Raw genomic sequence first — 52,168 nt, forward strand, 5'->3', positions numbered from 1 at the left:
CCGGGGCCTCCTATGCCTGTGGATAGGTCGAGCAGGCCACTCCTGCCCGACAACCCACGTACATGCATGTGAGAGGCCCCGGCCCGCAACCCCCTCACGCCGAGGCGGTCACGTCATACCGTCTGACGCGAAGCCTGTCGCCCACGGCTGCGCTTGGCTACGGTGAGGTCACGTCACCGTGCACGACCGGACGAGAGGTGCCCCGATGAAGATCAACGACGTCATCCACGCCAAGTCGCAGCAGGCCGTGGTGACCATCAGCCCCGACGCCACCGTGCGCGAGCTCGTCGCGCTGCTCGCCGAGCACAACGTCGGCGCCCTCGTGGTGAGCGACGACGGCGAGCGCGTCTCCGGCATCGTCAGCGAGCGCGACGTCGTACGCCGCCTGCACGCCGACGACGCCGTCCTGGACGCCCCAGTGAGCATGATCATGACCGAGGACGTACGCACCTGCGCCGGCACCGACGGCCTCACCGACCTCATGCAGACGATGACCGAGCACCGCATCCGGCACGTCCCGGTGGTGGCCGACGGACGGCTGACCGGCATCATCTCCATCGGTGACGTGGTCAAGAGCCGCATCGGCGAGCTCGAGTTCGAGCGCGACCAGCTCGACCACTACGTCCACCAGACCTGACACCCGACTGATTGGAAACACAGTGAGCCAGAAGCCCGACGTCGACCCGCACATGGGCGAGGTGCCCGCCGACCTCGAGGTCACCGACCTCGTCGAGGGCGACGGCACCGAGGCCACGTCCGGCTCGACCGTCTCGGTCCACTACGTCGGCGTCGCCCACTCCACGGGCGAGGAGTTCGACGCGTCCTACAACCGCGGCACGCCGCTGCAGTTCCGCCTCGGCATCGGCCAGGTCATCTCCGGCTGGGACACCGGCGTGCAGGGCATGAAGGTGGGCGGTCGCCGTCGCCTCGTCATCCCGCCGCACCTCGGCTACGGCGACCGCGGAGCGGGCGGCGTGATCAAGCCCGGCGAGACGCTGATCTTCGTGGTGGACCTGCTCGAGGTCCGCTGACCCCACCCGCGTACGCACCCACGCCGGGCGGCTCCCTCACCCCTGGGCGTCGTGGACCAGGATCGCGACCTGCACCCGGTTCTCCACGCCCAGCTTGGTGAAGAGCCGCCCGACGTGCGTCTTGACCGTCGGCACGCCCATGTAGAGCTCGGCGGCGATGTCGGCGTTGCTCAGCCCGCGCGCGACCCCCTCGGCCACGTCGCGCTCGCGCTCGGTGAGCGCGGCCAGGGCCGCCTGCGCCGAGCGCGCGCGCTCGTGCACCTCCGTCGCCGGGTCGGTGCGCGTCACGGCAGCGATCAGCTGCGCGGTGACGCTCGGGGAGAGCATCGGGTGGCCCGCCGCGACGGTGCGGACGGCCTCGACCAGGCGCGCCGGCGGCGTGTCCTTGAGGAGGAACCCCGCGGCTCCGGCCCGCAGCGCGCGCAGCACCATGTCGTCGGTGTCGAAGGTCGTCAGCACGATGATCTTCAGGTCGGGGTGGTGCGCCAGCAGCTCGGTGGTGGCGCTGAGCCCGTCGCGCACGGGCATGCGGATGTCCATCAGCACCACGTCGGCGTCCGACGCCGGCACCACCCGCAGGGCCTCCTCGCCGTCGCCGGCCTCGGCGACGACCACGAGGTCGGAGTCGCCTCCCAGCATCATGCCGAGCGCGGCGCGCACCATCGGGTCGTCGTCGACGACCGCGAGCCGGACCGGACCGTCGTCGCTGGCTGACCTCACGAGTCCCACGGTATCCACGCCCGCACCGCGTAGCCCCCGGTGGTGTCGGTGCCGTGGCTGATCCGGCCACCGGCCAGCGTCGCCCGCTCCTGCAGGCCCAGCAGTCCCAGCCCCGAGGCCGGCAGCGACGGCGTCACCACCGGGCCGACCGGCGCCGCGTTGCGCACGCCGACGACCAGGCCGTCCTCGGCCGTTCCCGCCACGTCCACGGTCACCGCCGTGCCGGGCGCGTGCTTGCGGGCGTTGGTGAGCGCCTCCTGCACGATCCGGTAGGCGGTGCGGCCGACGCCGGGCGGGACCTCGCCCTCGATGCGACGGGAGAGACGTACGCGCATCCCGCCGGCCGCCTCCTCCGCCACCAGCGCGGCGAGGTCGTCGAGGCCGGGCTGGGGCCGCTCCGGTGCGGCGTCGGCCGGCTGGAGCGGGTCCCGGAGCACGCCGAGGACAGCGCGCAGGTCCGTGAGGGCCCGGTGCGCGTTGTCCTCGATCGACCGGGCGGCACTCGCCTGCTCCTCGGCCGAGAGGTCGGTGCGGAACCCGAGGGCACCGGCGTGCATCGCGACCAGCGAGATGCGGTGGGCCAGCACGTCGTGCATCTCGCGGGCGATCTTCGTGCGCTCGGCCGCCTGCGCCTGGGCGACCCGGGCCCGCTGCTCGCGCTCCGCGGTCAGCGCGCGCTCGCGGTAGGAGTCGACCAGCTGGCGCTGCGAGCCCATCGCGTAGCCCGTCGCGACGAGGATCCCGACGACGAGGGCCCCGAAGGCGATCGAGGCCCACAGCGGCAGCGTGTCCTGGGCGATGCCGATCCGCTCCTGCACGACGCCGGCCAGCACGTTGAGCGGTCCCACCACCGCGACCAGGCGCCACCGCCGGTGCGAGGCGATGGACCCGAGGATCCACGACCCGGGCCCTGCGCTCGAGGCGGAGACGCACGAGAAGACCAGCAGCACACCGGCCACCAGCGCCGGCCTGCGGTGGCGCCAACGGATGAGGACGAAGGAGAGCAGCCCCAGGACCGGGTCGCCGACGAGGAACCACGTCACAGCGGCCTGCGGGGTGCGCTCGCTCGCGCCGACCAGCGGGATCACCCAGACGCTGAGGCTGATGAACAGGGCGAGGGCGTAGCGCCAGGTCGCTGCGAAGCGGCCGGTTCCCCTCTCCATGGACCGAGGCTAGGACACCGCAGGACCACGGCGCGTCCGACCAAGGTGTCGCACCGGGACCGAGGTCGATACCGGGGTCGGACCCCGTCGACCCCTGGGCCCGATGCCCCAGGCACCGGTCACGGCCGAGGGTGGAGCCATGATCACAGTCGAGAACCTCACCAAGCGCTACGGCGGCTTCACCGCCGTCGACGACATCTCCTTCGAGGTGCGCCCCGGGAGCGTCGTCGGCTTCCTCGGCCCCAACGGTGCCGGCAAGTCCACGGCGATGCGGATGATGACCGGCCTGACGCCACCCACGTCGGGCCGGGCCACGATCCTGGGCCAGACCTACCGCGAGCTGCACAACCCGGGCCGCCAGGTCGGCGTCATGCTCGACGCCTCGGCGCAGCACCCCGGCCGTACGGGCCGCGAGGTGCTCCGCGTGGCCGCCGTCTCGGTCGGCGTCTCGAAGTCCCGCGTCGAGGAGGTGCTCGCCCTGGTCGGCCTCACCGACGAGGAGGCGGGCCGCCGGGTGCGCAACTACTCCCTCGGCATGCGCCAGCGGCTCGGCATCGCCGCCGCCCTCCTCGGTGAGCCGCAGGTGCTCGTCCTGGACGAGCCGGCCAACGGCCTCGACCCGCAGGGCATCCACTGGATGCGCGGGCTCCTGCGCCGCTTCGCCGACGGCGGCGGCACGGTGCTGCTGTCGAGCCACCTGCTCCACGAGGTGCAGATCGTCGCCGACGACCTCGTGATGATCGGCCGCGGCCGGATCGTCGCGATGGGCTCGAAGGAGGAGCTGCTGGCTCGGGGCGGCACGACCGTCCAGTCCACCGACGACGCCCGCCTGGCCCGGCTGCTGGAGGCGGCCGACGTACCGGTCTCCCGCACCGGTTCCGGCCTGGTGGTCGACGCCGAGGCACGCGTGGTGGGCGAGCTCGCCGCCCGCGAGTCCGTCGTGCTCCTCGAGCTGCGCTCCGGCGGTTCCGAGGGCCTCGAAGAGATGTTCCTCGGCCTCACGGCCGCCACGTCCCGCGAAGGAGACGCAGCATGAGCACCGACACCACCCGATCCGCTGCCCCCGCCGTCGGTGGAGGCACCGGCGACGCACCCACCGCCACCGCCCTGGAGGGCCGTCCGGGCGTGCCATTCGCCCGGACGTTCCGGGCCGAGCTGCGCAAGATGGTCGACACCCGCGCCGGTCGCTGGATGGTCATCGTGATGGCCGCCGTCAGCGTCCTCATCCTGGCGGGCTTCGTGATCTGGGGTCCCGCCGAGGACGCGTCCTTCCACGGCCTCCTGGAGCTCTCGACGCTGCCGCTGGCGTTGCTGCTGCCGATCATCGGCATCATGGCCGCCACGGCCGAGTGGTCGCAGCGCACCGGGCTGGTCACCTTCGTGCTCGAGCCGCGCCGGGGACGGGTGGTGGTCGCCAAGGCCCTGGCCGCCCTCGTCCTCGCGGCCGTCGTCCTCGCAGCCGCGGTCGCGGCGTCAGCCGTGGCGAACGTCGTCGGTGGCACCGGTGAGTGGGACCTCACCGCCGCGACCGGCGGTGGCCTGACGCTCGCACTGCTGATCTTCACCCTGCAGGGCGTGGCCTTCGGCCTGCTGTTCCTCAACACGCCGGTCGCGATCGTGTCCGTGCTCGTCCTGCCGACCGTGTGGTCGATCGCGTCGATGGCCGTCTCCTCGCTGGAGGACGCCGCACGCTGGCTGAACCTCGACCTGGTGACCCAGCCGCTCTTCGCCGGCGAGATGGCCGGCCGGGACTGGGCGCAGCTCGCCACGTCGAGTGCGGTGTGGGTGCTGCTGCCGTTGGCGGTCGGGACCTACCGCGTCCTCCATCGTGAGGTGAAGTAGCCGGGGGGCCTCACCTCACCCCGGTCGCCACCGACTCCTCACACGAGTCACCAGGGGACGTCGATCTCGACCTCTCCGGTGGCGACCCTGGCCGCCAGCGGTCCCAGCGTGACCACGTCACCCGGGACGAGCTGGCGGCCCCGTCGCGTCTCGACCTCGTCGTTGACCCTCACGGCGCCGTCGGCGATCACCGGCTTGGCCTCCGCGCCCGTCTCGACGAGGTTGGCGAGCTTGAGGAACTGGCCGAGCCGGATCGACTCGTCGCGGATCGGGACGTCGATCGGCACGGGTCGGTCGTCGGCAGCCATGGGCCCAGTCAACCAGTAGACCTAGGGTGGACCACCGTGCGGACACGAACCCTGCTCACCGTCCTGGTCCTGGGGCTGCTGGCCCCCCTGCTCACGCTCGGCGCGCCCACCCAGGCCCGCGAGGCGGCACAGCCCGGTAAGAGCGGGTGCGAGGCGCGCGGCGGCATCGAGGTGTGCTTCACGTCCCCGCCCACGCGGCGCAACGACCCGACCGTGCTGGCCCGGCCCGCCCGGCTCTTCGACACCGCCGGCCCCGGAGACACGATCCGGATCGCCATGTTCCGCTGGGACATCGAGCCACCCACCGACGCGATCCTCGCCGCCCAGCGACGGGGCGCCACCGTGCTCCTCGTCGGCGACGACGACCTGCGGCTCAACAGGCAGGGCCGGCGGCTGATCACCACGCTCGAGGAGCAGGACCCCGGGCGGACCAACGTGACGATCTGCCGGGGTGCCTGCCTGCCCTGGCGCGCCAAGGGCCCCTTCCCGGACAGCCAGAACGTCCAGCACCTGAAGTTCTACGTCACCGACATCGGCGGGGTGCAGTCGTTCATCACGTCCTCGGCCAACCTCGAGGACCGGCAGTACCGGCAGTACAACTCCTTCCTCAAGATCGACGATCCCGGCCTGCACCAGTTCGGCCTCGACTACTTCGCCCGCCTCCAGGCGCAGAGCCTGAAGGTCGACGGGGTGCGCTGGAGCGACCGGCAGAAGGTGTGGCGCAGCGGTGACACGACCGCGGCCGTCTACCCCAGCCGCGACGACCTGCTGCTCTCCACCCTGCGCGACCTCTCCTGCACGCGGGGCGCCCGCGACGTGTCGGCGATGTTCGCGGTGATCCAGCGTGCCGACGTACGCAACCAGCTCGCGCGGCTGTCACGGTCGGGGTGCCGGGTCCGGATCGTCACCTCGCGCAACACCATCGAGAACTGGCTGGAGCAGCCGCTCGCGGCGGGCGACATCCCCGACGCGCGCGTGCGGACGGTGCTGACCCACGACAAGATGCTCGCCGTGCACGCGAAGTTCCGCGGTCGGGCCACGCACCTGGTCGTGACCGGCACGTCCAACACCACGTGCGGCGGCCTGCTCTACAACGACGAGGTGATGCTGCGCATCGTCGGCAACCGGTGGCTGCACGGGCAGTACCTCGCGCACTTCGACGACGCGTACGCCCGCGCGTGGCAGGGCCGCTCGCAGGTCATGCCGGTGATGAAGCCCTGTCGTTGATCAGGGCTGCGGCCGAGGCCCTGCCGGCTCAGTGCACGGCCAGGCTGAGGGCGTGGATGAGCACGCCCACCAGTCCGCCCACGATCGTGCCGTTGATCCGGATGAACTGCAGGTCGCGGCCCACGTGCAGCTCGATGCGGCGCGCGGCCTCCTTGCCGTCCCACCGCTCGATCGTGTGGGTGATCACGGTCGTGAGCTCGGCGCCGTAGCGCTCGACGGCGAAGACCGTCAGGTCGGCCGCCATCCGGTCGAGGCGCTCACGCAGCGCGGCGTCGTCGCGGAGTCGCCCGGCGAACGCGCTCAGCTCGTCGAGCAGGCGCTGCCGCACCGCACCCTGCGGGTCCTGGATCGAGCCGAGCAGCGCCGAGCGCATGGCCTTCCACAGCGAGATCGCGGTCGTGACGACCTGCGGGTGGTCGAGCAGGCGCTCCTTGAGGCCCTCGGTGCGGCGCTGGGTCTCGGCGTCGTTGAGCAGGTCGTGGGCGAGCTGGCCGAGCATCGAGTCCAGCGCCTCGCGGGCCCGGTGGTGCGGGTCGTCGCGGATGTCCTCGAGCCAGGCGAGGGCCTGCACGTGCAAGCGGGAGGTGACCGCGTCGTTGAGCTTGGGCGGGGCCCACCACGGGGCGCGCTCCTCGAGCACCCGCGTGAAGGTCTCGGGATTGTCGACCAGCCAGCTGTGCAGCTCGTCGACGGCGAGGTCGACCAGCCCGTGGTGGAGGTCGTCACGCAGCACCTCCATGAGCGTCGTGCCCAGCAAGGGCGAGATCGGCTCCTCGCGGAAGCGCGGCACGAGTGCCTGCGTGACCAGGTCGGCGACGTGGTCGTCGCGCACCTTGCCCAGCGCGATGGCCGCCACCTCGGCGAACTCGTCGACCACGCGACGGGCGTGTGCCTCCTCGCCGAGCCAGTCACCGACGCGCGCCGAGATCGTCGCGGCGGCGACGCGCTCGCGGATGATGTCCTCCTGCAGGAAGTTCTCCCCCACGAACTCCTCGAGGCCCTTGCCCAGCTCGTCCTTGCGCTTGGGCACCAGCGCGGTGTGCGGGATCGGCAGTCCGAGCGGGTGCTTGAAGAGCGCCGTCACCGCGAACCAGTCGGCGATGGCGCCGACCATCGACGCCTCGGCGCCGGCGTTGACGAAGCCCCAGAACCCATCGCGCCCCAACGTGGCGACGTACACGCAGGCGGCCAGGACGAGCAGCCCGACGGCGACCGTACGCATCTGTCGCAGGCCGCGTCGGCGCGCCTCGTCGGCGCCCGGATCGGGGGTGATGAGGGAGACGCGGGGCTGCGGGGCAGGGGGTGCGGCGGTGGCCTGGTCGGGCATGCGGACCATCCTCCCCGACCGTGCCAGAATGCCGCGCATGCCTCGCACCGTGATCACCTTCGGAACGTTCGACGTGTTCCATGTCGGGCACCTGCGGGTGCTGGAGCGGGCCGCGGCGCTCGGCGACCGCCTCGTCGTCGGCGTCTCCGCCGACGCGCTCAACGAGCGCAAGAAGGGCCGCGCGCCGATCTTCAGCGAGCGCGAGCGCCTCGCCATCGTCGGGGCGCTCAAGGTGGTCGACGAGGTCTTCGTCGAGGAGAGCCTGGAGCAGAAGCGCGACTACATCGTGGAGCACGGCGCGGACGTGCTCGTGATGGGCGACGACTGGGCGGGCAAGTTCGACGAGCTCTCCGACGCCTGCGAGGTCGTCTACCTCGAGCGCACGCCCGCGATCTCCACGACCGCGATCATCGAGCACATCGCCGACCTCTGAGCCGTGCCGGGCGTCCACCGGGCGCGGGGCGCCCGGAGCGTTAGGCTCGTCCACGAGATGACAACCACGAGGGGAACCATGCGCAGAATCGTCACGACCGCAGTGGCCATGGCACTGGTGGGTGGCGCGGCGCTGTCCGCCCCCGCCGTCGCTGCCGACAAGGACCGACGACCGGCCGGCAAGGCCACCACCGCTGTCCAGCAGCAGACCAAGGCGCTCGAGAAGGCTGCCGACAAGGCGCTGGAGCACGGCCTCGGTCTCGCGCCCGGCGCGGTGCCGGAGGTCTCGGACGCCACGGCCCCCGAGACGCTCGCGACCGCGCGTCGGGTGCTGTCGGGCGGCGCGACGCGTCGCGACCCGTCCGCGACGATCGCCCTGCGCGACCTGTTCATGAAGCGCTCGCAGCTGCGGGGCGAGGACCTGCGCGGGGCCAACGCCCTGCTCGCGCGTCCGACCGACGGTGCCGGCGACAACCAGGGCTTCGGCTACACCGTCCCCGAGGCGGCACCCCTGTGCAACACCCGCATGTGCCTGCACTACGTGCCGACCGGCGCCGACGCACCGCCGTCGGTCGACTGGGCAGCCCAGAACCTCGCGACGATGGACTCCGTCTGGTCGACGATCGTCGACGGCCTCGGCTACCGCGCGCCGCTGGGTGACCGCGCCGAGGGCGGCAACGCGCTCTTCGACGTCTACCTCAAGGACCTCGGCACCGGCCTCTACGGCTTCTGCGCCCCCGAGATCCGGGTCAAGAAGCGCACCGCCTCGGGCTACTGCGTGCTCGACAACGACTACGCCCAGGCGCAGTTCCCGTCCGGCACCCCCATCGACAACCTGGCGGTCACCGCCGGGCACGAGTTCTTCCACGCCGTCCAGTTCGCCTACGACTACGCCGAGGACCCGTGGATGATGGAGTCGACGGCGACCTGGATGGAGGAGCGGATCGCCTCGCAGGTCAACGACAACCGGCAGTACTTCCCGACCAGCCAGATCTACGCGCCCTACGTCCCGCTCGACACCTTCAGCCGCACGTCCAGCTACCAGTACGGCAACTGGGTGTTCTGGGAGTACCTCACCAACCAGTACGGGATCGGTCTGGTCAAGAAGGCCTGGAAGCAGGCGGGCTCGCTGAAGTCCGACGGCGGCAAGAGCTCCATCCCGGCGCTGCAGCGGATCCTGCGCGGCAAGGGCGGGCTGACGAAGGTCTACGCGAAGTTCGCGGCCGGCAACCTCATCCCCGCGCTCAACTACCCCGAGGGCGCCGAGTACCCGGCCCCCAGGGTGCGTGGGGCGAAGGCGCTGTCCCGCAACAAGCGCGGGAAGCGCTTCGCCACGCGGATCAATCACCTGTCGTCGGCGTCCTACGTCTACGTCCCCGGCAAGGGCCTCGGGGCGAAGAAGTGGAAGCTCTCCCTCCGGGTCGCCGGGCCGGTCAAGCGCACCTCCCCCGCGGCCGTGGTGGTCACCTACACCACTGACGGCAAGCGCAAGGTCAAGCTCGTCCGCCTCAACCGGGGTGGCGACGGCCGCACCAAGGTGGCCTTCAGCAGCCGCTCGGTGGCCGCGGTGTCGGTGACCCTGGTCAACGCCTCCACGCGCTACCGCTGCAACCAGCGGACGCTGCTGGCCTGCGGCGGTCGTCCGCTCGACGACCGGGGCCGCTTCGCGGTGACGGGTCGCGTCACGAAGCGCTGAGCCTCACACCCTGATCGACAGCAGGGCGTGGAGCGCGGCGACGCACTCCGCGACCAGCTGGGACAACGAGACCGGGCGTTCGCCGGTCGGCACTGCCGACCAGGTGAGCGCCCGGTCCTCTGTGTACGCCCACCACGCGCGTACGACGGCACGCTGGCGCTCCTCGATGCCGAGCGCCTGCACCACCCGGTCGGTGCTGCCCTCGCGCACGGAGTCCATCACCTCGCTCACCCGCGGGTCGGCGACGCCGTGCCCGTGGACGAGCGCGAGGTAGAAGTCGCGGCGCCGCTCGATCTGCTCGACCATCAGCCGGGTCGCCTGCTCCACCTGCTCGGCCCCGGACAGCGCCTCGTCGGGAGCGGTGGTGCGCAGGATGCGCCGACCGGCCGCGGAGATGCAGGCGAGGTAGAAGTCGGTCTTGGTCGGGAAGTAGTGGAAGAGCAACCCGCGCGAGATGCCCGCCTCCCCCGCGATGTCGTCCATCGAGAGGTCCTGGATCGGCGTCTCGACGATCTTGGCCAGCCCGATGCCGACGAGCTGGCGGCGCCGGTCGGGCGCGCTCAGACGCCGGCGTACGGGCGGGGCGACGGGCGCTGCGGATCCTTCGGACACGCTGTTGAGCATTGCTCAACAGTGTGCGAAGGTCAACGTCATGGACTTCTCCCTCTCCCCCCGCGCCGCGGACCTGCGGGCCCGGGTGCACGCCTTCGTCAGCGACGAGATCGAGCCGATCGAGGCCGAGGCGCACCGGCGCATCACCCGGCTGCGCGAGTCGGGCGGCGACAGCTGGACCCCAGACCCGGTGATCGGCGAGCTGCAGGCGAAGGCCCGCGCGCAGGGCCTGTGGAACCTCTTCCTGCCGGCCGCGCACGCCGGTCGCTACGCCGCCGATTTCGGCACCGACGGCGGCGAGGGCCTCTCCAACGTCGACTACGCCGCGGTGGCGGAGGTGATGGGCCGCTCGTTCCTGGCGCCCATCGTCTTCAACTCCAACGCCCCCGACACCGGCAACATGGAGGTGCTCCTCAAGTACGGCACCGACGCCCAGCGCGAGCAGTGGCTCGAGCCGCTCCTGCGCGCGGAGATCCGCAGCGCCTTCTGCATGACCGAGCCCGAGGTGGCGTCCTCCGACGCCACCAACATGGCCGCCACGGCGACGGTCGAGGGCGACGAGGTCGTCATCAACGGTCGCAAGTGGTGGTCCACCGGCGTCGGCAACCCCGACTGCAAGGTCTTCGTCTTCATGGGTCTCTCCGACCCCGATGCCGACCGCCACTCGCGGCACACGATGGTGCTGGTCCCCCGCGACGCCGCCGGGGTGAAGGTCGAGCGGATGCTCACCACGATGGGCTACTACGACGAGCCGCTCGGCCACGGCGAGGTCTCCTTCGACGACGTGCGGGTGCCGCTGTCCAACGTCCTGCTCGGCCCCGGTCGCGCCTTCGAGATCGCACAGGGACGCCTCGGCCCCGGCCGGGTCCACCACTGCATGCGCGCCATCGGCCTCGCCGAACGCGCCCTCGAGCTGGCCTGCGCCCGCGCCGTGTCGCGCACCGCCTTCGGCAAGCCGATCGCCAACCTCGGCGGCAACCGCGAGCGCATCGCCGACGCCCGCATCGCGATCAACCGCTCCCGCCTGCTGGTCATGCACGCCGCGTGGCTGCTCGACCAGGGCATGAGCCGCGAGGCCTACTCCGCGGTCAGCGAGATCAAGGTCGAGGTGCCCAACATGGCGCTCGACGTCATCGACATGGCCATCCAGCTGCACGGCGGCGCAGGCATGTCCGACGACTTCCCCCTCGCCGCGGCGTGGGTCGGCGCGCGGACCCTGCGCCTGGCCGACGGGCCCGACGAGGTGCACCGCAACGTCATCGCCAAGATCGAGCTCGGGAAGCACACCGCATGAGCCGGGTCCTGGTCACGGGTGCCGCCTCCGGCCTCGGCGCGGCTCTCGTCACTGCCTTCCGTGCCCGTGGTGACGAGGTGCTTGCCACCGACCGTGTGGAAGCCGACGGCATCGACCTCGTCCTCGACATCACCTCGGACGACGACTGGGCCGCAGCCCTCGACGCCGTGCGCGCTCGCTGGGGCGGCCTCGACGTGCTGGTCAACAACGCCGGCGTCGCCGGCGGCGGGCGGGTCGACCGCTGCACTCTCGAGGAGTGGCAGTGGATCACCGACATCAACCTCTTCGGCCTGGTCCGCGGCACGCGCACGTTCACGCCGATGCTCAAGGAGCAGGGGTCCGGCCACCTCGTCAACGTCGCCTCGCTCGCCGGCCTCGTGCACCCGGCCGGGATGGGCTCCTACAACGCCACGAAGGCCGCCGTGGTGGCGTTCACCGAGACCTGCGGCCACGAGCTGGCGGCGTACGGCATCCGCGCGAGCGTGGTGTGCCCGTCCTACTTCCGCACCAACCTGATGGACTCCATGCAGGGCTCCGACGAGCTCGTGGGACGTGTGGTGGGCGGACTGGTCGAGCGCTCGCGGGTCACCGCCGACGACATCGCTGCGGCCGTGCTGGCCGGGATGAACGCGGGCGAGGACGTGATCGTTCCCGACGAGGCCGCACGGCAGGCCTACTTCCTCAAGTGGGCCGACCGGCCCGCCTACGACGCCGTCATGCGCGACCAGGCGGCGAAGCTGCTCCTTCGAGACGCCTTGTCCCTCGGCTCCTCAGGAACCGGGGCGCCTGCGGGAGAGGCCGACTCGTGAGCGCCGTGCCCGGCGCCCGCGCGGTGCGCGAGGAGGACGCCTTCGACGTGGCCAGGGTGTCCGCATGGCTGCGCGAGCACGCCGCAACCCCCGAGGGACTGGACGGCGAGCCGTCGGTGCAGCAGTTCACGGGCGGGGCGTCCAACCTGACCTACCTGCTGCGCTTCCCGTCCGGTCGCGACCTCATCGTCCGCCGCGCGCCGAAGGGCACGAAGGCCAGGGGTGCGCACGACATGCACCGCGAGTACGTCATCCAGTCGGCGCTGGCACCGGTCTTCGACTACGTCGCGCCGATGGTCGCCTTCTGCGACGACCCCGACGTGGTCGGCGGCGACTTCTACGCCATGGACCGCATCGCCGGTGTGATCCCCCGCAGCGAGTGGCCGGCCGACGTGCCGCTGTCACCGGAGCAGGCGCGCGCGCTCTGCCTCGACGCTGTCGACGTGCTCGCCGAGCTGCACGGCATCGACCCCGGGGCCGCCGGGCTCTCCGACCTCGGCAAGGGCGCGGGCTACGTCCGCCGCCAGGTCGAGGGCTGGTCGACGCGCTACCGCAACGCCCGCACCGACGACGTGCCCGACCTCGAGCAGGTCATGGCGTGGCTCGACGCGCACCAGCCCGACGACGTGGCCACGTGCGTGATCCACAACGACTTCAAGCTCGACAACCTGGTGCTCGACGCCGACGACGTGACGCGGGTCGTCGGGGTGCTGGACTGGGAGATGGCGACCCTCGGCGACCCGCTGATGGACCTCGCGGGCTCGATGGCCTACTGGGTCCAGGCCGACGACACCGAGGAGTTCCAGATGATGCGGCGGGTGCCCACGCACCTGCCCGGCATGCTGACCCGCGACGAGTTCGTGGCGGCGTACGCCGAGCGCACCGGCAGGTCGGTGAGCCCCGAGCAGTGGCGCTTCTACGAGGTCTTCGGGCTCTTCCGGATGGCCGTCATCGCCCAGCAGATCTACTACCGCTTCTTCCACGGGCAGACGACCAACGAGATGTACGCCCTCTTCGGGCCGGCCGTGCAGATCATCGGGCGCCGGCTCGACGGGCTGATCGCCCGGTGAGCCGCATCCTCCTGGTCCGGCACGGCCAGGCGTCCTTCGGTGCGGCCGACTACGACAACTTGTCGCCGACCGGGCACGAGCAGTCGCGCGTCCTGGGCGCCGCCCTCGCAGCGCGCGGCATCACCGCTGACGTCGTGGTGGCGGGCGAGATGAAGCGGCACGCCCAGACAGCCGACGCGGTCCTCGAGGGTGCGCGCTGGGGCACGCGCGTGGACCTCGACGCCGGGTGGAACGAGTTCGACCACGTCCAGGTGCTCGCGGTCCACGACCAGCCGACGACCGTGGAGGGCGAGTCCGAGAAGGTCGCCTTCCAGCGCTGGTTCACCGAGGCCACGCTCCGCTGGACCTCCGGTGAGCACGACGAGGCCTACGACGAGTCGTTCGGTGCCTTCACCTCCCGAGTGGAGGCCGCCCTCGACCGGCTCGTGGCCGCGCTGCCCCGCAGCGGCACCGCGGTCGTGCTGACCAGCGGCGGCCCGATCGCGTGGGCAGCCGCGTCGTTGCTGGCCGACGGCGACCGGTCCCGCACGGACCTCTGGCTCCGGCTCAACCCGGTGTCGATCAACACCGGCACCTCGACCGTCGTGTGCGGCGCGAGCGGCACGACGCTCGTCACCTTCAACGCCGCCGACCACCTCTCCCCCGACCTGCTCACCTACCGCTGACTCCTCAGGAGACCACCATGTCGACCATCCTCATCACCGGCGCCAGCAGCGGCCTGGGCGCCGAGATGGCCCGCCAGCTCGCCGCCCTCGGCCACGACCTCGCGCTGTGCGCACGGCGTACGGACCGGCTCGACGAGCTCGCCGTCGAGATCACCACCGCCCACCCGCAGGCCCGCGTCGGCATCAAGGCGCTCGACGTCACCGACCACGACGCCGTCTTCCGGGTCTTCGAAGAGTTCCGCGAGGAGCTCGGCGGCATCGACAAGGTCGTGGTCAACGCCGGGCTCGGCAAGGGCCAGCCCCTCGGCACCGGGCGCTTCGACGCGAACCGGGAGACCGCGGAGACCAACTTCATCGGCGCGCTCGCCCAGACCGAGGCCGCGGCCCAGATCTTCCGGGCGCAGAACTCCGGCCACCTGGTGATGGTCTCGAGCTTCTCCGCGCTGCGCGGGATGCCGAAGAACATCACGACGTACGCCGCCACGAAGGCCGCGGTCGCGCACCTCGCCGAGGGCTTCCGCGCCGACGTGCACGGGACCCCGATCAAGGTGACCGTCCTCTACCCGGGCTACATCGTCTCGGAGATGTCCGGCACCTCGGCGAAGACCCCGCTCATGGCCTCGACCGAGAAGGGCGTGCGCGCCATGGTCGAGGCGATCGAGAAGGAGAAGAAGTCCGCCGTCGTGCCGGCCTGGCCCTGGGTGCCGCTCGGGTTCGCCATCAAGCGGGTGCCGGTGGGAGTGCTGCGGAAGATGAGCTAGGCGTCACGCGTCCGGCCGCCGAGCTCCCGCTCGTACTGCAGCAGCTCGGGACAGGGCGCGAAGGTGCTGAGGCTCCGCTCCCCGGTGGGTGTCCACCCCAGGCGCTCGTAGAACCGGCGACCGCGCTCGTTGCCGGTGAAGACGCGCAGCCACGCCCTCGTCACGCCGGCGGAGCGCATCCGTTCGAGGACGGCGTCGTGGGCAGCCTGCGCCGCTCCCGTGCCCCAGCGCTCGAACGCGATGCCGAAGTGCATGAGCTCGTCCCCGCGCAGGGCAGCGCAGCCGATCAGCTCGTCCCCGTCACCGTCCCTGACCACCAGGCACTCGATGTCGGAGGACGCGATCTCCTCGAGCCAGCGACGGGCGATCGCCTCGCGGGGGAAGGGGAACTCGTCCTGGGGGAAGACCGCTGCCAGGCCGATCACCGCCCCTGCCTCCTGGGCCTCGATCACGGCCGGCACGTCGGGTGGCGTCATCGCTCGCAGCGAGACCTGGCGAGTCACGTCGACCTGCCGAGGCTCACCAGGCGGTAGAGGTTGTAGACCAGGTAGGGCTTGTCGAGCGGTTGCTCGAGCACCAGTCGCCGGACGTGCTGCGCGCCCGAGTCCCTGTGCCACCCGCCGATGCTGCACATGTCGTCCCACTCGTCCGGAGTCATCACGACCTCGACGACCCGGGTCGATCCATCGCCATTCGTGAGCACCACGCTGAGACCCTCGGGGTCCCGTTCGGTCACGGACCCGATGGTGGCGAGGACGTCGACCAGGTGGTCCCACCACATGTCGACCCCGCGCTCCATCCGGGAAGGATCGCACAGAGGTCCGGCGTCATCGCTGCCAGAATGGCCGCATGGTCCTGACTGTGTGGGTGGCCGAGTGGGTCCTCGACGAGGACCGGCGCACCCTGCGTGTCGGCGAGACGCTGACGGAGTGGCTGACCTTCACCGACGTCGAGCGACTGCCTCGCGTCCCTCCCGAGTGTGTCCAGTCGATCCGTGGTGTCGCGCGAGCACTCCCGCGCTGGCCGGGGACCGAGGACGGGCATCATCCCGCCTCCATCAGCGTGGACGGCGCGACGCTCTACTGGGACGCACCACGCCCGGTCGACGGCCCGGTGGAGATCACGGGCGTCGTCTCGCTGAACAACATCGACGCACCCGACGGCTTCCCCGTCACGCGCGGTGCCATCCGTCGCGTCCGGATGGAGTGGCAGGCGACAGGCACCGGGACGGACGGGAAGCGCGTCTCCCTTCCGCCGGGCGCGTCGAGCCACTACGAGGACGTGCCTGTCAGCTACCTGCCGGGGTACGACGACGGTCCCGGGCCCGGGTTCCCACTCGATCCTGCGGCCATCTCTGCTCAGGCACTCCGGTGGAGCGGTTGCCTCGTCGACGTCGAGCCGGACGCGCCCGTGGCGTCGACCGGCGAGACGCCCTGAGAGCATCGGCTCCGTGAAGATCGGGCTGATCGGCGACCTGGAGGGCGAGGTCGACGCAGCTGTCGACTGCCTGAGGCTGCTCGGCGAGCGCGGCGACATCGACGTGGCCTGCCAGCTGGGCGACCTCCGGTTCGGCTACGGCCCGGACCCCGAGGGATACCTCGACACCGTCGAGTCGCTGTGCGCCGAATACGGGATCGAGCTGCAGTGCATCACCGGGAACCACGAGAACTGGGACCTGCTCGACGCACTCTGGGCCGAGGCGCGATGGCAGGACGGCGACGGCACCCTGCGGCCGATCGCAGTGCGCGATCACATCTCGATGCTCCCCAGAGGGTTCCGCTGGGAGCTGGGCGGCCGTTCGTTCGTCGCTCTCGGAAGTGCCCCGTCGGTGAACCGCGGGCTGCTGACCGAGGGCGTCGACTGGTGGCCCACCGAGGTGCTCCGGGAGGAGCACGTGCAGGCGACGACCGCGGGCGGCCACGCCGACGTCATGCTGACCCACGACAGCCCTGCCCCGCCCTACTGCACCACCACTGTCGCCGACATCATGGCCGGCAACCCGATGGGCTGGCCCGACGACGTGCTGGCGTACGCCGCCGACGGCATCGACAAGGTCACGCGGGCTGTGCTGGGCGTTCGGCCCAGGCTCCTCGCCCACGGCCACTTCCACGTCGCAGGCGAGGCAGACGTACGGCTTCCGGGTGCCGACCACGACACGACCATCTGGTCGCTGGCGGCTCGCCAGGATCCCGGCAACGTCCGGGTGCTGGACCTGGACACGCTCACCGACGCTGCGGAGAACGCGACGGCGTGATCGGCACGCGCGGTCCGCCCCAGTGGCAGATCCGGACGCTTCACTCCCCCCGCTCCGAGAAAGGGAGGCTCGGGTCGTCGTTGCCGCTGAACTCCGAGACGATGACCGCGTCCCACGCCCGTACGATGCGGGCGGCTTGTGCTCGGTGGAAGCCAGACCAGTGAGCAACACGTTGTTCTGGTAGTCGGAGACGACGAATCGCCAGCGATCGAGATCGTCGACGCGGGACAGCGTCGCCCAGAAGTGCCCCGACAGCTCATCCGGGAAGTGGTCGGCCGGAGGATTTTCCACGTGGTGACTCTACGACGAGCCGGAGCGCGTTCGATCCCAGAGAATCCGCGCCAGGACCAGCTCGGACGTCACCCGCAGAGCGCCTCGCCGTGCTCGACCAACGGTTCCAGGCTCATTCGTCCTTGCGGTCGGGACGGGTCGGGCGACCAGACCTCAACGAAGCTGGTCGACACCCCACGCGTTCCCGTCGTGCGGTTGATCGCGTCGGTGCGCCCGTCGACCTGGACGGAGACGAATCCTTCCTGGCAGGTGAGCAGGACCGAGTCGACAGTCAGCGGCCACCCGCTGCCCACGTCGCGGCGGTGGACCTCGCTCGTCTCACCGGCCTACGTCCTCCTGGCGTAGGTGACCTTGTTGTCGGCGTGGATGGTCATCGCGTAGCGGGAGTCGTGTGCCAGTCGGTGATGTCGCGGGCACAGGAGCCGGCCGTTGGCGAGGTCGGTGAGTCCGGATCGGGACCAGGGGTCGTCGTGGTGGGCGTGGCACCCGGAAGCGGAGGTCTCGCATCCGCGTGCGGTGCAGCCACCGTCGCGCAGCCCGAGCGCGATGCGCTGGGACTTGGTGAAGAGCCGAGCCGCGCGCCCCATGTCCAGGGGCACGGACTTCGAGTCAAGGACGACCGGGATGATCCCGGCCTCGCAGGCCAGGCGCCGCGCCTGGCCCGCGGACATCCGCGACCCTTCGTCCAGCAACGCGGTAGCGGTCTCGCCCAGCAGCTGCTCGATCGTCATGGTGACCACGACGGTGGCGTTGACGCCTGCGGTCTGCGGGGTCGCGTCGACCGGGTAGCGCTCGACGTACTCGATGAGCGCCTCCCCCAGACGGCGGCGCAGCGGCTTCCACTCGCCTGTCTCGTCGCGGAGCTCGTCTTCCGTGTGGCGGGCCGGGTTGGCCAGCGCCAGCAGGTGGCGCTTCAGCATGGCGCCCACGTGGGACGGCACGACGAAGGACCCGCGACAGCGACCCTCCCCGTCGTCCGACATGGTGAAGTCCACCAACGACGCGGCCCGGCGCTCCTCCGCCTCCAGCACGGCTGCCTCGTGCGACTCGCCCACCTCGGGGGCGACCACGTCGAGGATCCGCTTCCCGATCTGCCGCAGCTCCCGGGCGTCGTGCTGGGCGGCCAGGTCGAGGAGCACCGCCTCGGCCCGCTGCCGCGTGTCAGCATCGACGCGGGACGGGAGCGCGTCGACCGCTTCCACCACCACCCGCGCCTGCGCCGCACGCAACCCACCACCCGACAGCGCCGCCCCCACGGCAGGGTGCTGCTCGCAGCCCCGCCCGAGCGCAAGCACTCGTCGGGCCTCGGCCCGGGTCGTACGGGTCTGCACCGCCAGCCACGCCGCCGCATCCCGCAGCCCGTGCGCCTCAGCCACATCATCCGACGCGGCAAGGAGCCGCGCAGTCACGGCATCGAGCTGGGAGCGAACCTCCGTCAACGCCACCAGCGCCACCTGCTTGTCCTCGGTCGTCATGAACGCCGGCTCCACCGACGCCACGCCCTTGAGCGCAGCACCGAGGTCGTCGGCACACTCGATGATCGGATGCACCAGCCACCTCCTCGCACGCACTCACAGTTCACCGCCCTGGTCGGGCGGAGCGGAGAGGCATGACTGGTGGCACCGTTGCCAGGTCGTCACCCGAGAGCCCTGGAGGCACCCCGCCAGCACCACGACGGGTTCTATGGATGACTGTCCCGATCCCGGGATTCCCGTCACCTCAGACGAGGGATCCGTTCCGGACCGGCGTGCTCACGCCATCGTACACCTGTTCGAATACGCATGCAAGCACTTCAGGTGTCTGTCCCGGACGACTCCCCCGGCGCCTCACGGTCGACAGGCATGCACTGGCCCAGCGTGATCGCCTTGTACTTCGCGAACTCGGGCGAGGACCGTGCGGCCTCGGGATAGGCCCCGGCATCCAGCGCCGCGTAGTAGCGGACCGCCCCGACCAGCTGGCGCGCCTCCGTGGACCCGTCGTCCTGCGCCTCGGCCAGTGGCACCGCAGCCTCGAAGTGCTCCACTGTCCCGTCGTAGTCACCGAGGTTGAAGGCATCGATGCCGGTCCGCACCTCCTCGCACGCCTGGCTGTCGACAACAGGGACGTCGGGCGCAGGTGCGGCCTGACCGGCACCCGGGTCACTCCCGCTCGGCTCGCCGACGGTGGTGCAGCCGGCCGAGAGCGCGACGACGGCGACCGCGGTCGCCACGACTCCTGCCCTCACCCGCTCGAGGCTAGCCCGCCGCGCGAAGCGGGTCCGCCAGCAGCAGCCGCGTCCACAGGTCGCCCAGGCGCCTGGCGTAGGTGTCGGCCGACCAACCGCGCGCCATCGTGAGGGCGTAGTGCTCCGGGGAGTTGGTCGTCCACAGCAGGTCGGCGACCTCGTCATCGTCGAGGTCGTCCCTCAGGTCGCCCGTGGCACGCAGGTCGACGGCGAGCTTCAGCATGTTGGCCCGACGACGCTCACCGATGCTGTCGCGCAGCTCCGCGCAGTCCGGCTCGGTCAGGGCTGCCTGCGCCAGCGAGTCGAAGAGCGGCGCGACCCGCGGCATCACGCGGCCCAGCGCGTCGGCGTACGTCTCGAGCTTGGCGCGCGCCCCCTCGGCGGCCAGCACCGCCTGCACGTAGTCACGCTGCTCGGCGACCACGGGCTCGCCCGTGCCGGCGAGCGCCATGTCGATCACCGCCAGCAGGAGCTGCGGCTTGCGACCGACGCTGCGGTAGACGGTGTCGACGTTGACGCCGGCGCTCGTTGCGATCCCGGCGACAGCGGTCGCCGCGTAGCCCCGCTCGACGAAGTGCTCGCGCGCGGCGCGCAGCACCGCGGTCCGCGTCGCCGCCGCCTGCTCGGCACGGCGCCCGGAGCGGTAGGACCTCTTGACCTGTTCGACCACGAGTCGTAGCGTACATTCATCCGAAGTCGCTTCGGGTGAATCGAGGTCGTGTCATGACGGACTCCACCACCGCCACGGGCGTCGTCGTACGCCGTCCCGGCGAGGGCCCTGCGACCTGGGCGATGGGCTCGCTCTTCGAGCACCTCGTCGGCGCTGCGGAGACCAGTGGCCGGCTCGGCGTCTCCCTCGTGACGCAGCCGCCCGGCATCGCCACTCCCCTGCACCGCCACACCCGGGAGGCAGAGGCCTTCCTCGTCCTCGAGGGACGGGTGAGCTACCGCGCGGGCGAGGAGACCCACGAGCTGGACGACGGATGCTTCATCTGGCTGCCGCAGTCGGTGCCGCACGCCTTCCGCATCCGCGGGACGTCGCCGGCGCGGTTCGTCGCGTTCACCGCCCCGGGCGGGCTGATGGGTCTCTACGACGAGGTCGGCATCCCGGCGCTTGAGCGGCGCCTCCCGGGCGAGGACGGACTGCCGCCAGAGGTCGAGCTGCCGAGGTGGGCCGAGGTCGGTCCGCGCTACGGGCTGGAAGTCGTGGGGCCGGGCATCCCCGAGTAGGGCTTCCCCCTCCGAACTGGAGCCTCACCCCCGAAGCTTCGGGGGTGAGGCTCCAGGATCCCCGGGTACCCGGGGATCGCGACCGTGGAGCCAGACCTCAGCCCGTCGGCGGCTCTGGCTCGCGGGTGATGTGCATGGCGGCCTCCTCGGCCGAGGCGCCGGCGCCGTCGATGCCGACGTCGAGGGCGACCTCCTGCTTGTCGACGTCCTCGCCCAGACCCTCGTCGGGCTGGACCAGACGGCCGCTGCGCTCGTCCGCCTCGTCGAGGCCGAGCTGCTCGTCGAGGGCGTTCTCGTCCTCGCGGTCGGTGGTGTCCTCGGCCTCGGCCTCGGCGTACGGGTCGGGCTCGGGCTCCTCCTCGGCGAGCTTCTCGTCGAGGGACTCGCCCTGGAGGCGCTCGGCCTCGGTCGGGTAGTCCTCATAGCCCTTGGGGGCCCGGTCCGGCGGCGAGTAGCCGCGGTCCAGCACGTCCTCGAGGTCGCCGTCGTCCAGCGTGTCCCCGGGCTGCAGCTGGTCCTCGTCGTCGACCGACATGTCGCCGTAGATTTCGCGATCTTCGCTCATGCCTCCTGCCTACCGGCCGAGGCCCGGCGGGACAAGGGCCGAGGGTCCCCAGCAGGTCCGCAGGGGTGGGACTCAGCCCAGCTCGCGCTCCAGCGCGTCGGTGAGCAGCGCGACCAGCGCCTCGGTCTGGATGTTGGCCGAGGACGAGACCTCCTCGTCGGAGCCGTCGAGCGCCCGCGCCGCGAGCCCGGCCTTGGAGTCGATGAGCTCCGCGATCCGGGTGTCGATGGTCTGCGCGGCGATGATCCGCCACGCCGTGACCGGGTCGCTCTGGCCGATGCGGTGCACGCGGTCGATGGCCTGGGTCTGCTCGGCATCGGTCCACGACAGCTCGGCCAGCACCACGTTGGACGCGACCTGGAGGTTGACGCCCACGCCGGCAGCGGCGAGCGAGCAGACGATGACCTGCACGTCGGGGTCGTTGACGAACGACTCGATCGCGCGCTCGCGCGCCTTGGGCGACTGGTCGCCACGGATCGAGGCGTGCTTGAGCCCGCGCCGGGTGAAGGTCTCCTCGGCGATGTCCATGACGTCGACGTGGCGGGCGAAGAAGACCACCTTGCCGACGTTGCGCGCCAGCTGGGCGGCGTAGTCGGCGGCGAGGCCGGCCTTCGCGCGGCCGATCCGGCGGAACATCGAGAAGACGTTCTCCCCGCCCGTGCCGGAGTCCATCTCCTCGCGCTCCCACGTCGCGACGCGGCGTACGAGCTCGTGGTCGATGCCGTCGACGACGGAGCCCGTACGCCGGGTCTCGAGCGCAGCCTTGTAGCGCTGGACGAGCCTGCGGGCGAGCTCCTGCTCCGCTCCACGGATCGAGCGGGTGTCCTCGTCGTCGAGCTCGACGGGGATGTCGGCGATGCGGCGGGCCGGGATGTCCGAGGCGACGTCGACCTTGCGACGACGCACGATGCCCTGGTCGATGACGGCCTTGCGCGCCGCGGGGTAGAACGGCGGGTCCGCCGGCGTCAGGTCGGTCTCCTCGAGCGCCTCCATCAGCCGGGCCATCGGCATCGTGTCGTCGATCCAGCCCAGGAACTGCCAGATCGCGCGGAAGTCCTCGATGTCGTTGATCAGCGGGGTGCCGGTGAGCGCCATCAGCAGCGGGCGGGCGGTGCGCGCGCGCAGCCGCTCGGACAGCTCGAGCACGTGGCGCGAGCGCTGCGAGGTCTTGTTCTTGATGAAGTGGGCCTCGTCGACGACCATCCCGCGGAAGCCGAAGTCACCGAGCCAGCCGACGTGGCGGTCGAGGATCTCGTAGTTGACGATGATGACGTCGGCGAAGGCGTCGACACGGTCGCCATCGCCGTGGATCACGGTGGCGCGGCGGCGCGGGGTCCAGCGCTCGGTCTCGCGCGCCCAGTTGGTCTTGACGACGTTGGGGCACACGACGAGCAGCGGGAAGGCGTCGGCGGCCTGCGCGGCGAGGAGCGCCTGCGCGGTCTTGCCGAGGCCGGGCTCGTCGGCGAGCAGGAAGGTGCGGTGGCCCTCGGCGGCCGAGGCGATGAGCCGGGCCTGGTGGGGCATCAGCTCGAGCTTGCCGGGAGCGTTGAGGGAGGTGGCCTCGGGCAGGTCCATGCACGAGGAGGCGCCGCCGAGCTCGAAGGAGCGGAACAGCGGGCCGAGCAGCTCCCACGTCGCCAGCCGCCCGTGCACGCGACGGCGCTCGCGGCCGATGCCGAAGTCGGGCACGAGGAACGGGTTGGCGAGCTGGTGCTGCACGACCGACTGCGGGACGACGCGGCGCTCACCGAGGCCGGGGCCGGCCTCGTCGTCGGGCTTGGGCTCCTCGGGGACGACCTCGACCCCGGCTTTGCGCAGCATCTCCAGGCGCAGGTCACGGGCGCTGTCGGTGACGACCGCGTCCTCCGAGAGCAGCGCGAAGAGCGAGGGGTCGCGGGTGGCGGTCTTGGCCAGGATCGTCGCGATGCCGTCGAGGCGCTTGAGCTCGTCGGCCTTCTGGGCGTCGGTCAGCTCGGACGAGGCGCGTACGTCGCCACGGTGCTCGCGCACCAGCAGCGCGACCACCTGGAACCGCACCCGCTGCCCCGGGGCGAGCGGGCCGCGCTGGACGGCGGACTCGAGCTCGCGCACGGCGCGCGCCAGCACGGGGACGATGCCCTCGTTGTCCTTGTGACGGGCATGCGCAGGGGTGCGACGACCGCCGCGTGAGCGCTGGCGCTGGGCCAAGGGGTCCTCCCGGACTTGGGTACGCGTCGCAGCAAGGGCGAGCCCGGCTGCGGCTCTGCCCGCACGCCACGGCGTGGAGGTGTGGAGCGGGCGTCAGGTGCGCGGTGGCCGGCGGATCGGGGGTGATCACAGCGGCACGGCGTCTGGAACGCTGCGACCACTGTAGCCCCAGCCCGGTCGTTGTCGGCAAATGTCTGGGGATCAGCGCGCCGGGCGGTGGTCGACGATGCGACGCATCTTCCCGACCGAGCGCTCGATCGAGGCCACGTCGACCACGTCCACGGTCACGCTGACACCGATCGACGCCTTGATCCTGCGGGCGAGCTCGGCCTCGGCGGCTGCCACCTCGTCCGGCGTGGTGTGCTCGCGGCGCTCGACCCGGACGGTGAGGGTGTCGAGGTTGCCGCTCCGGTCGAGGTGGCACTGGAAGTGCGGCGACAGCGCCGGCAGCCCGAGGACGATCTCCTCGATCTGGGTCGGGAAGAGGTTCACCCCGCGCAGGATGATCATGTCGTCGGTGCGGCCGGTGATCTTCTCCATCCGCCGCATCGTGCGGGCCGTGCCCGGCAGCAGCCGGGTGAGGTCGCGGGTGCGGTAGCGGATGACCGGCATGGCCTGCTTGGTGAGCGTGGTGAACACCAGCTCCCCCTCCTCGCCGTCGGGCAGCACCTCGCCCGTCACCGGATCGATGATCTCGGGGTAGAAGTGGTCCTCCCACACGTGCAGGCCGTCCTTGGTCTCCACGCACTCGCTCGCCACGCCGGGACCGATCACCTCGGACAGGCCGTAGATGTCGACGGCGTGCATGTCGGTGCGCTCCTCCATCTCGCGGCGCATGTCGTTGGTCCACGGCTCGGCACCGAAGATCCCGACCTTGAGCGAGGTCGAGCGCGGGTCGACGCCCTGCGCCTCCATCTCGTCGATGATCGAGAGCATGTAGGACGGCGTCACCATGATCACGTCGGGCTCGAAGTCCACGATCAGCTGCACCTGGCGCTGCGTCATGCCTCCGGAGACCGGCACCACCGTGCAGCCGAGGCGCTCGGCCCCGGCGTGGGCGCCGAGTCCGCCGGTGAAGAGCCCGTAGCCGTAGGCGTTGTGCAGCACCATCCCGCGGCGCCCGCCGGCCGCGCGGATCGAGCGGGCCACGACGTCTGCCCACATGTCGAGGTCGTCGCGGGTGTAGCCGACCACGGTCGGCTTGCCGGTCGTGCCGCTGGAGGCGTGGAGGCGTACGACGTCCTCGCGCGGCACCGCGAACATGCCGAACGGGTAGTTGTCGCGCAGCGTCGCCTTGGTCGTGAACGGCAGCCGGGCCAGGTCGGCCAGCGACCCGATGTCGTCCGGGCCGACGCCGGCCTCGTCGAAGGCGCGGCTGTAGTGGGGGACGTGGTCGTAGGCGTGGCGCACCGACCACCGGAGCCGCTCGAGCTGCAGGGCGCGCAGGTCCTCCAGCGGAGCGGTCTCGATCCGGTCGAGGTCGCCGGGCCGGGGTGTCAGGTCGAGCACGGTGTGGTCCTCCGGGTCGCGGGCGTGTCGGGGGTGTGGGTCGTGGGAAGGTGTCCGGCATGGCAGAGAGGTCGGAGGGCGCGTCGCGTCGGGGACGCCCCGGCCACGACCAGCAGGCCGTGGTGCGGGTGGCGGTCGACCTCTTCAACCGGCAGGGCTACGACGCCACGAGCGTGGGCGACGTGGCCCGGGAGCTGGGGCTGACGAAGTCGGCGATCTACCACCACGTGCCGAGCAAGGAGCACCTGCTCCAGAGCGCCGTGGACGAGGCCCTCGACGCCCTGACCGCGGCGCTCGACGCCGTGTCGACCACCGACGGCCTCGACGCCGAGCAGCGCCTGCGCGCCGCCGTACGCAACAGCGTGACAGTGCTGGTCGACCACCTGCCCGCGGTGACCCTGCTGCTGCGGGTGCACGGCAACACCCCGGTCGAGAAGGCGGCGCTCGCGCGCCGGCGGGGCATCGACGAGCGGCTGGCCGACATGGTCCGCGACGCGGTCGACGAGGGCGTGCTCCGCGACGACCTCGACCCGCTCGTGATCAGCCGGCTGCTCTTCGGGATGGTGAACTCGCTGGTCGAGTGGGTGCGCCCCGGCGTGGAGGCGGCACCGCTGACCGACGCGGTGGTGGCGCTGGCCTTCGACGGGCTCACCCACGGGGCGCAATCCCCCGGTCCGCGCCCCTCGGATCAGGCAGGGTCCGGCTCCGGCCGCGGAACTCCGCGATGACCTCGCCTGCCTCGGGGTCGTCGGCGCGCACCGTGACGTCGTAGATCCCCGACCGGCCGCGGCGCGAGACCTCGCGCGCCTCCGCGTGCAGGACCTGGCCGAGGCGACCCGGCTGGAGGAAGTCGATCGAGAACCCCGCTGCCACCGTCACCGGCCCGTGGGAGTTGCAGGCCAGCGCGAAGGCGGAGTCGGCCAGGCTGGCGATCACCCCGCCGTGGCAGAGGTCGTGGCCGTTGACCATGTCAGGCCGCACGAGCATCGACACCCGCGCGCGACCGGGCGCCACCTCGACCGCCTGCATGCCGAGCATCGCGCTGGCCGCGTCGTCGGCCCACATCCCCATCGCCGCGTCGTGCACGTCGGCCTAGGCGTCGAAGTCGACGGTGACGGCGTCGCCGAGCGGGAAGCTCTGGCAGGTCAGCACGAAGCCGGCCTCGACCTCGGCGGGCTCGAGCGCGTAGTTGCGGCGCATGTCGACCTCGCCCTCGACCACCTTCGCGCGGCAGGTGCCGCACACGCCGCCCTTGCAGGCGAAGGGCAAGTCCGAGCGCGTGGCCTGGGCGCTGTCGAGGATGCTCTGGTCCTGCGGCAGCGCCGCCGTGGCCGAGAGGCCGTCGAGCACCACCGTGACGTCGGTGGTCGCGCCCTCGCGCACCGCGACGGGACGGTGGAGCTCCGGCGGCGGGGCGTCGACGTAGAACAGCTCGGCGTGCACGCGGTCGTCGGCGACGCCGAGCTCGCGCAGCACGTCGCGCGCCTGCTCGACCATGGCGTACGGCCCGCACAGCCAGACGTGGTCGAACCGGCCGACCGGCAGCAGCGAGGTGAGGATGCGCCGGATCCGGTCGGCGTCGAGCCGGCCGGAGAACAGCTCGACGTCGCGCGGCTCGCGCGACAGCACGTGCACCAGCTGGAGGCGCGCGCCGTGGGAGTTCTTGAGGTCGCCGAGCTCCTCGGAGAACATCACCGAGGAGGTGGTGCGGTTGCCGTAGACCAGCGCCACCTCGGCGTCGCCGCCCGCGAGCAGCGACCCCGCGATCGACAGCATCGGGGTGATCCCCGAGCCCGCGGCGAGGCACAGGTGCCGCCCACCGGTGGCGGGATCGACGGTGAAGCTGCCGGTCGGGACCTGCACGTCGACCTCGTCACCGGGGCGGACGTCGCGGACCAGCCAGCGGGAGAACAACCCGTCCGGGATCTCACGCACCCCGATGCGGGGAGCCGCGCCCGCGGGCGCGCAGATCGAGTAGGTGCGGCGCTCCTCGCGCCCGTCGATCGTGCGGCGCAGGGTCAGCGACTGCCCCGGCGCGAAGTCGTACTCCCCCGCCAGGCCCGCCGGCACGTCGAAGGTGATCGCCGCGGAGTCGTCGGTCAGCGGCTCGACGCGCGCGACCGTGAGCGTGTGGAACGCGGCCGATCGCGTACGCCGTGGGGTGTCGAGGACCGTCATCAGATCTCCTTGACGTGCTCGAAGGGCTCCGCGCACGCGGTGCAGCGGTAGAGGGCCTTGCAGGCGGTGGCGCCGAACTCCGAGGTCAGCTCCACCTCGGTCGACGAGCAGCGCGGGCACGCGAGGTCGCGGCGCACGGGCAGGAGCGTCAGGGGGACGGGACCGGCGCGGTGGGGCGTGGGACCGGGAGCGGAGAGACCGTGGTCGCGCAGCGCCTGCCGGCCGCGGTCGGTGATCCAGTCGCTCGACCACGCCGGGGACAGCGAGACCTCCACCGTGGCGGTGTAGCCGGCATCGGCGAGGCGGTGGACCAGGTCGTCGCGCATCGTGGCCATCGCCGGGCAGCCGGAGTAGGTGGGCGTGATCGTGACGGTGACGCGACTCCCCTCCTCGCGCACCCCGCGCAGCACGCCGAGGTCCTCGAGGGTCAGCATCGGCATCTCGGGGTCGGTGACCGACGCGGCGACCTCACGCGCGCGCACGCTCACCACCGGCCCGTGGGGTGGGCGCGGGCCACGACCTGCATCTCGGCGAGCATCCGCGACAGCGCCTCGGAGTGCAGGCCGTCGCGTCCGGTGCGACCGCGTACGCCGGCCAGCGGCTGGCCGTCGGGACGGTCGACCTCGCTCACGGCGAGCACCTGCTCGAGCACCACCTCGACCGCGCTGGCCACGGAGTCCGGGGCGACGCCGACGCCGGCCTCGGCCACGGACTGCTCGACGGGGTGCGTGGTGAGGAGCTCGGGGTAGAGGGGCCACAGCTCGCGCAGCGCCGCCTCGAGGCGTCGGCGGGACTCGTCCGTGCCCTGGGCGAGGGTGAGGAACCAGCGGCCGGCGTAGTCGCGGTGGTAGGCCAGCTCCTTGACGCCCTTGACCGCGATGGCGGAGAGCACCGGGTCGCGGCTGGAGGCGAGCTGCTCGAGGAGCGCGAGCCGCACGCTGGAGAAGAGCAGCAGCCGCACGACCGTGTGCGCGAAGTCGCCGTTGGGGACCTCGGCCAGCCGGACGTTGCGGAAGTCACCGGCCTCGCGGAAGAACGCCAGCGCGTCCTCGGCAGGGACCGGCGAGCCCTCGGGCAGCGCGGGCACGACGGCGGGGTCGGCAGCTGCGGCCCGTGCGAGCAGGAGCCGCGCCTGGCCCAGGAGGTCGAGCGCGGTGTTGGCCAGCGCGATGTCCTCCTCGAGGTCGGGGGCACGGCTGCACCACTCCGAGAGCCGGTGCGACATCACGAGCGCGTCGTCGCCGAGCATCAGGCAGTAGGCCGCCAGGGCCGCGGGGTCGACGTCGGCGGGGACCGTGGTGTCGACCCCGGCCAGCGGGTCCTCGAAGTCTGTGCCGAAGGCCCACTGGGAGGAGTCTCCGGCGACCTCGTGGTGCTCGAGCAGGCCGTCGTAGGCGCTCCCGGCGGACACGTTGGGGTCGGGGGTGAGGTGCGACATCGGGTTCCTCACATGTGGGGGACGTCGTCGGGGATGGAGTAGAAGGTCGGGTGGCGGTAGACCTTGTCGCCGCTGGGAGCGAACATCGGGTCCTTCTCGTCCGGGCTGGACGCGGCGACGTGGCGCGCCTGCACGACCCAGACGCTGACGCCCTCGTTGCGGCGGGTGTAGACGTCGCGGGCGTGGCGCAGCGCCATCTCGTCGTCGGCGGCGTGCAGCGAGCCGACGTGGACGTGGTTGAGGCCGCGCTTGCCGCGCACGAACACCTCGTAGAGCGGCCACTCGCGCTCCGAGCCGTGCCCCGGCTTCGCCGCGGGGACACCCTGGAGCGGGACCGCGCCGTGGCCGCCCTCGGTGGTGAAGTCCTGCCCGCTCACGCGCGCGCCGCCTCTCGCTGGCGGTCGGCGAAGGCCAGGGCCGCCTCGCGGACCCAGGCGCCGTCCTCGTGGGCCGTGCGGCGGTGCGCGATGCGCTGGGCGTTGCAGGGACCGTTTCCCTTCACGACCTGCATGAACTCGTCCCAGTCGGGCTCGCCGAAGTCGTGGTGGCCGCGCTCGGCGTTCCACTTCAGGTCCGGGTCGGGGAAGGTGACCCCGAGGGCCTCGGCCTGCGGCACGGACATGTCGACGAAGCGCTGGCGCAGGTCGTCGTTGGTGTTGCGCTTGATCCCCCACGCCATCGACTGGGCGGTGTTGGGCGAGTCCTCGTCGGGCGGGCCGAACATCATCAGAGCCGGCCACCAGAACCGGTTCACCGACTCCTGCACCATCGCGCGCTGCTCCTCGGTGCCCTGCATCATCGTCATCAGCAGCTCGTAGCCCTGGCGCTGGTGGAAGGACTCCTCCTTGCACACCCGGATCATGGCGCGGCCGTAGGGACCGTAGGACGTGCGGCACAGCGGGACCTGGTTGCAGATCGCCGCACCGTCGACCAGCCAGCCGATCGTGCCGACGTCGGCGTACGACAGCGTCGGGTAGTTGAAGATCGAGGAGTACTTCTGGCGGCCCTCGATGAGCATCTCGGTCAGCTCGCCGCGCGAGACGCCAAGGGTCTCGGCCGCGGAGTAGAGGTAGAGCCCGTGGCCGGCCTCGTCCTGAACCTTGGCCAGCAGGATCGCCTTGCGGCGCAGGCTCGGGGCTCGGGTGATCCAGTTGCCCTCCGGCTGCATGCCGATGATCTCGCTGTGCGCGTGCTGGGCGATCTGGCGCACGAGGGTCTTGCGATAGCCCTCCGGCATCCAGTCGCGGGGCTCGATGCGCTCGCTGCGCGCGATCGTGTCCTCGAAGCGCGCCTCCAGCGCGGACAGCTGGGCGTCGGTCGCCGTGTCGCTCGTGGTCACCGCTCCTCCTCCGGATGGGCTTTACTGACCGAACGGTCTGTATTACTTTTGCACGACGCGCCCCGTGCGTGCAAGCACCGGGGAGCACCCGCGTGCCCCGCCCCTCCCCCGGACCCGATGGAGCCGTCGTGACCCGTTTGCTCGAGAGCTACGCCGCAGGACGCTGGTTCACCTCCTCCGCCGAGGGCGACCCGCTGCTCGACGCCTCCACGGGCGAGGAGGTCGCGCGCATCTCCAGCTCCGGCCTCGACCTCGGCGCGATGGCCCACCACGCCCGCGCCGTGGGCGGCCCCGCGATCCGGGCGCTGACGTTCCACGAGCGCGCCCTGCTCCTCAAGGAGCTCGCGACCCACCTGACGGGTCTCAAGGACGAGCTCTACGAGCTGTCGCTGCGCACCGGCGCGACCCGGCGCGACTCGATGATCGACATCGACGGCGGCTTCGGCACCGTCTTCAGCTACTCCTCCAAGAGCCGCCGCGAGCTCCCCAACGACGTCGTCGTGTGCGACGGCGACCTCGAGCAGCTCGGCCGGACCGGCATCTTCATGGGCCAGCACGTCTACACCTCGCGCCCCGGCGTGGCCGTCCAGATCAATGCCTTCAACTTCCCCGTCTGGGGCATGCTCGAGAAGCTCGCGCCGGCCTTCGTCGCCGGGCTCCCCTCGCTGGTCAAGCCGGCCAGCCAGACGGCGTACCTCACCGAGCTGGTCGTGCGCCGGATCATCGAGTCGGGCCTCCTCCCCGAGGGCTCCCTCCAGCTGCTGTCGGGCTCGGCCGGCGACCTGCTCGACCACCTCGGCGTGCAGGACTCGGTCGCCTTCACCGGCTCGGCGCACACCGCCGGCATCCTGCGCCAGCACCCGTCGGTGCTGCACGGGGGCGTGCAGCTCCAGGTCGAGGCAGACTCGCTCAACTGCTCCGTGCTCGGACCCGACGTGGCCGCCGGCGACCCCGAGTGGGACCTGTTCGTCAAGGGCGTCGTCACCGAGATGACCGCCAAGGCAGGCCAGAAGTGCACGGCCATCCGTCGCGTCATCGTGCCGTCGGCGGTCGCCGACGAGATGACCGAGGCGATCCGGACGAGGCTCGCGTCGGTCACGGTCGGGCACCCGGACGACGAGTCGGTGCGGATGGGTCCGCTCGCCTCGCTCGGCCAGCGCCAGGAGGTCCGCAAGGCCGTCGAAGCACTGCGGTCGTCGTGCGACGTCGTGCTCGACGAGGTCGAGGTCGTCGGCGACGGCCGCGGCGCCTTCATGTCGCCGGTGCTGCTGCGCGCCCGCGCCGGAGCCGTCGAGCCCCACGACGTCGAGCCCTTCGGGCCGGTGTCGACGGTGATGACGTACGACTCGCTCGACGAGGCGATCGCACTGGCCGCGCGCGGCAAGGGCTCGCTCGTCGGTTCGGTCGTGACGCACGACCCGGCCGTCGCCCGCAGCCTCGTCCTCGGCCTGGCTCCGTGGCACGGCCGCATCCTGGTCCTGGACCGTGACGACGCGCCCGAGTCGACCGGCCACGGCTCGCCGCTGCCGATGCTGGTGCACGGCGGCCCCGGTCGCGCGGGTGGCGGCGAGGAGCTCGGCGGCGTACGCGGCGTGCTGCACCACATGCAGCGCTCGGCGATCCAGGCCTCTCCCGACATGCTGACCGCGATCACCGGTCGCTGGACGCGCGGCTCGCAGCGCACGGTCACGCCCGAGCACCCGTTCCGCCACTCGCTGGCCACGCTCGCGGTCGGCGACACGATCGTCTCCGAGCCGCGCGTGATCTCGCTCGAGGACATCGACCACTTCTCGGACTTCACCGGCGACACGTTCTACGCCCACACCGACCCCGAGGCGGCGGCCCAGAACCCGCTGTTCGGCGGGATCGTCGCGCACGGCTACCTCATCGTGTCGATGGCGGCCGGCCTGTTCGTCGACCCTGCGCCGGGGCCCGTGCTGGCGAACTTCGGGGTCGACAACCTCCGCTTCCTCACCCCGGTCAAGGCCGGCGACGCGATCCGGGTGACGCTGACGGTCAAGCAGATCACCCCGCGCTCGTCCGCCGACTACGGCGAGGTCCGCTGGGACGCCCTGGTGGTCAACGGCGACGACGAGCCGGTCGCGACGTACGACGTGCTGACACTGGTGGCGAAGGACGCCTCCTGACGCAGCGGCCGGTATACGTTCGGGCCATGGCGAAGAAGAGCTGGTCCGACATGACCCCGACGCAGAAGAAGATCGTCGTCGCGACGGGGATCGCAGAGATCGCCCTGACCACGTGGTGCCTGCGCGACCTCAAGCAGCGACCCGCGGAGCTGGTGCGCGGACCGAAGGTGCTGTGGGGACCGGCACTGTCGGTGCAGCCCGTGGGCCCGATCGCCTACGTGGTGTGGGGCCGCAGGCGCTGAGGCGTCACCCGGAGTAGGTGACCTCACTGGTCCAGCCGTCGTCGTCACGCGCGACCGCTGCCCAGATCGCGTCGGCGACCCGGTCGGGGGTGAAGGCACCCTCGCGGGCCAGGGCGCCGCGCACCGTCACCGAGACCGCACGGATCCCGTCGGGGGCCAGGGTCTTGTCGAGGCTGTGGACCAGGTTGCGCACGCCGGCCTTCTGCACGCCGAGCGAGGCCGCGCCCTCCCACGGCCGGTCCGCGGCCATGCTGCCGGTGACGCTGATGCGGGCGCCGGACGACAGGTAGGGCCGTGCCGCCTGCACGACGGTCAACAGCGCTCCGACGCCGAGCGCGACGTCCTCGAGCAGCTCGTCGACGGTGAGCTGCAGCGGGTCCTTCTCGCGGAAGGCACTCGGGTTGAAGTGCAGCACGTCGATGCGTCCGGTGTGATCACCGAAGCGGCGTACGGCGTCGCGTGCGGCCTGCTCGTCGGTGACGTCGGCAACCGTGTGGCCGACCGTCGCACCGCGGGCCTCGAGGTCGGGCACGAGCGCGTCGATGACCTCCTGGTCCTGACCGAGGAGCGCCACGTCGTAGCCCTCCTCGGCGAACCGGCGGGCCACCGACCCGCTCACGCCCGGACCGGCTCCGACCACCACGACCACGGGTCTGCTCATGGCACGTTCCTACCGCATCGTCACGGCTTGTGGGGGTGCTCCCCCGTGGGGTCGTCCGGGATGGCGTCAGGTCCCTGGGGGCCCTCGTCGGCCCTGTCGGGATGGGGGTCGGGCTGCCCGGCCACGGAGTCGCCCGAGCTGATCGGCTCCCCGAACTCGGAGGCCGTCTCGGAGACCTGGCCCTCGTTGCCGTCCTGGTCGGTCTTCGGGTCCTGTCCGTCGGTGTTGTCCATGACCACACACAAGCACCGCGCACCTGACGCGGGCTCACCTGAGCGGGTGGTGGACGGCCGCGCCGAGGTGGTTAACGTCGACGCATGACGCGTTTCGGGTACACGTTGATGACCGAGCAGAGCGGCCCGCGAGAGCTGGTGTCCTACGCCGTCTCCGCCGAGCGGGTCGGCTTCGACTTCGAGGTGATGAGCGACCACTACTCGCCCTGGCTCACCGAGCAGGGGCACGCGCCGTACGCCTGGACGGTGCTCGGCGCGGTCGCGCAGGCGACCAGCGACGTCGGACTGATGACGTACGTGACGTGCCCGACCCTGCGCTACCACCCCGCGGTCGTGGCCCAGAAGGCCGCCACGCTGCAGCTCCTGGCCGAGGGACGCTTCACCCTCGGGCTCGGCAGTGGCGAGAACCTCAACGAGCACGTCGTCGGCGAGGGCTGGCCGGCGATCGCCGAGCGGCAGGACATGCTCGCGGAGGCGATCGAGGTGATCCGCGCGCTGCACACCGGCGAGCTCACCGACCACCGGGGCGAGTTCTTCCAGGTGGACTCGGCGCGCATCTGGGACGTCCCCGAGCAGGGCGTCGAGATCGGTGTCGCCGTCGCCGGGGACCGCGCCATCGCACGGTTCGCCCCGCTCGCCGACCACCTCGTGGCGGTCGAGCCGAAGGCCGAGATCGTCGAGTCGTGGAACGACGTCGAGGGCGCAGCCCGCATCGGCAAGGACGCCCGCGCGATCGGTCAGATCCCGATCTGCTGGGACCCCGACGAGGACGCTGCCATGGCGCGGGCGCACGAGCAGTTCCGCTGGTTCGCCGGCGGCTGGTCGGTCAACGCCGACCTCCCCACGCCTGCGGGCTTCTCCGCCGCGACCACCTTCGTGCGACCCGAGGACGTGGCCGGGTCGATCCCGTGCGGACCCGACCTCGATGCGATCGTCGAGGCCGTGTCGGCCTACTGGGAGGCGGGCTTCACCGACGTCGCCCTGGTGCAGGTGGGCGACGAGGGGCAGGACCGCTTCCTCGACGAGGCGGCCGGTCCGCTGCTGGAGAAGCTGCGGGCCGCCGCCCCGTCCTGAGTGACCGCAGCGGCGCTCAGCGCCAGCCGAGGTCCGGCGCGACCTGGGTCAGCACCGTCTCGAGCACGTGGGCGTTGTAGTCGACGCCGAGCTGGTTGGGCACCGTCAGCAGCAGGGTGTCGGCCGCGGCGATCGCCTCGTCGTCGGCGAGCTCCTTGACCAGGATCTCCGGCTCGGCGGCGTACGTCTTGCCGAAGACCGCGCGGAGGTTGGCCTCGATCTGGCCGAACTGGTCGGTGCTGGCGCCCTCGCGGCCGAAGTACATCCGGTCGAGGTCGGTGGTGATCGGCATGATCGAGCGGCTCACCGACACGCGCGGCTCGCCCTCGTGGCCCGCCGCCTTCCACGCATCGCGGTAGACCTCGATCTGCTTGCGCTGCTGGACGTGGAAGGGCTCTCCGGTCTCGTCCGCCTTCAGCGTCGAGCTCATCAGGTGCATGCCCTTCTCCGCCGCCCAGCGCGCGGTGGCGTCGGAGGCGGCGCCCCACCAGATGCGATCGCGCAGGCCCGGCGAGTGCGGCTCGATGCGCAGCAGCCCCGGCGGGTTGGGGAACATCGGGCGCGGGTTGGGCTGGGCGAACCCCTGCCCCTCCAGCACCTGGAGCAGCACCTCGGTGTGGCGGCGCGCCATGTCGGCCTGGTCCTCGCCCTCGGCGGGGGCGTAGCCGAAGTAGCGCCAACCCTCGATGACCTGCTCCGGTGATCCCCGGCTGATGCCGAGCTGGAGCCGGCCGCCGGAGATGAGGTCGGCCGAGCCGGCGTCCTCGGCCATGTAGAGCGGGTTCTCGTAGCGCATGTCGATCACGCCCGTGCCGATCTCGATGCGGCTGGTCCGGGCGCCGACCGCGGCGAGCAGCGGGAAGGGCGAGGCGAGCTGCCGCGCGAAGTGGTGCACGCGGAAGTAGGCGCCGTCCGCGCCCAGCTCCTCGGCCGCGACCGCGAGGTCGATCGACTGCAGGAGCGTGTCGGAGGCCGAGCGCACGGCCGACTGCGGCGAGTCGGTCCAGTGGCCGAAGTTCAGGAACCCGATCTTCTTCATGACTGGTTCAACGCTCAACTTCCCTGGTTGTTCCCGTCGGCGGGGCGGTCGTCCCGGCGTGCGGGGGCCAATAGTCCAGTGACGGATGGCTGTCTCGACGGAGCCTGTACGACCGTTCGTCACTGGACTACCCCCTTGACCTCGAGAGTGACCGATGTGCAATATATTGCATGCCCATCCCGGTCGACGCTCCCCCGATCCGCACCGTCCTGCTGCGCGACACCGTCCACGACCGGCTGCGCGACCTGATCGTGGAGGGCACCCTCGCGCCCGGCGAGGTGGTGCGCGACACCGATCTGGCCGCGCGCCTCGGCGTGAGTCGTACGCCCGTGCGCGAGGCGCTGCTGCGCCTGGGCGAGAGCGGCCTGGTCCGCGCCGCCCCCGGACGTTCCACCGTCGTCGCCGAGATCGACCTCGCCGAGGTGCGCGAGGCGCACGCCGTCGTGGTCGCCATGCACCGCCTCGCCGTCGCCGAGTCGGTCGCCCGGCTCACTGCCGACGACCTCGACCGGATGCGTGCGGCCAACCGTCGCTTCGCCTCAGCCATCGCCGACAGGGACACCGTCGCCGCGCTCGCCGCGGACGACGACTTCCACCAGGTGGCGGTCGACGTCGCCGGCAACCGTGCACTGGCCACGGTGCTCGACCAGTTCAGCCCGGTCGTACGCCGCCTCGAGCTCCGCCGCTTCGCCTCCCACGCCGGCACCGAGTCGGTCGGGCTGCACGACCGGCTGGTCGAGGCGTGCGCGAATGGCGACGCGCAGGCCGCGGCGGACGTGGCCTTCCGCACCTGGCAGAACCTGGCCGACCTGATCCCCGACGCCGACACCCACACCGACCCCGCCTCACAGGAGACCCCGTGATCCTCGAGCAGTTCCCCCGCCACCCGCTGACCTTCGGCCCCTCGCCGGTCCATCACCTGAGGCGGCTCAGCGACCACCTCGCCGCCCGCGGCGGCGGCGCGCAGGTGTGGGCCAAGCGCGAGGACGTCAACAGCGGCCTGGCCTTCGGCGGCAACAAGGTCCGCAAGCTGGAGTACATCGTCCCCGACGTGCTCGCCAGCGGCGCCGACACGCTCGTCTCCATCGGCGGCTTCCAGTCCAACCACACCCGCCAGGTCGCCGCCGTCGCCGCCCACCTCGGCCTCAAGTGCCGCCTGGTGCAGGAGAAGTGGGTGCCGTGGGACGACCCCACCAACACCCAGGTCGGCAACATACTGCTCAGCCGGATGATGGGTGCGGACTCGCGCCTCGACCCGCACGGGTTCGACATCGGCATCCGCGACTCGTGGAAGGACGCGATCCGCAAGGTCGAGGAGTCCGGCGGCACGCCGTACGCCATCCCGGCGGGCGCGAGCGAGCACCGCCTCGGCGGCCTCGGGTTCGCCAACTGGGCCTTCGAGGTCGCCGAGCAGGAGAAGGCGCTCGGCGTCACCTTCGACACGATCGTGGTCTGCACCGTCACCGGCTCGACGCACGCCGGGATGATCGCCGGGTTCGCCGCGCTCGAGGACCTCACCGGCGTACGCCGCCGGGTGATCGGGATCGACGCGAGCGCCACGCTCGAGAAGACCCGCGACCAGGTCGCCCGGATCGCGCGGCACACCGCGGAGCTGATCGAGCTCGGCCGCGACCTGCGCGACGACGAGATCACGGTGCTCGAGGGCTGGGCCGGCGAGCTCTACGGCCTGCCGGTCGACTCGACGATGGAGGCGATGGCCCTCGGCGCGCAGCTCGAGGCGATGATCACCGACCCGGTCTACGAGGGGAAGTCGCTCGCCGGGCTCATCGACCTCGTCGAGTCGCGTGACATCCCGGCCGACTCGCACGTGCTCTACGCGCACCTCGGCGGGCAGCCCGCGATCAACGCCTACCACTCCCTCTGGCCGGCGCAGGGCTGAAGCACTCGCTAGCGTCGGGCACATGCCGGAGCGACCCGTCGACCTGCCCGCCGCCCTGGCCTGGGCCTCGTCCGAGGTCGGGTCCCCGGTCGTCGCCTCCGATCCCCTCGAGGGCGGGCTGACCTCGACGATGCTCGCGCTGCAGCACGCGGACGGCAACGAGTCCGTGCTGCGGCTGATGACCAACGAGCCGTGGCGCACGCACGGTGCCGAGCTCACCGCCCGCGAGCGGGACGCCCAGCTCGCGATGGCGGGCACCCCGGTGCCCGCACCGACCAGCCTGGCCCTCGACGCGGACGGCACCGTGGCGGGCGTCGCCGCGCACCTGATGTCCCGCCTGCCCGGCTCGGCGACGGGCACCCCCGACGACCGGGCGATCCGCGCGATGGCCGACCTGCTCGCGACCGTCCACGCGCAGCGCCCCCCGCACCCGTTCCGCACCTTCCAGTCGTGGGCGTGGGAGGCCAAGCGGGTCGTGCCGGACTGGACCCGCCACCCGCGCGCGTGGGAGCGCGCGTTCGAGGTGCTGGCCGGGCCGGCTCCGGCGTACGAGCCGACGTTCCTCCACCGCGACTTCAGCCACCGCAACCTCCTGTGGTCGGGCGGCGCGATCAGCGGCGTGGTCGACTGGGTGGAGACCTCGACCGGTCCCGCCTGGCTGGACGCGGCGCACGCCGCCTCGAACCTCGCCGTGGCGCACGACGACGAGCGGGCGCTGGCCTTCCTCGAGGCGTACGCCGACGCGGCCGGCGGGTGCGGCGACGCCTACTGGCTCGTCATGGATGCCGTCGGCTTCCTGCCGCCGCCCGGGCGGCCCCCGATGTTCGGGCGACCCGAGCATCTCGCGCGCCTCGACGCCTGGCTGCTCGAGGTCGTCGCGCAGGTCGGCTGAGCGGGCCTCAGCCGAGCGCGAGGTCGACCGCGGCGAGCGCGTGCAGCCGGGTGGTGGCGAAGACGGGTACGTCGACGTCGTCCGCACCGAGCAACAGCTCGATCTCCGTGCAGCCGAGCACAACGCCCTCGGCGCCGGCCTCCACCAGCCTGCCGACCACCTCGACGTAGGCCGCGCGCGAGGGCTCGCGGACGACACCGTGGACGAGCTCGTCGTAGATCACCCGGTGCACCGTCTCGAGGTCCTCGCCCGACGGGACGAGCGCCTCGACCCCGTGGGCGGCCAGGCGGTCGCGCACGAAGGACTGCTCCATCGTGAAGCGGGTGCCGAGCAGCGCGACCCGGCAGAGCCCGGCCGCGCGCGCGGCGGCAGCGGTCACGTCGACGATGTGCACGAGCGGCATCGTGGTCGCAGCCTCGATGGCGTCGGCGACCTTGTGCATCGTGTTGGTGCAGAGCACGAGGCACTCCGCACCCGCCGCCTCGAGCGCCGCCGCCTCGCCCGCGAGCAGGTCCCCGGCAGCGGCCCAGTCCCCCGCGGCCTGCATCGCCTCGACCTCCGCGAAGTCCACCGACGACATCACGACGCGCGCCGAGTGGTAGCCGCCGAGACGCTCGCGCACCGCCTCGTTGACGATCGCGTAGTAGAGCGCCGAGCTCTCCCAGCTCATCCCGCCGAGCAGGCCGATCTTCCGCATCGCGTGCGCCATGGCGGCCATTGAACACCCGTCCGCTGTCGGCCCCCGGGTCTAGCGTGGCGCCCATGGCAGCACCGCTGATCACGACCGACGGATTCCGGGTCTTCCCGGCCACCCACGCCCGCTTCGACGACGTCCGCACGATGATCGGCCCGAAGAACCCCACCTCCAACGTCTGCTGGTGCCTGAGCCACCGCATCCCGGCCAAGGACAACCGGGAGCTCGCAGGCCAGGCGCGCGCCGACTTCGTCGAGGCACTGACCCGCCGGCGCACCAAGCCCGGCGTGCTGGCCTACGACGGCGACGAGGTCGTCGGGTGGGCCGCGGTCGCGCCGCGTGCCGACCTGCCGTTCGCCCGCTCCACGAAGATCCCGCACGTCGACGACCTGCCGGCGTGGTCGGTGTGGTGCCTCCGGGTGCGCCCCGGGCACCGCGGCCGCGGCATCTCGCACGTGCTGCTCGAGGGTGCGGTGGCCTACGCCGCCCACCAGGGGGCACCGGTCGTCGAGGGCTACCCGGTCGACAACCGTGGCGAGAAGGTCGACCTGACGATGGCCTACGTCGGCACCCGCGCGCTCTTCGAGGACGCCGGCTTCACCCTCGCCGCGGAGACCACCGCGACCTCCGGCGGCTTCCCCCGGGTCGTCGTCCGACGCACCCCCTGAACACGCCGAGGGCCGCCGGCTCGCCTCCGGCGACCACCGTTGCTACCTTTGTCCAGTAAGTCACTGCATTAATGTCACTGGAGGTCGGGATGGGGACGAACGAGGGCGACTGTCGGGTCGTGGTGGTCGGCGCAGGGGCCGGGGGCACGCTGGTCGCGACCCACCTCGTGACCGCCCTGTCGTCGCGCTTCAGCGTCGAGCTGGTCGACCCGGCACCGACGACGGGCCGCGGTCAGGCCTACTCCACCACCGACGAGCGCCACCTGCTCAACGTCCCGGCCTCGGGGATGAGCGCCTTCCCGCGCGACCCCGAGCACTTCCTGCGCTGGCTGCGCACCCACCACGACCCGGGCTTCCAGCCCCAGGACTTCGCCCCCCGCGCCGTCTTCGGCCGCTATCTCGAGGGGCTGCTCACGGCGGCGTCGGAGTTCCCCGGCAACGCCCGACTCGTACGCCGTCACGCCGACGTCGTGGACGTCGCCGGCTCCGGGACCGGATTCGTCGTCGAGCTGTCCGACGGTGAGCTCCTCGAGGCCCGGGCGGTTGTGCTGGCCACGGGCAGCCGACCCGGCACGCGCTGGGCTCCTGGGGAGCTCGCAGCCGACCCTCGGCTCGTCACCGACCCGTGGACGCAGGGGATCCCCGAGTCCGGCGACGTGCTGCTGCTGGGCGCGGGGCTGACCATGGTGGACCTCGCCATCAGCGCCGACCGTCCCGGCCGCACGCTCCACGTGGTCTCCCGCACCGACGCCGTGCCGCAGCCGCACGTGCTCCCGACGACTCCCCCGGTGTCGCCTCCGCCCGGGGTGACGCGCACCGAGGGCCTCGACGCGCTGCGGGCGACCCTCGGCGACCACGTCGCCCAGACGGTGGCGACGACCGGCGACTGGCGGGCCGCGATCGACGGCCTCCGCCCGGTCACCGCGCAGCTGTGGCGCGGGCTGTCGGAGTCCGACAAGCGACGCTTCCTCACCGAGGACGCCCGCAGGTGGGACGTGCACCGCCACCGGATGGCACCGATGACCGCACGTCGCCTCGGCGCGGTCACCGACTCGGGTCGCCTGGTCCGGCACCGCGGCATCATCGCGGCCGTACGCCCCGCGGACGACGCGCTGCACGTCACCCTCGACGACGGCACGGAGATGGCCGTGGCGGCGGTGGTCAACTGCACCGGTCCCGTCGGCTCCATCACCGCCGACCCGCTCCTGACGCGTCTGGCCCGCACCGGCCTGGTGCGCCCCGGTCCGGCCGGCCTGGGCATCGACACCGCGGACGACGGCCGGGTCCTGGGCACCCTGCCGGCCACCCGACCGTTCCTCGCCGTCGGCTCGCTGCGACGCGGCAACCTGTGGGAGTCCACGGCGATGCCCGAGATCCGCGAGCAGGCCTACGACGTCGCACGCTCGGTCGCGCGCGCCCTGCACGGCGAGTCCCGCCGACGCCCGGTCGACCCCTACGGCCTCACCCTCTCCACCGACCGGCGCGCCGCCCGTCGCTACAACGCCGCGCTCGGCCGCCTGCTGCGCCTCCAGGACGGCGCGGAGGAGGGCCTGCGACAGGCGGTGGAGGCCGATCCCGGCTTCGTGCAGGCGCACGCCGCGCTGGCGCTCCTCGGGCACGAGTGGGGCACGAACACCCACTGGCGCGCCTCACTGCGGGCCGCGCACCGCGCCGCTGCCGGGCGTCACCTCGACGACCGCGAGAGCTCCTTCCTCGACGCGGTGACCACCCGACTGCGCTCCGACGAGCCGACCGGCGCCGCGGCCCTGCTGCGACACGTACGCCTCTTCCCCCGCGACGCGCTCGCCGTCAGCGTCGCGGTGCCGACCGTCGCCTTCGGCGGCCTCACCAGCGGCGCGCAGACCGCCGAGCTGGTCGAGTCGCTGGGCCGCTCCTACGGTGACGACTGGTGGTACGCCGGCCAGCTGGCGTTCGTGCGGCAGGACCAGGAGCGCTGGGCCGAGGCCGAGGACCTCTCGTCCTACGCGCTGTCGGTGGAGCCCGCCTCCGGGCACGCCGTCCACGCCCGGGCCCACGTGTTCTACGAGACCGGGCAGCACTCCGCCGGGCTGGCCTGGCTCGACGAGTGGATCCGCACCCGGGGTCCGGAGGCCAACCACCGCTCGCACTTCTCGTGGCACGCGGCCCTGCACGAGCTGATGCAGGACGACGTCGACGCCGTACGCCGTCGCTACGCCCGCGAGCTCGCACCGCCGGCCGTGGGCGGCAGCCGGGTCGTCGTCGACAGCGGGGCGCTGCTGTGGCGCGGCCGGGTGACCGGCGCGTGGACCGACGACCTGGCCGTCACCGACGTCCGTGCCGCGGCGCCCGAGGAGTGGCTGGTCGCGCCGACGACGCCGTTCGCGGCCATGCACGCTGCTGTGCTGCTGGCCGGGACCGGCGACGCCGCGGGACTGGCCGGGCTGGCAGCGCACGCGTCCGCGAGCGAGGACCGGGTGCTGCGCGACGTCGTCACTCCGCTGTGCCACGGGCTGGCGCAGGTCGTCGCCGAGCGGTGGAACGCCGCCGCCGCGACGCTGACGGGCGTGGTCGGCTCGATGGAGCCGCTCGGCGGCAGCCGAGCGCAGCGCGAGGTCGTGGAGGACACCCTCGTGCACGCGCTCGCGATGGCCGGGCGGACCGGCGAGGCGGCCGACCTCCTCGACGTACGCCTCTCACGACGCGCGTCGGCCCTCGACGCGAGGCGCCGAGCTGCCCTCACGAAGACAGCCGTCAGGCGGTGACCGGCCGGGCGTCCGCCCTCTCCCGCGGCGGGAGCGACAGCCGCAGGACCTTGTGCCACGCGCTCGCGACCTGTCGCAGCAGCGGCCTGCTGTGGTACACCAGCCCGTGCCGCTCGAAGAGCTCGCGCACCGGACCGGCGACCTCGCGGTAGCGGTTGCTCGGGAGGTCGGGGAACACATGGTGCTCGATCTGGTGCGAGAGGTTGCCGCAGAGCACGTGCAGCAGCCACGGGCCCGAGATGTCGGCCGAGCCGAGCATCTGGCGCACGTACCACCGTCCGCGGGTCTCCGCCTCGTCGACCTCGGCGACCTCGAACGTCTCCACCCCCTCGGGGAAGTGGCCGCACATGATGACCGAGTGGCTCCACACGTTGCGGGCCAGGTTGGCGACGACGTTGGCGGTCAGGGTGGTGCGCGAGGACCGCGTCGGGGCGGACAGCAGCGGGTGCAGCACGTAGTCCCGGAAGGCCGAGCGCGCTGCACGACGCCCGGTGGTGCGCATCTCCTCCTTCTTCTCCGGCGAGAAGCCCTCGCGCCGGCGCAGGGCCTCACCGAGGTCCAGGTCATAGGTCGCGATGCCGTACTCGAAGATGCACGCGTTGACCAGGTTCAGCAACGGCTGCACGAGGTGGCGCGGCTCCCACTGCTGGGCCTCGTCGACGCGCATGATGCCGTAGCCCAGGTCGTTGTCCATGCCGATCACGTTGGTGTTCACGTGGTGGCGGTCGTTGTGGGCCCGCTTCCACTGCGCGGGCGCCGAGGCGTAGTCCCAGTCCCACGTCGAGGAGTGGATCCGCGGGTCGCGCATCCAGTCCCACTGCCCGTGCAGCACGTTGTGCCCGATCTCCATGTTGTCGAGCACCTTCGCCAGGGTGAGCGAGGCCGTGCCCAGCCACCACGCCGTACGGCTGCGGCTGCCCAGCAGCACCACCCGCCCGGCTACCTCGAGGCTCCTCTGCACCGCGATCATCCGACGGATGTACGCCGCGTCGCGGGTGCCGCGGTCGGCCAGCACCTCCTCGCGCAGGACGTCCAGGGTGCGGCCGATCTCCTCCACCTCGTCGTCGGTGAGGTCGGCGTAGGAGCGTCGGACCGGGGAGTGCTGCAGGAAGGCCATCGCTCCCAGTGCCCCACGGGCACGGATGCCATGCATCGTCGGAATTGCCTCCGAAGGGGTGGGGTGCGACGCGATCCGCTGGGTACCGAACGTGCATGACCCACCAGACCGACCACGACCAGGACGCAGATCCGCCGTCGCCGGACGGGCAGGAACCCGATCAGGACCAGCTCCAGCCGGATTCCGAGCCGGCCAGCGATCCCGATCCCGATCCGGGCACAGGCACCACCACCACCCACTCCGAGGAGGACGCATGACGACCTACGGAAATGACCCCCTGAGCACGACCGGCACCACTGGCACGACCGATCTCGGCGGCTACGACGCGACCGGCTACAGCTCCGGCGCCGCTGGCTCCACCGGAACCAGTGGCACGACCGACAAGGCCAAGGAGACGGCCTCCACCGCGGCCGACCAGGGCAAGCAGGTGGCCGGCACCGCCAAGGACGAGGCGCTCAACGTCGCCGGCACTGCCGCCGAGCAGGCCCGCAACGTCGTGGGCGAGGCGAAGCAGCAGGTCACCACGCAGCTGAGCGACCAGGCGACCACCGGCCGCGACAAGCTGTCGGAGACCCTCCGCACCCTCGGTGACGACCTGCAGCAGATGGCGCAGGGGCAGGGCCCGTCGCAGGGCATGGCGACCGACCTCGCCCAGGAGGTCTCCGACCGCGTCCGCGCGCTCGGCAGCCACCTGGAGAGCCGCGAGCCCGCGCAGCTCCTCGACGACGCCCGCGACTTCGCGCGGCGCCGGCCCGGCACCTTCCTGCTCGGCGCGCTCGCTGCGGGGGTCGTGGCCGGACGTATGTTCCGCGCGACCGCCGATGGTGCGGCCGCGGCATCCCTCGCCGAGTCCGGTGGCAGCGGGACCGGCACCGGGACGTACGGCGCGACCTACGGCACGGGCGTCGGCACGGGCGTCGGGACGGGTCCGATGGCCACGCCCGTCCAGCCCGCCCCGCGCACGGGTGACCACGACGGCCCGGCGACGACCGCGCCGACGCTCAACACCCCGTCGAGCCTGGACCCGACCACGTCGGACTCCTACGGCCAGCGCACCCAGGACCCGCTGTGACGGGCGCCATGGGGACCGAACCGATGAGCGGTTCGCACATCGCCGGGGCGAGCACCGGGACCGGTGACAGCCGCAGCCTGGGCGAGATCGTCGGCGACCTGAGCAACGACCTGACCACCTTGGTCAAGCAGGAGCTCGAGCTGGCGCGCACCGAGATGAAGGAAGAGGCGACCAAGGCCGGGAAGGGTGCCGGGATGCTCGGCGGTGCCGGCATCGCCGGCCTGCTCGCGTTGATCCTCGGATCCTTCGCCCTCGCCTACCTGCTCGACAACTGGATGCCCGTCGAGCTGGCGTTCCTGATCGTCACGATCCTGTGGGCGATCGTCGGCGCCGTCCTCGCGGCCCGGGGCCGCAAGGAGCTCAAGAACGCACACCCGCAGCTGCCGGAGACGCAGCAGACACTCAAGGAGGACGCAGCATGGGCCAGAGCACAGAAGAACTGAGGGCAGAGATCGAGCAGACGCGTCAGTCGATGACGACCGACGTCGACGCGCTGCAGGACCGGATGAGCCCGTCGGCCATCGTCGAACGGCGCAAGCAGGCGGCCCGCAGCCGGGTGCTCGGCGTCCGCGACAAGGTCATGGGCACCGCCCACGGCGTCGGCTCCTCGACGTCCGGCACGGCCGGGTCCGCGAAGGACTCCGCCGCCGGCGCCGTCGACTCCGTCAAGGGCACGGCCCACGACACCGTCAGCACCGCGCAGGACAAGGTGCAGGGCGCGCCCCTGGCCGCCGGACTGGTCGCCTTCGGTGCCGGAGTGATCGTGTCGGCGCTGATCCCCGCGTCCGAGAAGGAGGCGGTGGCCGCAGGCCACGTCGTCGACGCCGCCAAGGAGCACGGCCAGCCGGTCGTGGACCAGGCGCGGTCGGTGGCCCAGGACGTCGCCGCCGAGGTGAAGGACACGGCGACGCAGGCCGCCCAGGAGGTCAAGGACAGCGCCTCTGACAGCGCCGCCACGGTGAAGTCGGAAGGACAGTCGGGCGTGGACGAGGTCCGCTCCCAGACCAGCTCCTGAGCCTCCGGCTCACTTCCCGAGCCGGTCCGTCCCCGAGGGGCGGGCCGGCTCGTGCGTCGTGGCCCACGCCACTGTCTGCGAATCGCGCAGCGGGGTACGTGCGTGTGTACTGACTGTTCGTCGACGAGAGGATCACCGTGAACCCCACCAGCCTGGTCTCAGGAGTCATCACGCTCCCCGCCCACGTCGCCGCGGCCGCGGCCGGCACGGCGGCCGGCCTTGCCACCTCAGGCGCACGCACGACGATCCGCGTGCTCGGCTGGGCCGTCGGCCGCGTGACCGGACCGTCCCCACAGCAGTCGTCGTGGGCGGCCAGCACGGACGTGCCGCCGGCGAGACGCCGCACCCTCGACACCGACGTCGCCATGGCAGAGGTGCCCATCGCCGAGGCGACCCCCACGAAGCCCCCGGCCCGCAAGGGACCGGCCAGCAAGAAGGCCCCGGCCCGGAAGAAGGCTCCGTCGAAGAAGGCAGCCGTGATGGCACCCGCGCTCGGACTGACGGAGGCGGAGGCGGAGGACGTCCTCCGCACGCCCTCGGGCATCCCTGCCGCAGGCGACGCGACGAACCCGGACACCACCGAGACCGACCTGCACCAGCCGGGCACCGAGCCCTTGATGGACCCCGCCACGGTGAAGGCCGTGAAGAGCGAGTCCGACGTGCTGCGCCGGGCCGCGGACACCGACAAGGGCTGACCGGGCGTCGGTCCGGCGCCCTATCCTCGGGACATGCACCGCATCTTCACCACGAGCGTCGCCTCGGTCTACCCCCACTACGTGGCGAAGGCCGAGCGCAAGGGACGCACGCGGGCGGAGGTCGACGAGGTGATCGGGTGGCTGACCGGCTTCGACGCCGCCACGCTGGCCGAGCACCTCGAGCAGGGCACCACCTTCGCGGACTTCTTCGACCAGGCGCAGCTCAACCCCCACGTCGACCAGATCACCGGGTCCGTGTGCGGGGTGAAGGTGCAGGAGGTCGAAGACCCGCTCATGCGCCGGATCCGCTACCTCGACAAGCTCGTCGACGAGCTGGCCAAGGGCCGCCCGATGGAGAAGGTGCTGCGCGGCTGAGTGTGCGGGTGCCCGTCGGTGGGTACCCCGCAGCATGGACGTCGCAGCACACCGGCCCCCTCCTCCCCTCCAGTGGCGCCAGCACACCGTCGTCGGCGACGGTGTCGAGCTCGCCGTGCACGAGGTCGGCGACCCGACCGCACCACCGGTCGTGCTGGTCCACGGATACCCCGACACCCACCTCCTCTGGACGCGCCTGGCACGCCACCTCTCCCACGAGCTGCGCGTCATCGCCTACGACACGCGCGGGCAGGGACTCTCACCCACCCGGGCGCCTGACCCCGCCTTCGCACTCCCCCGTCTCGCTGCCGACCTCATGGCCGTGCTGGACGACGCCTCCCCGGACCGACCGGTCCACGTGGTGGGGCACGACTGGGGATCGGTCCAGGCGTGGGAGGCCGTCTGCGAGCCCGGGGCCGAGCACCGGATCGCGTCCTTCACCTCCATCAGCGGGCCGAACCTGGACCACGTGGCCGCCTGGATGCGGGGGACGCTCCAGCGCCCGACCCCCGGTCGTGTCGCAGGAGTGGCGAGCCAGGTGGTGTCGTCCTCCTACGTCCCCCTCCTGGTCTCTCCACTCGCTCCGCCCGTGCTGCGGCTCGTCGGTGACCGCGACGCCGTGTCGGGCCTGCGCTACTACCGCGGCAACCTCGGTGCGGCAACCCGTCGCCCGCGTGAGCGACGTACGTCCGTGCCGGTGCTGCAGCTCGAGCTCACCCGCGACCTCGCCATCCGTCACGGTGCCCTCGCCGCGAGCGACCCGTGGTGCCACGACCTCCGACGGGTGAGCCTCCCCGCCGGGCACTGGGCCCCCCGCACCCACCCCGGGGTGGTCGCACGCGAGGTGCGCAGGCACGTGCTCGATGCCGAGCGGAGGACGTGACCGACCGGTGACGTCGGGCGTCACTCCTCGCCGCGCTGGCGACGCAGCCAGGTGATCGGGTCGCCGTCGTCGACCGCGACGCCGAGACCGCGCAGCAGGTGGCGGGCCAGCTGGCGTCGCGCGGCGGCGTACGTCACCACGTGGGCGAAGACGCTCGCCATCACGAAGCTCTCCGGTGGGTCGCAGAGGGCGTCGACGAGCCGGTCGTCCCACGCTCCCCGACTGTCGAGGTCGCGCACGGTCGCCAGCCAGCGCTGTGCCACCACGTCGTGGCGCGCGAGCAGGCCGGCGGCGCTGGTGTCGCCGCCCTGCGGGAGGTCCGCGCCCTCGATCGCGGCCAGCCAGATCTCCTTCGTCGCGACCAGGTGCTCGAGCAGCTCGGCCAGCGTCTCGTCACTGCCGTCGAACCCGAGCACCTGCAGGCCCGGGAGGCGGGTCGCGGCGTAGTCCTCGGGCGCGACCCCCTGAGCGAGGTCGACCAGGTGCCGGGTGTCGTCGAGGTCGTGGCGGACGAGGTGCTCGGTGATCGGGTTCATCGCGTGCTCCGTGGACTGGACCCACAAGGACATGGGCGGGTGGAAGTGGATGCCGTTGGGCGCCGGCAGCCAGTGACCGGCTGCCGGCGTGCTCGGCGGATGACCGAAGGCGCGGGAATAGGCGCGGGCGAAGCCCTCCACCGACTCGTAGCCCGCCTCGAAGGCGGCCTCGGTGACGCTCGTGCCGCCCGCGATGCGCCACGCCGCGCGCTCGAGGACCACCCGGCGCCGCATCGCCACCGGGGGCTCCCCCGCGTCGCGCCGCAGCAGGCGGTTGAAGTGGTGGGGCGAGGCGTGCGCACGCGACGCCATGTCGGCGAGCGTGGCGTCCTCCCCGTCGAGGACGGCGTCGAGGAGCTCGCGGAGGCGATCACGACGTGGCGCGTTCATGCGGCCCAGTCTGCGACAGCACACACCCGTGGCACCCGACCGGAATTGCCGTGTGGTCCGGACTCAGCCGGGGGGCACCTCGAGCACCACGCTCCGCACGGGGTTGTCGAACTCGGTGGTGCGCAGGGAGACCTGCACCTTCCAGTCGCCGCCGGTCGGCAGCACGACCTCGCCGGCGTAGACGCCCGGCCCCTGGTTGGTCAGGGCCACCTCGCCGAGGTCGACCTCCTCGGTCGACAGGCTCACCCCCCGGGTCACTGGTCAAGCGGTTGAACGTGTGTCCATGTATGCGAACTCGCGCTACCATCGTCGGAGCGGGGCAGGGGGTCCCGTCCGCCGGTCCGGTCAAGTCCGCGGCGCGGGCCCTCGACCTGCTCGACGAGATCGCGGCCAACGGGCCCGGCACCCAGCTCCAGCTCTCGACGCGGCTGAGCATCCCCAAGAGCAGCCTGCACGCGCTCCTGCGCACCATGGTCGACCGCGGCTGGCTGCAGACCGACCCGACCGGCAGCGTCTACCAGCTCGGCATCCACTCCCTCGTGGTCAGCTCCGCCTACCTCGACGGCGACCCGGTCCTCGCCCGCGCGGCGTCGGTCCTCGACGAGGTCAACGCGACCACCGGCGAGACCGTCCACCTCGGCCGCCTCGACGGCTCCGACGTCATCTACACCGCCAAGCGCGAGTCGATCCACCCGCTGCGCATGCACTCCGCGGTCGGGCGGCGGCTGCCGGCGTACGCCACCTCGCTGGGCCGCGCGCTGCTCGCCGAGCTGCCGCTGGAGCAGCGCCGCGACATGGTGCCGGAGTCGATCGCCGCGATCACCCCCAACACCACCACCGACAAGGACGCCGTCCTCGAGATCATCGAGCGCGCCGTCGTGCAGGGCTACGCCACCGAGAGCGAGGAGTCCTGCATGGGCGTGCGCTGCTTCGGCGTGGCGCTGCCCTTCGGCCCGCAGGCGGTCGACGCGCTCAGCGTGGCCGTGCCGATCAGCCGCCTCGACAACGGTCGCGAGGACCTCATCATCGAGACCCTGCTGAGCGTGCGCGCCCGCGTCGCCGCCGTCAACGGCAACAGCCTGGTGCGCTGATCACCGCTCGGTGAGCCGCTCCAGCACCGCGCGCAGCGGCGCCCACCCGTCGCGGCCGCGGCGCGTGACGGCGTACGCCCTCAGCACCAGGCCCGGGTCGCGCAGCCGGATGACGCTCACCCCGCGCCGCGACGTCCGTCCCCGCGGGAGCAGGCCGACTCCCCCGCCCGCGACCACGAGGTCGTCGACCAGCTCGAGGGAGTCGATGCGGTGGACCACGCGCGGGGTGAAGCCGGCGCGCGAGGCGAGGGTGCGCAGCGCGTCCTCGTCGGCGGTGTTGCGGGAGTTCACGATCCAGTCCCGGTCGGCGAGGTCGGCCAGGGTCAGACCGCGATCGCGCGTGGGCACGCCGACACCCCACTCGACACGCCACAGCGGCACGACCTCGTGGTCCTCGCGCCATGCGGCCGGGGCGAGGTCGTAGTCGTAGACCAGGGCGAGGTCGACCTCGTCGCGCGCCAGCAGGTCGAAGGCCTCGAGCGGCTCGTGCTCGTGGATGCGCACCTCGATGCCGGGGTGCCGCACGCGCAGGTCGTCGACCGCCGGCAGCAGCGAGCGCCGGACGGCGGAGGCGAACCCCGCCACGCGCAGCGTCCCCCGCGGCTCGGCCGATGGATCGAGGTCGAGCCGCGCGGCGTCGACGGCGGCCAGGATCGCCACCGCGTGCTCGGCCAGCCGTCGTCCGGCCGGGGTCAGCCGGACGCGACGGCCGTCGGGCTCCAGCAGGGCCACGCCTGCGTCACGGGCCAGCGCGGCGATCCCCTGCGAGACGCTCGACGTCGTGGTGCCGAGGGCGTCGGCGACCTCGTGCATCGACCCGAGCCGGGAGAGCTCGAGCAGCATCGTCAGGCGGCGCACGTCCACGCCGGATTGTCGCGCCCTGCTGAACGGTCTGTCCAGCAAAGTCACGTGGACGCGAACGATTGGGCTGGCCTTCACTGGACCCATGACCCCCTCCCCCGCCCGCTCGGGCGCCTCGATGGCCGTCGTCGCCATGCTCTGCGTCCAGCTGGGGCTCGCCGCTTCCGTCGGGCTCATCGACGACCTCGGCTCCTCGGGTGCGGCGTGGCTTCGCCTGGCCTGGGCGGGCGTCCTGATGCTGGTGCTGGTCCGACCACGCCTGCGCGACTACACCCGTGAGGCCCTGGTCGCCGCGACCGCCCTGGGCGTGGCCACCGGCGCGGTGACGCTCTTCTTCATGGCCGCGATCGCCCGCCTGCCCCTGGGCACCGCCAGCGCGCTGGAGTTCCTCGGCCCCCTGTCCATCGCCGTGGTGCGCTCGCGGGGCGCCGGCCGGGCGTGGGCCCTGCTGGCAGCCGCTGGCGTGGTGTGCCTGACCCAGCCCTGGTCGGGCGAGGCCGATCCCGTGGGTGTCGGCTTCGCCCTCGCGGCGGCCGTGTGCTGGGCGGCGTACATCCTGCTGACGCAGCGCGTGGGCGACGCCGTCACCGGGCTCGGCGGCCTGGCGATCTCGATGCCCGTGGCGGCACTCGTCGCCACGCTCGTCGCGGGGCCGGGCGTGGTCGGCGACCTGACCCCGGAGCTGCTGCTGGCCGGCCTGGGCCTCGCGGTCCTGCTGCCGGTCGTGCCGTTCGCCCTCGAGCTGCTGGCGCTGCGCCGGCTCACGGCGGGCGCCTTCGGCACGCTGATGGCCCTGGAGCCGGCCTTCGCCCTCACGATCGGACTCGTGGTGCTGAGCCAGGTGCCGGACGCGCTGGCCGTGGTGGGCGTGGCCCTCGTCGTCGTCGCGGGCATCGGTGCCGAGCGCAGCGGAGCGCGTACGGCTCCGGACGCCGTCGGCGCGGAGACGGGCCGCGGCGCACCCGCACCGGCCTGACCGCGGGGGTACGGCGTGGATGCCCTGGACCAGACCCCGTGAGCGAGGACGTGTGAGCGCAGCACCCCCGTCGGGTCCCGTCCGCGAGCGCTCGACGCGCCAGTTCCGTGCGGTCCGTGACGAGCTGCGGCGCAGCAGCGACTTCCGCAGCGCGCAGGACATCCACGCGGCCGTCCGCGCCGGTGGGACATCGGTGGGACTCGCCACGGTCTACCGCGCCCTCCAGACGCTCGTCGACACGCAGCAAGCAGACGTGCTGCGCGGCGAGGGCAACGAGGCGCGCTACCGCGCCTGCGGCGAGAGCCACCACCACCACCTGGTGTGCCGCTCCTGCGGCACGACCGTAGAGATCAGCGGGCCGGCCGTCGAGAGGTGGGCCGACGACACCGCCGCGCAGCACGGCTTCAGCGACGTCAGCCACACCCTCGAACTCTTCGGCACCTGCTCGGCCTGCCGGACCGGCGCCGGCGACTAGCCCCGACCCGCCCGGCAGGCCGCGCGTCCAGCACGAACGACGAAGGCCCGGACCATCTGGTCCGGGCCTTCGTCTCTTTGTAGCGGGGGCAGTGTGCTGGCTCAGGACATAGGAAACCCATGTCTCACGACATAGGAAACTCGATGCTGGCCTGTGTCGAAGGCAAGGCTGGTCATCACCGCGATCGAGACCGAGGGCATCACCCAGGCTGAGGCC

General features: G+C 72.2%; 61 protein-coding genes and 1 pseudogene. 34 read left to right on the top strand and 28 right to left on the bottom strand.

The genetic code is table 11. From position 1 onward, the window contains the following. Positions 1-205: 205 nt before the first annotated feature. Together IRX98_RS20550 and IRX98_RS20555 are read left to right on the top strand one after the other, a co-directional pair. The gene (locus IRX98_RS20550; RefSeq protein WP_224279969.1) at positions 206-637 is read left to right on the top strand and encodes a CBS domain-containing protein; all 432 of its coding nucleotides are present in this window, start codon (positions 206-208) and stop codon (positions 635-637) included. Between the two features lie 52 nt (positions 638-689). Continuing rightward, positions 690-1,031 carry an FKBP-type peptidyl-prolyl cis-trans isomerase gene (locus IRX98_RS20555; RefSeq protein WP_224280093.1) on the top strand — a complete coding sequence of 114 codons (342 nt, stop codon included), beginning with the start codon at positions 690-692 and terminating at the stop codon, positions 1,029-1,031. Positions 1,032-1,067: 36 nt separating this feature from the next. On the opposite strand, the gene IRX98_RS20560 is transcribed toward IRX98_RS20555, so the two are convergent. Next, complete coding sequence (locus IRX98_RS20560; RefSeq protein WP_224279971.1) at positions 1,068-1,751, bottom strand: response regulator transcription factor; 684 nt, start codon at positions 1,749-1,751, stop codon at positions 1,068-1,070. Next, complete coding sequence (locus IRX98_RS20565; protein ID WP_224279973.1) at positions 1,748-2,914, bottom strand: sensor histidine kinase; 1,167 nt, start codon at positions 2,912-2,914, stop codon at positions 1,748-1,750. Before IRX98_RS20565 ends, IRX98_RS20560 begins: the two co-directional genes overlap by 4 nt. 139 nt (positions 2,915-3,053) lie before the next feature. On the opposite strand from IRX98_RS20565, the gene IRX98_RS20570 reads away from it, so the two are divergent. Together IRX98_RS20570 and IRX98_RS20575 are read left to right on the top strand one after the other, a co-directional pair. Continuing rightward, positions 3,054-3,950 (top strand): ABC transporter ATP-binding protein, encoded by an 897-nt coding sequence (locus tag IRX98_RS20570; RefSeq protein WP_224279975.1) that lies wholly within the window; start codon positions 3,054-3,056, stop codon positions 3,948-3,950. Then, positions 3,947-4,756, top strand: coding sequence for a hypothetical protein (locus tag IRX98_RS20575; protein WP_224279977.1), 810 nt, complete (start codon positions 3,947-3,949; stop codon positions 4,754-4,756). Before IRX98_RS20570 ends, IRX98_RS20575 begins: the two co-directional genes overlap by 4 nt. Before the next feature lie 47 nt (positions 4,757-4,803). On the opposite strand, the gene IRX98_RS20580 is transcribed toward IRX98_RS20575, so the two are convergent. Beyond that, positions 4,804-5,064 carry an RNA-binding S4 domain-containing protein gene (locus IRX98_RS20580; RefSeq protein ID WP_224279979.1) on the bottom strand — a complete coding sequence of 87 codons (261 nt, stop codon included), beginning with the start codon at positions 5,062-5,064 and terminating at the stop codon, positions 4,804-4,806. Positions 5,065-5,100: 36 nt separating this feature from the next. On the opposite strand from IRX98_RS20580, the gene IRX98_RS23680 reads away from it, so the two are divergent. Further along, positions 5,101-6,291 carry a phospholipase D-like domain-containing protein gene (locus tag IRX98_RS23680; protein ID WP_224279982.1) on the top strand — a complete coding sequence of 397 codons (1,191 nt, stop codon included), beginning with the start codon at positions 5,101-5,103 and terminating at the stop codon, positions 6,289-6,291. Positions 6,292-6,319: 28 nt separating this feature from the next. Here the strand turns inward: IRX98_RS23680 and IRX98_RS20590 are convergent, their stop codons facing one another. Then, positions 6,320-7,618, bottom strand: coding sequence for a DUF445 domain-containing protein (locus tag IRX98_RS20590; RefSeq protein ID WP_224279984.1), 1,299 nt, complete (start codon positions 7,616-7,618; stop codon positions 6,320-6,322). 37 nt (positions 7,619-7,655) lie between these two features. Between IRX98_RS20590 and IRX98_RS20595 the strand changes: the two genes are divergently transcribed. Then, positions 7,656-8,051 (top strand): FAD synthase family protein, encoded by a 396-nt coding sequence (locus tag IRX98_RS20595; RefSeq protein ID WP_207084559.1) that lies wholly within the window; start codon positions 7,656-7,658, stop codon positions 8,049-8,051. A 78-nt stretch (positions 8,052-8,129) separates the two neighbouring features. Beyond that, a complete protein-coding gene (locus tag IRX98_RS20600; RefSeq protein WP_224279986.1) occupies positions 8,130-9,746 on the top strand; it encodes an MXAN_6640 family putative metalloprotease in 1,617 nt (538 codons plus the stop codon). Between the two features lie 3 nt (positions 9,747-9,749). On the opposite strand, the gene IRX98_RS20605 is transcribed toward IRX98_RS20600, so the two are convergent. Next, complete coding sequence (locus IRX98_RS20605) at positions 9,750-10,358, bottom strand: TetR/AcrR family transcriptional regulator (protein ID WP_224279988.1); 609 nt, start codon at positions 10,356-10,358, stop codon at positions 9,750-9,752. A 40-nt stretch (positions 10,359-10,398) separates the two neighbouring features. Between IRX98_RS20605 and IRX98_RS20610 the strand changes: the two genes are divergently transcribed. From IRX98_RS20610 to IRX98_RS20630, 5 genes are read left to right on the top strand one after another with little or no spacing between them, the layout of a single operon-like run. Then, positions 10,399-11,652 (top strand): acyl-CoA dehydrogenase family protein, encoded by a 1,254-nt coding sequence (locus tag IRX98_RS20610; RefSeq protein ID WP_224279991.1) that lies wholly within the window; start codon positions 10,399-10,401, stop codon positions 11,650-11,652. Further along, a complete protein-coding gene (locus tag IRX98_RS20615) occupies positions 11,649-12,461 on the top strand; it encodes an SDR family NAD(P)-dependent oxidoreductase (RefSeq protein ID WP_224279993.1) in 813 nt (270 codons plus the stop codon). Before IRX98_RS20610 ends, IRX98_RS20615 begins: the two co-directional genes overlap by 4 nt. Beyond that, positions 12,458-13,531 (top strand): phosphotransferase family protein, encoded by a 1,074-nt coding sequence (locus IRX98_RS20620; protein WP_224279995.1) that lies wholly within the window; start codon positions 12,458-12,460, stop codon positions 13,529-13,531. The genes IRX98_RS20615 and IRX98_RS20620 overlap by 4 nt, the downstream gene beginning before the upstream one ends. After that, positions 13,528-14,196 carry a histidine phosphatase family protein gene (locus IRX98_RS20625; RefSeq protein ID WP_224279997.1) on the top strand — a complete coding sequence of 223 codons (669 nt, stop codon included), beginning with the start codon at positions 13,528-13,530 and terminating at the stop codon, positions 14,194-14,196. Before IRX98_RS20620 ends, IRX98_RS20625 begins: the two co-directional genes overlap by 4 nt. A gap of 17 nt (positions 14,197-14,213) precedes the next feature. Continuing rightward, positions 14,214-14,957 (top strand): SDR family oxidoreductase, encoded by a 744-nt coding sequence (locus IRX98_RS20630; RefSeq protein WP_224279999.1) that lies wholly within the window; start codon positions 14,214-14,216, stop codon positions 14,955-14,957. Here IRX98_RS20630 and IRX98_RS20635 read toward each other — a convergent pair. Both IRX98_RS20635 and IRX98_RS20640 read right to left on the bottom strand, forming a co-directional pair. Continuing rightward, positions 14,954-15,433 (bottom strand): GNAT family N-acetyltransferase, encoded by a 480-nt coding sequence (locus tag IRX98_RS20635; protein ID WP_224280001.1) that lies wholly within the window; start codon positions 15,431-15,433, stop codon positions 14,954-14,956. The two genes, IRX98_RS20630 and IRX98_RS20635, sit on opposite strands and share 4 nt — an antisense overlap. 23 nt (positions 15,434-15,456) lie before the next feature. Next, on the bottom strand, positions 15,457-15,756 hold the full coding sequence (locus IRX98_RS20640) for a hypothetical protein (RefSeq protein ID WP_224280003.1): 300 nt from the start codon (positions 15,754-15,756) through the stop codon (positions 15,457-15,459). A 50-nt stretch (positions 15,757-15,806) separates the two neighbouring features. Here IRX98_RS20640 and IRX98_RS20645 point away from each other — a divergent pair, with 50 nt between their 5' ends. Both IRX98_RS20645 and IRX98_RS20650 read left to right on the top strand, forming a co-directional pair. Continuing rightward, on the top strand, positions 15,807-16,394 hold the full coding sequence (locus IRX98_RS20645; RefSeq protein WP_224280005.1) for a hypothetical protein: 588 nt from the start codon (positions 15,807-15,809) through the stop codon (positions 16,392-16,394). 13 nt (positions 16,395-16,407) lie between these two features. Continuing rightward, a complete protein-coding gene (locus IRX98_RS20650; protein ID WP_224280007.1) occupies positions 16,408-17,211 on the top strand; it encodes a metallophosphoesterase in 804 nt (267 codons plus the stop codon). Positions 17,212-17,570: 359 nt separating this feature from the next. On the opposite strand, the pseudogene IRX98_RS23800 reads toward IRX98_RS20650, so the two are convergent. The 4 genes and pseudogenes from IRX98_RS23800 to IRX98_RS20670 all read right to left on the bottom strand — a co-directional run. After that, positions 17,571-17,798: pseudogene (locus IRX98_RS23800) on the bottom strand (DUF2511 domain-containing protein); the annotation flags it as partial. A 30-nt stretch (positions 17,799-17,828) separates the two neighbouring features. After that, positions 17,829-19,052, bottom strand: coding sequence for an HNH endonuclease signature motif containing protein (locus IRX98_RS20660; RefSeq protein WP_224280011.1), 1,224 nt, complete (start codon positions 19,050-19,052; stop codon positions 17,829-17,831). A 242-nt stretch (positions 19,053-19,294) separates the two neighbouring features. After that, positions 19,295-19,726: a hypothetical protein gene (locus tag IRX98_RS20665; RefSeq protein ID WP_224280013.1), complete on the bottom strand. Its 432-nt coding sequence runs from the start codon at positions 19,724-19,726 to the stop codon at positions 19,295-19,297. 10 nt (positions 19,727-19,736) lie between these two features. Further along, positions 19,737-20,396: a TetR/AcrR family transcriptional regulator gene (locus tag IRX98_RS20670; RefSeq protein WP_224280015.1), complete on the bottom strand. Its 660-nt coding sequence runs from the start codon at positions 20,394-20,396 to the stop codon at positions 19,737-19,739. 53 nt (positions 20,397-20,449) lie between these two features. Here IRX98_RS20670 and IRX98_RS20675 point away from each other — a divergent pair, with 53 nt between their 5' ends. Then, a complete protein-coding gene (locus IRX98_RS20675) occupies positions 20,450-20,956 on the top strand; it encodes a cupin domain-containing protein (RefSeq protein ID WP_224280017.1) in 507 nt (168 codons plus the stop codon). Between the two features lie 97 nt (positions 20,957-21,053). Here the strand turns inward: IRX98_RS20675 and IRX98_RS20680 are convergent, their stop codons facing one another. From IRX98_RS20680 to paaK, 3 genes are all read right to left on the bottom strand, one after another. Next, a complete protein-coding gene (locus tag IRX98_RS20680; protein ID WP_224280019.1) occupies positions 21,054-21,521 on the bottom strand; it encodes a DUF5709 domain-containing protein in 468 nt (155 codons plus the stop codon). Between the two features lie 72 nt (positions 21,522-21,593). After that, positions 21,594-23,708, bottom strand: coding sequence for a DEAD/DEAH box helicase (locus IRX98_RS20685; protein ID WP_224280021.1), 2,115 nt, complete (start codon positions 23,706-23,708; stop codon positions 21,594-21,596). A 201-nt stretch (positions 23,709-23,909) separates the two neighbouring features. Beyond that, positions 23,910-25,217: a phenylacetate--CoA ligase PaaK gene (gene paaK, locus IRX98_RS20690; RefSeq protein WP_224280023.1), complete on the bottom strand. Its 1,308-nt coding sequence runs from the start codon at positions 25,215-25,217 to the stop codon at positions 23,910-23,912. 59 nt (positions 25,218-25,276) lie between these two features. Here paaK and IRX98_RS20695 point away from each other — a divergent pair, with 59 nt between their 5' ends. After that, entirely contained in the window at positions 25,277-25,945 is a 669-nt protein-coding gene (locus IRX98_RS20695; RefSeq protein ID WP_224280025.1) for a TetR/AcrR family transcriptional regulator, read from the top strand. Here the strand turns inward: IRX98_RS20695 and paaI are convergent. Genes paaI through paaA form a run of 6 tightly spaced genes read right to left on the bottom strand, consistent with a single transcriptional unit; the run spans position 25,866 to position 30,172 of the window. Then, positions 25,866-26,288 carry a hydroxyphenylacetyl-CoA thioesterase PaaI gene (gene paaI, locus IRX98_RS20700; protein ID WP_224280028.1) on the bottom strand — a complete coding sequence of 141 codons (423 nt, stop codon included), beginning with the start codon at positions 26,286-26,288 and terminating at the stop codon, positions 25,866-25,868. The two genes, IRX98_RS20695 and paaI, sit on opposite strands and share 80 nt — an antisense overlap. Positions 26,289-26,309: 21 nt before the next feature. After that, positions 26,310-27,395 (bottom strand): 1,2-phenylacetyl-CoA epoxidase subunit PaaE, encoded by a 1,086-nt coding sequence (gene paaE, locus IRX98_RS20705; protein WP_224280030.1) that lies wholly within the window; start codon positions 27,393-27,395, stop codon positions 26,310-26,312. Then, entirely contained in the window at positions 27,395-27,883 is a 489-nt protein-coding gene (gene paaD / locus IRX98_RS20710) for a 1,2-phenylacetyl-CoA epoxidase subunit PaaD (protein WP_224280032.1), read from the bottom strand. The genes paaE and paaD overlap by 1 nt, the downstream gene beginning before the upstream one ends. Then, positions 27,880-28,833 (bottom strand): 1,2-phenylacetyl-CoA epoxidase subunit PaaC, encoded by a 954-nt coding sequence (paaC, locus tag IRX98_RS20715; RefSeq protein ID WP_224280034.1) that lies wholly within the window; start codon positions 28,831-28,833, stop codon positions 27,880-27,882. The genes paaD and paaC overlap by 4 nt, the downstream gene beginning before the upstream one ends. A gap of 8 nt (positions 28,834-28,841) precedes the next feature. Continuing rightward, on the bottom strand, positions 28,842-29,210 hold the full coding sequence (gene paaB, locus IRX98_RS20720; protein ID WP_443683818.1) for a 1,2-phenylacetyl-CoA epoxidase subunit PaaB: 369 nt from the start codon (positions 29,208-29,210) through the stop codon (positions 28,842-28,844). After that, positions 29,207-30,172 (bottom strand): 1,2-phenylacetyl-CoA epoxidase subunit PaaA, encoded by a 966-nt coding sequence (paaA, locus tag IRX98_RS20725; RefSeq protein ID WP_224280036.1) that lies wholly within the window; start codon positions 30,170-30,172, stop codon positions 29,207-29,209. The genes paaB and paaA overlap by 4 nt, the downstream gene beginning before the upstream one ends. Before the next feature lie 128 nt (positions 30,173-30,300). On the opposite strand from paaA, the gene paaZ reads away from it, so the two are divergent. Beyond that, entirely contained in the window at positions 30,301-32,319 is a 2,019-nt protein-coding gene (paaZ, locus tag IRX98_RS20730; RefSeq protein ID WP_224280038.1) for a phenylacetic acid degradation bifunctional protein PaaZ, read from the top strand. A gap of 26 nt (positions 32,320-32,345) precedes the next feature. Beyond that, positions 32,346-32,561, top strand: a complete 216-nt coding sequence (locus IRX98_RS20735; protein WP_224280040.1) for a hypothetical protein — start codon at positions 32,346-32,348, stop codon at positions 32,559-32,561. Between the two features lie 4 nt (positions 32,562-32,565). Here IRX98_RS20735 and IRX98_RS20740 read toward each other — a convergent pair whose 3' ends face one another. Together IRX98_RS20740 and IRX98_RS20745 are read right to left on the bottom strand one after the other, a co-directional pair. Next, positions 32,566-33,222 carry an SDR family oxidoreductase gene (locus IRX98_RS20740; protein ID WP_224280043.1) on the bottom strand — a complete coding sequence of 219 codons (657 nt, stop codon included), beginning with the start codon at positions 33,220-33,222 and terminating at the stop codon, positions 32,566-32,568. 20 nt (positions 33,223-33,242) lie between these two features. Further along, positions 33,243-33,455, bottom strand: a complete 213-nt coding sequence (locus IRX98_RS20745; protein ID WP_224280045.1) for a hypothetical protein — start codon at positions 33,453-33,455, stop codon at positions 33,243-33,245. Between the two features lie 84 nt (positions 33,456-33,539). Here IRX98_RS20745 and IRX98_RS20750 point away from each other — a divergent pair, with 84 nt between their 5' ends. Next, a complete protein-coding gene (locus tag IRX98_RS20750) occupies positions 33,540-34,529 on the top strand; it encodes an LLM class F420-dependent oxidoreductase (RefSeq protein ID WP_224280047.1) in 990 nt (329 codons plus the stop codon). 16 nt (positions 34,530-34,545) lie between these two features. On the opposite strand, the gene IRX98_RS20755 is transcribed toward IRX98_RS20750, so the two are convergent. Beyond that, positions 34,546-35,568, bottom strand: coding sequence for an LLM class flavin-dependent oxidoreductase (locus IRX98_RS20755; protein WP_224280049.1), 1,023 nt, complete (start codon positions 35,566-35,568; stop codon positions 34,546-34,548). Between the two features lie 170 nt (positions 35,569-35,738). On the opposite strand from IRX98_RS20755, the gene IRX98_RS20760 reads away from it, so the two are divergent. From IRX98_RS20760 to IRX98_RS20770, 3 genes are read left to right on the top strand one after another with little or no spacing between them, the layout of a single operon-like run. Beyond that, entirely contained in the window at positions 35,739-36,431 is a 693-nt protein-coding gene (locus IRX98_RS20760) for a GntR family transcriptional regulator (protein ID WP_224280051.1), read from the top strand. After that, positions 36,428-37,468, top strand: a complete 1,041-nt coding sequence (locus IRX98_RS20765; protein WP_224280053.1) for a 1-aminocyclopropane-1-carboxylate deaminase — start codon at positions 36,428-36,430, stop codon at positions 37,466-37,468. Before IRX98_RS20760 ends, IRX98_RS20765 begins: the two co-directional genes overlap by 4 nt. Positions 37,469-37,490: 22 nt before the next feature. Next, complete coding sequence (locus IRX98_RS20770) at positions 37,491-38,360, top strand: phosphotransferase family protein (protein WP_224280055.1); 870 nt, start codon at positions 37,491-37,493, stop codon at positions 38,358-38,360. Between the two features lie 7 nt (positions 38,361-38,367). Here IRX98_RS20770 and IRX98_RS20775 read toward each other — a convergent pair whose 3' ends face one another. Next, entirely contained in the window at positions 38,368-39,069 is a 702-nt protein-coding gene (locus IRX98_RS20775) for an aspartate/glutamate racemase family protein (protein ID WP_224280057.1), read from the bottom strand. A gap of 53 nt (positions 39,070-39,122) precedes the next feature. Here IRX98_RS20775 and IRX98_RS20780 point away from each other — a divergent pair, with 53 nt between their 5' ends. Next, entirely contained in the window at positions 39,123-39,722 is a 600-nt protein-coding gene (locus IRX98_RS20780) for a GNAT family N-acetyltransferase (protein ID WP_224280061.1), read from the top strand. Positions 39,723-39,793: 71 nt separating this feature from the next. After that, positions 39,794-42,466, top strand: coding sequence for an FAD/NAD(P)-binding protein (locus IRX98_RS20785; RefSeq protein WP_224280063.1), 2,673 nt, complete (start codon positions 39,794-39,796; stop codon positions 42,464-42,466). On the opposite strand, the gene IRX98_RS20790 is transcribed toward IRX98_RS20785, so the two are convergent. Beyond that, positions 42,456-43,583, bottom strand: a complete 1,128-nt coding sequence (locus IRX98_RS20790; protein WP_224280065.1) for a fatty acid desaturase family protein — start codon at positions 43,581-43,583, stop codon at positions 42,456-42,458. The two genes, IRX98_RS20785 and IRX98_RS20790, sit on opposite strands and share 11 nt — an antisense overlap. A 95-nt stretch (positions 43,584-43,678) precedes the next feature. Between IRX98_RS20790 and IRX98_RS20795 the strand changes: the two genes are divergently transcribed. The 7 genes from IRX98_RS20795 (at position 43,679) to IRX98_RS20825 (ending at position 47,623) form a co-directional block, all read left to right on the top strand. After that, the gene (locus IRX98_RS20795; RefSeq protein WP_224280067.1) at positions 43,679-43,840 is read left to right on the top strand and encodes a hypothetical protein; all 162 of its coding nucleotides are present in this window, start codon (positions 43,679-43,681) and stop codon (positions 43,838-43,840) included. Further along, positions 43,837-44,655 (top strand): hypothetical protein, encoded by an 819-nt coding sequence (locus tag IRX98_RS20800; RefSeq protein WP_224280069.1) that lies wholly within the window; start codon positions 43,837-43,839, stop codon positions 44,653-44,655. The genes IRX98_RS20795 and IRX98_RS20800 overlap by 4 nt, the downstream gene beginning before the upstream one ends. Positions 44,656-44,678: 23 nt before the next feature. After that, positions 44,679-45,098: a phage holin family protein gene (locus IRX98_RS20805; RefSeq protein WP_224280071.1), complete on the top strand. Its 420-nt coding sequence runs from the start codon at positions 44,679-44,681 to the stop codon at positions 45,096-45,098. After that, positions 45,074-45,670 (top strand): DUF3618 domain-containing protein, encoded by a 597-nt coding sequence (locus tag IRX98_RS20810; protein ID WP_224280073.1) that lies wholly within the window; start codon positions 45,074-45,076, stop codon positions 45,668-45,670. The genes IRX98_RS20805 and IRX98_RS20810 overlap by 25 nt, the downstream gene beginning before the upstream one ends. Positions 45,671-45,807: 137 nt before the next feature. Further along, positions 45,808-46,365 (top strand): hypothetical protein, encoded by a 558-nt coding sequence (locus tag IRX98_RS20815; protein ID WP_224280075.1) that lies wholly within the window; start codon positions 45,808-45,810, stop codon positions 46,363-46,365. A 33-nt stretch (positions 46,366-46,398) separates the two neighbouring features. Beyond that, positions 46,399-46,740: a DUF2200 domain-containing protein gene (locus IRX98_RS20820; RefSeq protein WP_224280077.1), complete on the top strand. Its 342-nt coding sequence runs from the start codon at positions 46,399-46,401 to the stop codon at positions 46,738-46,740. A 34-nt stretch (positions 46,741-46,774) separates the two neighbouring features. Further along, positions 46,775-47,623, top strand: a complete 849-nt coding sequence (locus IRX98_RS20825; RefSeq protein ID WP_224280079.1) for an alpha/beta fold hydrolase — start codon at positions 46,775-46,777, stop codon at positions 47,621-47,623. A 20-nt stretch (positions 47,624-47,643) separates the two neighbouring features. Here IRX98_RS20825 and IRX98_RS20830 read toward each other — a convergent pair whose 3' ends face one another. Beyond that, positions 47,644-48,549 carry a helix-turn-helix domain-containing protein gene (locus IRX98_RS20830; RefSeq protein ID WP_224280081.1) on the bottom strand — a complete coding sequence of 302 codons (906 nt, stop codon included), beginning with the start codon at positions 48,547-48,549 and terminating at the stop codon, positions 47,644-47,646. A gap of 63 nt (positions 48,550-48,612) precedes the next feature. Beyond that, entirely contained in the window at positions 48,613-48,795 is a 183-nt protein-coding gene (locus IRX98_RS20835; protein ID WP_224280083.1) for a FixH family protein, read from the bottom strand. A gap of 41 nt (positions 48,796-48,836) precedes the next feature. Here IRX98_RS20835 and IRX98_RS20840 point away from each other — a divergent pair, with 41 nt between their 5' ends. Continuing rightward, entirely contained in the window at positions 48,837-49,640 is an 804-nt protein-coding gene (locus tag IRX98_RS20840; RefSeq protein WP_224280085.1) for an IclR family transcriptional regulator, read from the top strand. On the opposite strand, the gene IRX98_RS20845 is transcribed toward IRX98_RS20840, so the two are convergent. Then, positions 49,641-50,504: a LysR family transcriptional regulator gene (locus IRX98_RS20845; protein WP_224280087.1), complete on the bottom strand. Its 864-nt coding sequence runs from the start codon at positions 50,502-50,504 to the stop codon at positions 49,641-49,643. An 82-nt stretch (positions 50,505-50,586) separates the two neighbouring features. On the opposite strand from IRX98_RS20845, the gene IRX98_RS20850 reads away from it, so the two are divergent. Both IRX98_RS20850 and IRX98_RS20855 read left to right on the top strand, forming a co-directional pair. After that, positions 50,587-51,477 carry an EamA family transporter gene (locus IRX98_RS20850; protein WP_224280089.1) on the top strand — a complete coding sequence of 297 codons (891 nt, stop codon included), beginning with the start codon at positions 50,587-50,589 and terminating at the stop codon, positions 51,475-51,477. A 52-nt stretch (positions 51,478-51,529) separates the two neighbouring features. Then, positions 51,530-51,952, top strand: a complete 423-nt coding sequence (locus IRX98_RS20855; RefSeq protein WP_224280091.1) for a Fur family transcriptional regulator — start codon at positions 51,530-51,532, stop codon at positions 51,950-51,952. Positions 51,953-52,168: the final 216 nt, after the last annotated feature.

Origin of the sequence: Nocardioides lacusdianchii (genome assembly GCF_020102855.1) — a bacterium.
Lineage (GTDB): Bacteria > Actinomycetota > Actinomycetes > Propionibacteriales > Nocardioidaceae > Nocardioides > Nocardioides lacusdianchii.

What these genes read in the sequence shown, in the direction of transcription:
- IRX98_RS20550 (WP_224279969.1), top strand. Translation starts at nt 206, where the DNA reads ATGAAGATCAACGACGTCATCCACGCCAAGTCGCAGCAGGCCGTGGTG.
- IRX98_RS20555 (WP_224280093.1), top strand. Translation starts at nt 690, where the DNA reads ATGGGCGAGGTGCCCGCCGACCTCGAGGTCACCGACCTCGTCGAGGGC.
- IRX98_RS20565 (WP_224279973.1), bottom strand. Translation starts at nt 2,914, where the DNA reads ATGGAGAGGGGAACCGGCCGCTTCGCAGCGACCTGGCGCTACGCCCTC.
- IRX98_RS20570 (WP_224279975.1), top strand. Translation starts at nt 3,054, where the DNA reads ATGATCACAGTCGAGAACCTCACCAAGCGCTACGGCGGCTTCACCGCC.
- IRX98_RS20575 (WP_224279977.1), top strand. Translation starts at nt 3,947, where the DNA reads ATGAGCACCGACACCACCCGATCCGCTGCCCCCGCCGTCGGTGGAGGC.
- IRX98_RS20580 (WP_224279979.1), bottom strand. Translation starts at nt 5,064, where the DNA reads ATGGCTGCCGACGACCGACCCGTGCCGATCGACGTCCCGATCCGCGAC.
- IRX98_RS20590 (WP_224279984.1), bottom strand. Translation starts at nt 7,618, where the DNA reads ATGCCCGACCAGGCCACCGCCGCACCCCCTGCCCCGCAGCCCCGCGTC.
- IRX98_RS20595 (WP_207084559.1), top strand. Translation starts at nt 7,656, where the DNA reads ATGCCTCGCACCGTGATCACCTTCGGAACGTTCGACGTGTTCCATGTC.
- IRX98_RS20600 (WP_224279986.1), top strand. Translation starts at nt 8,130, where the DNA reads ATGCGCAGAATCGTCACGACCGCAGTGGCCATGGCACTGGTGGGTGGC.
- IRX98_RS20610 (WP_224279991.1), top strand. Translation starts at nt 10,399, where the DNA reads ATGGACTTCTCCCTCTCCCCCCGCGCCGCGGACCTGCGGGCCCGGGTG.
- IRX98_RS20615 (WP_224279993.1), top strand. Translation starts at nt 11,649, where the DNA reads ATGAGCCGGGTCCTGGTCACGGGTGCCGCCTCCGGCCTCGGCGCGGCT.
- IRX98_RS20630 (WP_224279999.1), top strand. Translation starts at nt 14,214, where the DNA reads ATGTCGACCATCCTCATCACCGGCGCCAGCAGCGGCCTGGGCGCCGAG.
- IRX98_RS20635 (WP_224280001.1), bottom strand. Translation starts at nt 15,433, where the DNA reads ATGACGCCACCCGACGTGCCGGCCGTGATCGAGGCCCAGGAGGCAGGG.
- IRX98_RS20640 (WP_224280003.1), bottom strand. Translation starts at nt 15,756, where the DNA reads ATGGAGCGCGGGGTCGACATGTGGTGGGACCACCTGGTCGACGTCCTC.
- IRX98_RS20645 (WP_224280005.1), top strand. Translation starts at nt 15,807, where the DNA reads ATGGTCCTGACTGTGTGGGTGGCCGAGTGGGTCCTCGACGAGGACCGG.
- IRX98_RS20675 (WP_224280017.1), top strand. Translation starts at nt 20,450, where the DNA reads ATGACGGACTCCACCACCGCCACGGGCGTCGTCGTACGCCGTCCCGGC.
- IRX98_RS20680 (WP_224280019.1), bottom strand. Translation starts at nt 21,521, where the DNA reads ATGAGCGAAGATCGCGAAATCTACGGCGACATGTCGGTCGACGACGAG.
- IRX98_RS20695 (WP_224280025.1), top strand. Translation starts at nt 25,277, where the DNA reads ATGGCAGAGAGGTCGGAGGGCGCGTCGCGTCGGGGACGCCCCGGCCAC.
- paaI (WP_224280028.1), bottom strand. Translation starts at nt 26,288, where the DNA reads ATGGGGATGTGGGCCGACGACGCGGCCAGCGCGATGCTCGGCATGCAG.
- paaE (WP_224280030.1), bottom strand. Translation starts at nt 27,395, where the DNA reads ATGACGGTCCTCGACACCCCACGGCGTACGCGATCGGCCGCGTTCCAC.
- paaC (WP_224280034.1), bottom strand. Translation starts at nt 28,833, where the DNA reads ATGTCGCACCTCACCCCCGACCCCAACGTGTCCGCCGGGAGCGCCTAC.
- IRX98_RS20735 (WP_224280040.1), top strand. Translation starts at nt 32,346, where the DNA reads ATGGCGAAGAAGAGCTGGTCCGACATGACCCCGACGCAGAAGAAGATC.
- IRX98_RS20740 (WP_224280043.1), bottom strand. Translation starts at nt 33,222, where the DNA reads ATGAGCAGACCCGTGGTCGTGGTGGTCGGAGCCGGTCCGGGCGTGAGC.
- IRX98_RS20745 (WP_224280045.1), bottom strand. Translation starts at nt 33,455, where the DNA reads ATGGACAACACCGACGGACAGGACCCGAAGACCGACCAGGACGGCAAC.
- IRX98_RS20750 (WP_224280047.1), top strand. Translation starts at nt 33,540, where the DNA reads ATGACGCGTTTCGGGTACACGTTGATGACCGAGCAGAGCGGCCCGCGA.
- IRX98_RS20755 (WP_224280049.1), bottom strand. Translation starts at nt 35,568, where the DNA reads ATGAAGAAGATCGGGTTCCTGAACTTCGGCCACTGGACCGACTCGCCG.
- IRX98_RS20760 (WP_224280051.1), top strand. Translation starts at nt 35,739, where the DNA reads ATGCCCATCCCGGTCGACGCTCCCCCGATCCGCACCGTCCTGCTGCGC.
- IRX98_RS20770 (WP_224280055.1), top strand. Translation starts at nt 37,491, where the DNA reads ATGCCGGAGCGACCCGTCGACCTGCCCGCCGCCCTGGCCTGGGCCTCG.
- IRX98_RS20775 (WP_224280057.1), bottom strand. Translation starts at nt 39,069, where the DNA reads ATGGCGCACGCGATGCGGAAGATCGGCCTGCTCGGCGGGATGAGCTGG.
- IRX98_RS20780 (WP_224280061.1), top strand. Translation starts at nt 39,123, where the DNA reads ATGGCAGCACCGCTGATCACGACCGACGGATTCCGGGTCTTCCCGGCC.
- IRX98_RS20785 (WP_224280063.1), top strand. Translation starts at nt 39,794, where the DNA reads ATGTCACTGGAGGTCGGGATGGGGACGAACGAGGGCGACTGTCGGGTC.
- IRX98_RS20790 (WP_224280065.1), bottom strand. Translation starts at nt 43,583, where the DNA reads ATGGCCTTCCTGCAGCACTCCCCGGTCCGACGCTCCTACGCCGACCTC.
- IRX98_RS20795 (WP_224280067.1), top strand. Translation starts at nt 43,679, where the DNA reads ATGACCCACCAGACCGACCACGACCAGGACGCAGATCCGCCGTCGCCG.
- IRX98_RS20800 (WP_224280069.1), top strand. Translation starts at nt 43,837, where the DNA reads ATGACGACCTACGGAAATGACCCCCTGAGCACGACCGGCACCACTGGC.
- IRX98_RS20805 (WP_224280071.1), top strand. Translation starts at nt 44,679, where the DNA reads ATGAGCGGTTCGCACATCGCCGGGGCGAGCACCGGGACCGGTGACAGC.
- IRX98_RS20810 (WP_224280073.1), top strand. Translation starts at nt 45,074, where the DNA reads ATGGGCCAGAGCACAGAAGAACTGAGGGCAGAGATCGAGCAGACGCGT.
- IRX98_RS20820 (WP_224280077.1), top strand. Translation starts at nt 46,399, where the DNA reads ATGCACCGCATCTTCACCACGAGCGTCGCCTCGGTCTACCCCCACTAC.
- IRX98_RS20825 (WP_224280079.1), top strand. Translation starts at nt 46,775, where the DNA reads ATGGACGTCGCAGCACACCGGCCCCCTCCTCCCCTCCAGTGGCGCCAG.
- IRX98_RS20830 (WP_224280081.1), bottom strand. Translation starts at nt 48,549, where the DNA reads ATGAACGCGCCACGTCGTGATCGCCTCCGCGAGCTCCTCGACGCCGTC.
- IRX98_RS20840 (WP_224280085.1), top strand. Translation starts at nt 48,837, where the DNA reads ATGCGAACTCGCGCTACCATCGTCGGAGCGGGGCAGGGGGTCCCGTCC.
- IRX98_RS20850 (WP_224280089.1), top strand. Translation starts at nt 50,587, where the DNA reads ATGACCCCCTCCCCCGCCCGCTCGGGCGCCTCGATGGCCGTCGTCGCC.